Annotated in this window: 51 protein-coding genes, 2 tRNA genes and 1 pseudogene (2 of these 54 cut by a window edge); 31 read left to right on the top strand and 23 right to left on the bottom strand. The window is 66.9% G+C overall.

The window, feature by feature from the left end; translation table 11 throughout:
• The 3 genes from JYA52_RS13595 to JYA52_RS13585 all read right to left on the bottom strand — a co-directional run.
• A protein-coding gene (locus JYA52_RS13595; protein ID WP_205653705.1) for an acetolactate synthase large subunit crosses the window boundary here: on the bottom strand, window positions 1-272 show its beginning. Its footprint begins 1636 nt before the window's first position; the window shows 272 of its 1908 coding nt (coding positions 1-272); it begins with the start codon at window positions 270-272; the stop codon falls past the left edge of the window.
• A 422-nt stretch (window positions 273-694) separates the two neighbouring features.
• Window positions 695-2416: a dihydroxy-acid dehydratase gene (gene ilvD / locus JYA52_RS13590; protein ID WP_205653704.1), complete on the bottom strand. Its 1722-nt coding sequence runs from the start codon at window positions 2414-2416 to the stop codon at window positions 695-697.
• Window positions 2417-2562: 146 nt separating this feature from the next.
• On the bottom strand, window positions 2563-3483 hold the full coding sequence (locus tag JYA52_RS13585) for a LysR family transcriptional regulator (RefSeq protein ID WP_205653703.1): 921 nt from the start codon (window positions 3481-3483) through the stop codon (window positions 2563-2565).
• A 154-nt stretch (window positions 3484-3637) separates the two neighbouring features.
• On the opposite strand from JYA52_RS13585, the gene JYA52_RS13580 reads away from it, so the two are divergent.
• The 4 genes from JYA52_RS13580 (at window position 3638) to JYA52_RS13565 (ending at window position 6741) form a co-directional block, all read left to right on the top strand.
• Window positions 3638-4582: a sunset domain-containing protein gene (locus JYA52_RS13580; protein ID WP_205653702.1), complete on the top strand. Its 945-nt coding sequence runs from the start codon at window positions 3638-3640 to the stop codon at window positions 4580-4582.
• A gap of 121 nt (window positions 4583-4703) precedes the next feature.
• Complete coding sequence (locus JYA52_RS13575; RefSeq protein ID WP_205653783.1) at window positions 4704-5858, top strand: PQQ-dependent sugar dehydrogenase; 1155 nt, start codon at window positions 4704-4706, stop codon at window positions 5856-5858.
• A 116-nt stretch (window positions 5859-5974) separates the two neighbouring features.
• A tRNA-Lys gene (locus JYA52_RS13570) sits at window positions 5975-6047 on the top strand.
• A 103-nt stretch (window positions 6048-6150) separates the two neighbouring features.
• Window positions 6151-6741, top strand: coding sequence for a dihydrofolate reductase family protein (locus tag JYA52_RS13565; RefSeq protein WP_205653701.1), 591 nt, complete (start codon window positions 6151-6153; stop codon window positions 6739-6741).
• 53 nt (window positions 6742-6794) lie between these two features.
• Here JYA52_RS13565 and JYA52_RS13560 read toward each other — a convergent pair whose 3' ends face one another.
• Window positions 6795-7361 carry a dihydrofolate reductase family protein gene (locus tag JYA52_RS13560; RefSeq protein ID WP_205653700.1) on the bottom strand — a complete coding sequence of 189 codons (567 nt, stop codon included), beginning with the start codon at window positions 7359-7361 and terminating at the stop codon, window positions 6795-6797.
• Window positions 7362-7756: 395 nt separating this feature from the next.
• Here JYA52_RS13560 and JYA52_RS13555 point away from each other — a divergent pair, with 395 nt between their 5' ends.
• Together JYA52_RS13555 and JYA52_RS13550 are read left to right on the top strand one after the other, a co-directional pair.
• On the top strand, window positions 7757-8170 hold the full coding sequence (locus tag JYA52_RS13555) for a hypothetical protein (protein WP_205653699.1): 414 nt from the start codon (window positions 7757-7759) through the stop codon (window positions 8168-8170).
• A 141-nt stretch (window positions 8171-8311) separates the two neighbouring features.
• The gene (locus JYA52_RS13550) at window positions 8312-8743 is read left to right on the top strand and encodes a LexA family protein (RefSeq protein ID WP_205653698.1); all 432 of its coding nucleotides are present in this window, start codon (window positions 8312-8314) and stop codon (window positions 8741-8743) included.
• Between the two features lie 93 nt (window positions 8744-8836).
• Here JYA52_RS13550 and JYA52_RS13545 read toward each other — a convergent pair whose 3' ends face one another.
• Window positions 8837-9874 (bottom strand): hypothetical protein, encoded by a 1038-nt coding sequence (locus tag JYA52_RS13545; RefSeq protein ID WP_205653697.1) that lies wholly within the window; start codon window positions 9872-9874, stop codon window positions 8837-8839.
• A gap of 138 nt (window positions 9875-10012) precedes the next feature.
• Between JYA52_RS13545 and JYA52_RS13540 the strand changes: the two genes are divergently transcribed.
• Window positions 10013-11293, top strand: a complete 1281-nt coding sequence (locus tag JYA52_RS13540; protein ID WP_240460307.1) for a Y-family DNA polymerase — start codon at window positions 10013-10015, stop codon at window positions 11291-11293.
• Window positions 11294-11396: 103 nt separating this feature from the next.
• On the opposite strand, the gene JYA52_RS13535 is transcribed toward JYA52_RS13540, so the two are convergent.
• Window positions 11397-12038: an NADPH-dependent F420 reductase gene (locus JYA52_RS13535; protein ID WP_205653695.1), complete on the bottom strand. Its 642-nt coding sequence runs from the start codon at window positions 12036-12038 to the stop codon at window positions 11397-11399.
• A 79-nt stretch (window positions 12039-12117) separates the two neighbouring features.
• Between JYA52_RS13535 and JYA52_RS13530 the strand changes: the two genes are divergently transcribed.
• Complete coding sequence (locus JYA52_RS13530) at window positions 12118-12453, top strand: putative quinol monooxygenase (RefSeq protein WP_205653694.1); 336 nt, start codon at window positions 12118-12120, stop codon at window positions 12451-12453.
• A 79-nt stretch (window positions 12454-12532) separates the two neighbouring features.
• Complete coding sequence (locus JYA52_RS13525; protein ID WP_205653693.1) at window positions 12533-12691, top strand: hypothetical protein; 159 nt, start codon at window positions 12533-12535, stop codon at window positions 12689-12691.
• A gap of 24 nt (window positions 12692-12715) precedes the next feature.
• Here JYA52_RS13525 and JYA52_RS13520 read toward each other — a convergent pair whose 3' ends face one another.
• On the bottom strand, window positions 12716-13198 hold the full coding sequence (locus JYA52_RS13520; protein WP_205653782.1) for a MarR family winged helix-turn-helix transcriptional regulator: 483 nt from the start codon (window positions 13196-13198) through the stop codon (window positions 12716-12718).
• Between the two features lie 96 nt (window positions 13199-13294).
• On the opposite strand from JYA52_RS13520, the gene bcp reads away from it, so the two are divergent.
• The 12 genes and pseudogenes from bcp to JYA52_RS13465 all read left to right on the top strand — a co-directional run bounded on the left by bcp (window position 13295) and on the right by JYA52_RS13465 (window position 27333).
• Window positions 13295-13792: a thioredoxin-dependent thiol peroxidase gene (gene bcp / locus JYA52_RS13515; RefSeq protein WP_205653692.1), complete on the top strand. Its 498-nt coding sequence runs from the start codon at window positions 13295-13297 to the stop codon at window positions 13790-13792.
• A 104-nt stretch (window positions 13793-13896) separates the two neighbouring features.
• A tRNA-Leu gene (locus JYA52_RS13510) sits at window positions 13897-13978 on the top strand.
• A 268-nt stretch (window positions 13979-14246) separates the two neighbouring features.
• The gene (locus JYA52_RS13505; RefSeq protein ID WP_205653691.1) at window positions 14247-14921 is read left to right on the top strand and encodes a fasciclin domain-containing protein; all 675 of its coding nucleotides are present in this window, start codon (window positions 14247-14249) and stop codon (window positions 14919-14921) included.
• Between the two features lie 205 nt (window positions 14922-15126).
• Window positions 15127-16791, top strand: a complete 1665-nt coding sequence (locus JYA52_RS13500; protein WP_205653690.1) for an ABC transporter substrate-binding protein — start codon at window positions 15127-15129, stop codon at window positions 16789-16791.
• A 78-nt stretch (window positions 16792-16869) separates the two neighbouring features.
• Window positions 16870-18375 (top strand): malate:quinone oxidoreductase, encoded by a 1506-nt coding sequence (locus JYA52_RS13495; RefSeq protein ID WP_205653689.1) that lies wholly within the window; start codon window positions 16870-16872, stop codon window positions 18373-18375.
• 69 nt (window positions 18376-18444) lie between these two features.
• Entirely contained in the window at window positions 18445-21666 is a 3222-nt protein-coding gene (locus JYA52_RS13490) for an efflux RND transporter permease subunit (protein ID WP_205653688.1), read from the top strand.
• A 14-nt stretch (window positions 21667-21680) separates the two neighbouring features.
• Window positions 21681-22439 carry a phosphotransferase gene (locus JYA52_RS13485; RefSeq protein ID WP_205653687.1) on the top strand — a complete coding sequence of 253 codons (759 nt, stop codon included), beginning with the start codon at window positions 21681-21683 and terminating at the stop codon, window positions 22437-22439.
• Between the two features lie 915 nt (window positions 22440-23354).
• Window positions 23355-23546: pseudogene (locus tag JYA52_RS23115) on the top strand (NAD-dependent epimerase/dehydratase family protein); the annotation flags it as partial.
• Window positions 23547-23558: 12 nt separating this feature from the next.
• Window positions 23559-24341: a Rossmann-fold NAD(P)-binding domain-containing protein gene (locus tag JYA52_RS13480; RefSeq protein WP_240460306.1), complete on the top strand. Its 783-nt coding sequence runs from the start codon at window positions 23559-23561 to the stop codon at window positions 24339-24341.
• Window positions 24342-24940: 599 nt separating this feature from the next.
• A complete protein-coding gene (locus JYA52_RS13475; RefSeq protein WP_205653685.1) occupies window positions 24941-25369 on the top strand; it encodes a YybH family protein in 429 nt (142 codons plus the stop codon).
• A gap of 360 nt (window positions 25370-25729) precedes the next feature.
• Window positions 25730-26869: an LLM class flavin-dependent oxidoreductase gene (locus tag JYA52_RS13470; RefSeq protein WP_205653684.1), complete on the top strand. Its 1140-nt coding sequence runs from the start codon at window positions 25730-25732 to the stop codon at window positions 26867-26869.
• Complete coding sequence (locus JYA52_RS13465; RefSeq protein WP_205653683.1) at window positions 26869-27333, top strand: MarR family winged helix-turn-helix transcriptional regulator; 465 nt, start codon at window positions 26869-26871, stop codon at window positions 27331-27333. The genes JYA52_RS13470 and JYA52_RS13465 overlap by 1 nt, the downstream gene beginning before the upstream one ends.
• A gap of 65 nt (window positions 27334-27398) precedes the next feature.
• Here the strand turns inward: JYA52_RS13465 and JYA52_RS13460 are convergent, their stop codons facing one another.
• The 3 genes from JYA52_RS13460 to JYA52_RS13450 all read right to left on the bottom strand — a co-directional run bounded on the left by JYA52_RS13460 (window position 27399) and on the right by JYA52_RS13450 (window position 29798).
• The gene (locus JYA52_RS13460) at window positions 27399-28034 is read right to left on the bottom strand and encodes a LysE family translocator (RefSeq protein ID WP_205653682.1); all 636 of its coding nucleotides are present in this window, start codon (window positions 28032-28034) and stop codon (window positions 27399-27401) included.
• Window positions 28035-28111: 77 nt separating this feature from the next.
• Window positions 28112-28930: a transglutaminase-like domain-containing protein gene (locus JYA52_RS13455; RefSeq protein ID WP_205653681.1), complete on the bottom strand. Its 819-nt coding sequence runs from the start codon at window positions 28928-28930 to the stop codon at window positions 28112-28114.
• A gap of 73 nt (window positions 28931-29003) precedes the next feature.
• Complete coding sequence (locus tag JYA52_RS13450; protein ID WP_205653680.1) at window positions 29004-29798, bottom strand: hypothetical protein; 795 nt, start codon at window positions 29796-29798, stop codon at window positions 29004-29006.
• Between the two features lie 106 nt (window positions 29799-29904).
• Here JYA52_RS13450 and JYA52_RS13445 point away from each other — a divergent pair, with 106 nt between their 5' ends.
• On the top strand, window positions 29905-30567 hold the full coding sequence (locus tag JYA52_RS13445; RefSeq protein WP_205653679.1) for a DUF1684 domain-containing protein: 663 nt from the start codon (window positions 29905-29907) through the stop codon (window positions 30565-30567).
• Between the two features lie 64 nt (window positions 30568-30631).
• Window positions 30632-31489 carry a fumarylacetoacetate hydrolase family protein gene (locus JYA52_RS13440; RefSeq protein WP_205653678.1) on the top strand — a complete coding sequence of 286 codons (858 nt, stop codon included), beginning with the start codon at window positions 30632-30634 and terminating at the stop codon, window positions 31487-31489.
• Window positions 31490-31511: 22 nt separating this feature from the next.
• Here the strand turns inward: JYA52_RS13440 and JYA52_RS13435 are convergent, their stop codons facing one another.
• The 6 genes from JYA52_RS13435 to JYA52_RS13410 all read right to left on the bottom strand — a co-directional run bounded on the left by JYA52_RS13435 (window position 31512) and on the right by JYA52_RS13410 (window position 37974).
• Complete coding sequence (locus JYA52_RS13435; RefSeq protein ID WP_205653677.1) at window positions 31512-32675, bottom strand: cysteine desulfurase family protein; 1164 nt, start codon at window positions 32673-32675, stop codon at window positions 31512-31514.
• Between the two features lie 7 nt (window positions 32676-32682).
• Window positions 32683-33555 (bottom strand): carboxylating nicotinate-nucleotide diphosphorylase, encoded by an 873-nt coding sequence (nadC, locus tag JYA52_RS13430; RefSeq protein ID WP_205653676.1) that lies wholly within the window; start codon window positions 33553-33555, stop codon window positions 32683-32685.
• Window positions 33548-35317: an L-aspartate oxidase gene (nadB, locus tag JYA52_RS13425; RefSeq protein ID WP_205653675.1), complete on the bottom strand. Its 1770-nt coding sequence runs from the start codon at window positions 35315-35317 to the stop codon at window positions 33548-33550. The genes nadC and nadB overlap by 8 nt, the downstream gene beginning before the upstream one ends.
• A gap of 18 nt (window positions 35318-35335) precedes the next feature.
• Window positions 35336-36646, bottom strand: coding sequence for a quinolinate synthase NadA (gene nadA / locus JYA52_RS13420; RefSeq protein ID WP_205653674.1), 1311 nt, complete (start codon window positions 36644-36646; stop codon window positions 35336-35338).
• The gene (locus tag JYA52_RS13415; RefSeq protein WP_205653673.1) at window positions 36643-37353 is read right to left on the bottom strand and encodes an NUDIX hydrolase; all 711 of its coding nucleotides are present in this window, start codon (window positions 37351-37353) and stop codon (window positions 36643-36645) included. The genes nadA and JYA52_RS13415 overlap by 4 nt, the downstream gene beginning before the upstream one ends.
• Before the next feature lie 141 nt (window positions 37354-37494).
• Window positions 37495-37974: an Lrp/AsnC family transcriptional regulator gene (locus tag JYA52_RS13410; protein WP_205653672.1), complete on the bottom strand. Its 480-nt coding sequence runs from the start codon at window positions 37972-37974 to the stop codon at window positions 37495-37497.
• Window positions 37975-38150: 176 nt separating this feature from the next.
• Here JYA52_RS13410 and JYA52_RS13405 point away from each other — a divergent pair, with 176 nt between their 5' ends.
• From JYA52_RS13405 to JYA52_RS13380, 6 genes are all read left to right on the top strand, one after another.
• Entirely contained in the window at window positions 38151-39608 is a 1458-nt protein-coding gene (locus JYA52_RS13405) for an amino acid permease (RefSeq protein WP_240460305.1), read from the top strand.
• A gap of 133 nt (window positions 39609-39741) precedes the next feature.
• The gene (locus JYA52_RS13400; RefSeq protein WP_205653671.1) at window positions 39742-40779 is read left to right on the top strand and encodes a thiamine pyrophosphate-dependent enzyme; all 1038 of its coding nucleotides are present in this window, start codon (window positions 39742-39744) and stop codon (window positions 40777-40779) included.
• 130 nt (window positions 40780-40909) lie between these two features.
• On the top strand, window positions 40910-41890 hold the full coding sequence (locus JYA52_RS13395) for an alpha-ketoacid dehydrogenase subunit beta (RefSeq protein WP_205653781.1): 981 nt from the start codon (window positions 40910-40912) through the stop codon (window positions 41888-41890).
• Window positions 41883-42212, top strand: a complete 330-nt coding sequence (locus JYA52_RS13390) for a biotin/lipoyl-containing protein (protein ID WP_056426240.1) — start codon at window positions 41883-41885, stop codon at window positions 42210-42212. Before JYA52_RS13395 ends, JYA52_RS13390 begins: the two co-directional genes overlap by 8 nt.
• A 4-nt stretch (window positions 42213-42216) precedes the next feature.
• A complete protein-coding gene (locus tag JYA52_RS13385; protein WP_205653670.1) occupies window positions 42217-43044 on the top strand; it encodes an alpha/beta fold hydrolase in 828 nt (275 codons plus the stop codon).
• Window positions 43045-43194: 150 nt separating this feature from the next.
• Window positions 43195-43947 carry a phosphoribosyltransferase gene (locus JYA52_RS13380; RefSeq protein WP_205653780.1) on the top strand — a complete coding sequence of 251 codons (753 nt, stop codon included), beginning with the start codon at window positions 43195-43197 and terminating at the stop codon, window positions 43945-43947.
• 96 nt (window positions 43948-44043) lie between these two features.
• On the opposite strand, the gene JYA52_RS13375 is transcribed toward JYA52_RS13380, so the two are convergent.
• The 3 genes from JYA52_RS13375 to JYA52_RS13365 form a co-directional block, all read right to left on the bottom strand.
• Window positions 44044-45375 carry an MFS transporter gene (locus JYA52_RS13375; protein ID WP_205653669.1) on the bottom strand — a complete coding sequence of 444 codons (1332 nt, stop codon included), beginning with the start codon at window positions 45373-45375 and terminating at the stop codon, window positions 44044-44046.
• A 147-nt stretch (window positions 45376-45522) separates the two neighbouring features.
• The gene (hpaB, locus tag JYA52_RS13370; protein WP_205653668.1) at window positions 45523-46977 is read right to left on the bottom strand and encodes a 4-hydroxyphenylacetate 3-monooxygenase, oxygenase component; all 1455 of its coding nucleotides are present in this window, start codon (window positions 46975-46977) and stop codon (window positions 45523-45525) included.
• Between the two features lie 53 nt (window positions 46978-47030).
• Window positions 47031-47561 carry a flavin reductase family protein gene (locus tag JYA52_RS13365; RefSeq protein ID WP_205653667.1) on the bottom strand — a complete coding sequence of 177 codons (531 nt, stop codon included), beginning with the start codon at window positions 47559-47561 and terminating at the stop codon, window positions 47031-47033.
• Between the two features lie 194 nt (window positions 47562-47755).
• Here JYA52_RS13365 and JYA52_RS13360 point away from each other — a divergent pair, with 194 nt between their 5' ends.
• The gene (locus tag JYA52_RS13360) at window positions 47756-48490 is read left to right on the top strand and encodes an IclR family transcriptional regulator (protein WP_205653666.1); all 735 of its coding nucleotides are present in this window, start codon (window positions 47756-47758) and stop codon (window positions 48488-48490) included.
• Here the strand turns inward: JYA52_RS13360 and JYA52_RS13355 are convergent.
• From JYA52_RS13355 to JYA52_RS13340, 4 genes are all read right to left on the bottom strand, one after another.
• Window positions 48450-49955, bottom strand: a complete 1506-nt coding sequence (locus JYA52_RS13355; protein WP_205653665.1) for an MFS transporter — start codon at window positions 49953-49955, stop codon at window positions 48450-48452. The two genes, JYA52_RS13360 and JYA52_RS13355, sit on opposite strands and share 41 nt — an antisense overlap.
• A 128-nt stretch (window positions 49956-50083) precedes the next feature.
• On the bottom strand, window positions 50084-53113 hold the full coding sequence (locus JYA52_RS13350; protein ID WP_205653664.1) for an AAA family ATPase: 3030 nt from the start codon (window positions 53111-53113) through the stop codon (window positions 50084-50086).
• A complete protein-coding gene (locus tag JYA52_RS13345) occupies window positions 53110-54291 on the bottom strand; it encodes an exonuclease SbcCD subunit D (RefSeq protein ID WP_205653663.1) in 1182 nt (393 codons plus the stop codon). The genes JYA52_RS13350 and JYA52_RS13345 overlap by 4 nt, the downstream gene beginning before the upstream one ends.
• 80 nt (window positions 54292-54371) lie before the next feature.
• The gene (locus JYA52_RS13340; protein WP_205653662.1) at window positions 54372-55361 is read right to left on the bottom strand and encodes an aquaporin; all 990 of its coding nucleotides are present in this window, start codon (window positions 55359-55361) and stop codon (window positions 54372-54374) included.
• A gap of 208 nt (window positions 55362-55569) precedes the next feature.
• On the opposite strand from JYA52_RS13340, the gene JYA52_RS13335 reads away from it, so the two are divergent.
• Window positions 55570-56584, top strand: partial view of an ADP-ribosylglycohydrolase family protein gene (locus JYA52_RS13335; protein WP_205653661.1) — the 5' portion only. It continues 113 nt past the right edge of the window; 1015 of the gene's 1128 nt are visible here — the first part of the coding sequence; the start codon lies at window positions 55570-55572; its stop codon lies beyond the right edge, outside the window.

Raw genomic sequence — 56584 nt, 5'->3', positions numbered from 1 at the left:
ATCAAGGGGTCATAGGTGGGCAGGATCGCGCCACCGGGCAAACCGAAAATGTCGTCGACGCCGAGTTCTTCGAGCGAACGGACAATTGCTTCTGAGCCGGTCATCACCGTCGGGGGTACGACGTTGTTCGGCCCAAGGACAGGAGAGGCGGTTGCAGCAGTGTCGGCGCCGACGGCGGTTTCAGCCGTCCGGTCGGCGCGTTCCGGAGCCTTGGGGGCTCCAGCGGACTTAGTAGCCATCAGCGAGGGGCTGATCGGCGATCCTTTGCTCATCGGACTCTTCCTTAGTGGATCTTGGATTGGGTGGTGCTGCATGAAAGCTCAAACAGCTGCCACGCTGGAAAATAAAAAAACCCCTCAGCCTGGCGGCTCTTCGAGGGGTTGCGCGTGACAGTTCGTTACCAGTCGGGCTATGGAGCCACGCGCTTGGTAAGGACGACGGATACACCCAGAGCGGCGCCGACGGTAACGAGTGCGATCATGCGTTCAGTTTTCCCTCTGGTGAGATGCGTGTCAACGAAGCGAAACGCGATCTCACCATGTGGACATCATTGTCCACGGGCCGAACACGGGGTTCGGCCCTATTCCTAAAGGTATCCCCCCACACAAGCCCCCCCAAGGCGGCAGGGCTTAATAAGGGGGATTCCGCGGGCCCCTTGGCGTGCGGCGCCCGCGCCGCACGCCAAGGGAAGGAATCACCCGCAGTATGCGCCGGTGGAGGCGCTGTGCACCAGCTTGGCGTACTTGGCCAGGACGCCCTTGGTGAACTTGGCCGGGAGCGGCTCCCAACCTTCCTTGCGGGACTCCAACTCGGCTTCGTCCACCAGCAGGTCGAAGCTGCGGGCAGCGATGTCTACGCGGATCCGGTCGCCGTCCTTGACGAAGGCGATGGGGCCGCCGTCAACCGCTTCCGGAGCGACGTGGCCGATGCACAGGCCCGTGGTGCCGCCGGAGAAGCGCCCGTCGGTCAGGAGGAGGACATCCTTGCCCAGTCCTGCGCCCTTGATGGCACCGGTGATCGCGAGCATCTCGCGCATGCCCGGGCCGCCCTTCGGTCCTTCGTAGCGGATCACCACGACGTCGCCGGCTTTGATTTCACCGTTGTCGAGCGCATCGAGGGCACCCTGTTCGCGCTCGAACACGCGCGCCGTGCCTTCGAAGACGTCGGCGTCGAAGCCGGCGCTCTTGACGACGGCGCCTTCCGGCGCCATGGAACCGTGCAGGATGGTGATGCCACCGGTCTTGTGGATCGGGTTGTCCAGCGCGCGCAGGATCTTACCATCGAGGTCCGGCGGGTTGATGGCGGCTAGGTTCTCGGCAAGAGTCTTGCCTGTCACGGTGAGGCAGTCGCCGTGCAGCAGCCCGGCGTCGAGCAGCGCCTTCATGATGACCGGCACGCCGCCGATCTTGTCGACGTCGGTCATCACGTAGCGGCCGAAGGGCTTGAGGTCGCCCAGGTGCGGGATCTTGTCCCCGATGCGGTTGAAGTCATCGAGTGTCAGCTCGACCTCGGCCTCGCGGGCGATGGCGAGCAGGTGCAGGACGGCGTTGGTGGAGCCGCCGAATGCCATGGTCACGGCGATGGCGTTCTCGAACGCCTTCTTGGTCATGATGTCGCGGGCAGTGATGCCCAGGCGCAGCAGGTTCACCACGGCCTCGCCGGACTTGCGGGCGAACTCGTCACGGCGCCGGTCTGCCGAGGGCGGCGCAGCCGAGCCGGGCAGGGACATGCCCAGGGCCTCGCCGATGCAGGCCATCGTGTTGGCCGTGTACATTCCGCCGCAGGCGCCCTCGCCCGGGCAGATGGCCTTCTCGATGCGGTCCAGGTCCTCGCGGCTCATCTTGCCCGCGGCACAGGCACCCACGGCCTCGAAAGCGTCGATCAGGGTGACTTCCTTTTCGGATCCATCCTCCAGCTTGACCCAGCCCGGCATGATGGACCCGGCATACAGGAACACGCTGGCCAGGTCCAGACGGGCCGCGGCCATCAGCATGCCCGGCAGCGACTTGTCACAGCCGGCCAGCAGCACTGACCCGTCGATGCGCTCGGCCTGCATCACGGTTTCCACGGAGTCGGCGATGACCTCGCGGGAGACCAGGGAGAAGTGCATGCCTTCGTGGCCCATGGAGATTCCGTCGGAAACGGAGATGGTGCCGAACTGCATGGGGAAACCGCCGCCTGCGTGGACGCCCTCTTTGGCGCCCTGGGCCAGCCGGTTCAGCGACAGGTTGCAGGGAGTGATTTCATTCCAGGAACTCGCAACGCCGATCTGGGGCTTCGCGAAGTCGTCATCGCCCATGCCGACTGCGCGGAACATGCCGCGCGCGGGGGCGGCATGGATGCCGTCGGTGACGATCCGGCTTCGGGGCTTGATGTCAATCTTGTTCTCGGTTGCTGTTTGGGTGTCCTCACTCATGGGTCAAAGTCTATGACTCCGATCGGAGGGCCAACGACACGAGCTAGCCCGTTAAGCGCAATTCCGGGAATATTTCGCCCAGATGGTGGACTCCCGTCTCAAATAATGGAACGCCGTCGGGCATTCTTCCACCGGCGTGGCCGGCGTCACGCAGGCGGCAGTTCATCCGCCAGTTGCTGCGCCTCCGCCTGGAGCATATCCAGAACAAGCCGGATGGTGGTCCGCGCGGCCACGTCCGGCCGGGTGAGGGCAACGATGCTGCGGCGCGCCGTGACGCCAGTCAGGGGGCGGAGGACGAAGCCCCGTCCCTGGTTTCCCGACGACGTGTAGCGAGGCAGCAGGGACAGCCCGTGGCCTGCGCTCACGAGGGCCTCGAGCACCCGCAGGTCGGCGAACAGCTGGGCACGCAAGGCGGTCGCACCGGCCTGCGCCTCAATCTGGCGGAGCACGGTATCAAACGGGAATCCTTCGGGAACCCCCATCCACGGAAATCCCACCACGTCTTCGGCGGCCAGGCTGGCTTTCGCAGCCAGCACATGGCCGGCCGGGACAGCCACGTCCAGCGGTTCGTTCAGCAGCGGCACCACCACCAGACCCCGCCGGGCAAAGACCTCCGGTCCGTCCACACTGTGGGCCAGGACGATGTCGTAATCCGCCGCCAGCCCGGCGAATCCGGCCACCCCGGGATCCTCCAGGTGGGCTTCAAACCGCAGTCCGCCGACTGCCGTCACCCGGTGCAGGAGGCCCGGAAGCAGCATCTCCGCGGCACTGGGAAAGAAAGCAGCCTTGACCTGCGTCTGCCAGCCCCTGCGGTAGGTGTCCACCGTCGCTTCGGCCCGTGCCATGGCCAGCGCCACTTCAGCCGCCGCGCCCGCCATGGCGGAGCCCGCCTCGGTCAGCCGGACGCCCCTGCCGGACTTCGCGATCAGCGCCACGCCGAGTTCGTCCTGAAGCGTCTTGAGCTGCTGGGAAACCGCCGACGGCGTTACTCCAAGAGCCTCGGCCGTGGCGCCGACCGAGCCGCGGTCCCCCAGTTCCCGCAGTATCCGGAGCCGCTTGAAGTCCATGAAGCGAGGCTACGTCACCGCCGGTGGACCGGTGAACTCCGCTGGGCGGTGCCGCCCGGACGCGGGCTGGCATTGACAAACCTAGACAGCCGTGTTGACAGCGACGTACCGTCAAGCAACGGCAACCTCGCGGTATCGACAGAAGGGCTTTGCTATGGAGTGGATTATCTGGGTCATCGTTATCGTGTTGATCATTGCCGCCGTCTGGTGGCTGCTGAACCGCAATTCGGGCGCCGCCGGAGCCCGCGACGCAAACGGGACCGGCCAGGTAAATTCCACTCCGCTCCAGGGATCCAGTGCCCCGGCCGCAGGCGCCTCGCGTGCCGCTGCCGAGTCTGCCGCTGCCGAGCCGGCACCGGAGGTGGCCCGGACACACCAGCCGGCGCCCGTCCGGCAGGAATCGCCCCTGCGGCAGGAATCGCCCGGAGCAAGCCAGGCGAACCCCGAGGACGTGGAACCGGACATCGAGTCCTGGGACGCCGCCACCCCGCGCCCGGCCGCCGGGACCCACGCTCCCTCCGGCGGCGACGTCGATGACTGGGAGGACGACGAAGACAAGGCCGAGTGGGACACCCAGTGGTCCGAATCCAGCGCCCGAACCGGAACAGCGCCGGCAACGCACGCGACGGCTGCGGAGCCTGCAGCGGCCGCTCAGGCCGCGCCCGCTCATCACCCCGAATACACCGAGCCGCACGCCCCCACCCTGCCCGGAGCCGAATCGGCGGCTGCCGAGGATGTGGATGCGGAGGCCGAGACACGGCAGACGATCGAGTCGTCAGCAGCCACCGAATCCGGCGCCAGCCACGTTGCCGAGCCTGCCGGCCACCAGGGAGCCGGGGTCACGGCGACGGCGCCCGTCAGCGCGGAGCTCGCAGGGGCGGCGGATGTTGCAGGACAGCCCTATGGTGAAGGGTCAGCAGCCTCCGCAGCGGACGGCAGCGGCCCCGAGGGCTACACGGTGAAGGCCGATACCGGGTCCATGACCTACTACGACGAAGACAGTTCAGGCTACGAGGAGGCGCGCGCGGACACGTGGTTCCTCTCCCCCGCGCACGCCGAGGCGGCAGGGTTCCGGGCTCCCCGCCGGACCCGACGCTGACAGCGCGGACCACGGCGGACCGCCGATAGACACCAGGCAACCCGGGGCGGGCAGGACCATGATGACCAACAGGACGCGCAGTATCAGGGCCGGATCCGCGCCGGCCGGCCCCGGCAAATCCATGCCGGCTGGAGTGGGCGCGGCTGCCGTGGCTGCAGCGCTCGTGCTTGCGGGCTGCACCGGAGCCGACGCCGGGCCCGCGGGAGGGAACGGCCCATCACCCGCCGTGACAACGGGGACGGGGACCACGAGCACTGCCGGAACGCCGGGGACGGCGTCGGCGAGTCCCGGAACAGGCGCTGCAACCACCCCCGGGGTGCCCCGGGTCCGCACGACGATAGAAGGCCTGCAGCTGCCCTGGTCCACGGTGTTCCTGCCGGACGGCACGGCGGTGATATCCGAGCGTGACTCCGCTCTCCTGAAATCCGTGCGGAACGGCCAGATCAGCACCATCGGCGAGGTGCCCGACGTCGTGCCCGGAGGTGAAGGCGGGCTTATGGGCCTGGCCCTGTCCCCCAGCTACGGCTCCGACAGGTTCCTGTATGTCTACTTCACTGCGGCCGAGGACAACCGGATTGCCCGGCTTCGCCTCGAGGAGGCCGGAACAGGTGGCGGTCTGCGGCTTGGCGAACCGCAGGTCATTTTCTCCGGCATCTCCAAGGCGTCCACGCACAACGGCGGCAGGATCCGTTTTGGTCCCGACGGCTACCTCTATGTGGGGACCGGCGATTCGCAGCGCCGGGAACAGCCCCAGGACCGGAACGCCCTGGGCGGAAAGATCCTTCGGCTGACCAAGGACGGGAAGCCGGCGCCCGGAAATCCGTTCCCAAACAATCCGGTCTACAGCCTGGGGCACCGGAACGTCCAAGGCCTCGCCTGGGACAGCGAAGGCCGGCTCTGGGCCAGCGAGTTCGGCCCGGAGGTCAACGACGAACTCAACCTGATCCAGCCGGGCGGAAACTACGGCTGGCCCGAGGTGACCGGCGCGCCGGGCCGCCAGGGGTTCATCGACGCCAAAGTCGTCTGGCCCTCCACAGCAGAGTCGTCCCCCAGCGGCCTGGAGATCGTCGGCAACACGGCCTTCCTGGGCGCCCTCCGCGGCCAGCGGATCTGGTCCGTTCCGCTTGAGGGCGAAAATGCCGGCACCGCTGTGGCCCATTTCACACGCCAGTACGGCCGCATCCGGAACGTTTCGCTGGCCCCGAACGGGGAATTGTGGGCGCTGACCAACAACAGAAACCCTGATTCTGTGCTGATTTTGAGCCTGTCCGGCTAGCCGCAGGATGCCACGCGGGGCCCGATTTCACACTGGCCAAAAGTTCGTGTAGAGTTTCATGTCGTTGCGGAGGTCAACGAGGGAAACAAAGCCCCTGGTTGAACGAAACAGCAGCTGCACCTCTAGCTCAATTGGCAGAGCAATTGACTCTTAATCAATGGGTTCCGGGTTCAAGTCCCGGGGGGTGCACAGATGAGAAACCCCGTCTTCGAGGCCACCGCCTTGAAGGCGGGGTTTCGTTTTGCCCAATTGCCGCAGGACCCGAACCGCACAGTGGTGGCATGATGGGCGCATGAGCCGAGTCACGTGCGATCTGACCATCTCCCTCGACGGCTTCCTCGCCGGTCCGAACCAAACTTTGGCGGACCCCCTGGGCGAAGGCGGTGAGCTCCTGCACAGGTGGATGTTCGAAGACGCCGAGTCCAACGCAGCCGAGCTCGACGGCATCCTCGCGGCCGGCGCCTACATCATGGGACGGAACATGTTTGCGGGTCCCGGGGCGTGGGATGAGGAATGGCGGGGATGGTGGGGTGAGGAACCGCCCTATCACGCACCGGTGTTCGTTCTGACCCACCATCCACGCGAGCCCCTGGAGATGCAGGGCGGCACCACGTTCAACTTCGTGACCGATGGGGTCGAATCGGCGCTGGCCCAGGCGCGGAAGGCCGCCGGCAGCCAGGACGTGGCCATTGCCGGAGGAGCGCAGACCGTCCAGCAATACCTTTCGGCGGGGCTGATCGACGAGCTGCGGCTCCACACCGCCCCCATCATCCTGGGGGCGGGCGAGCGGCCGCTGGACGGCGTCGGGAACCTCAAACTTGAGCCGACGGAAGTCCGCGGTACCCGCCTCGTCACCCACGTGCGCTATCGGGTTATCCGCTGAACAGCTGAGGCTCGATAGCCTTGTAGCTCAACAGGTACTGGTTGCTGGGCCCCTTAGGCGCCGTCCCTTGAATAGTGGAGCAACACCACGCCGTTGCCGAATGTCCGCGTCCCCTTGAGCCTGAGGTCCATCCGGACATCAGGGGCCGCGAACAGCGGCCGGCCCTGCCCCAGGACCACGGGGTGGACGAGAATCCGAAATTCGTCGATCAGGCCGTGCCGCATGAAGGTGGCGGCCAAATTGGCGCCGCTGAGGGCGATGTCGCCGCCGGGCTGCGCCTTCAGTTCCGCGATTTGTTCAGGCACGACGTCGTGAATCACCGTGGTATTCCAGTTTGCCTGCGTGAGGGTCCGGGAAAAGACGAACTTGGGCATCTCGCGCCAGATCCCGGCAAACTCAACCATTTCCGCCGAAAGATCCGGATCCTGGTCGGCACTCGGCCAGTACTTTGCCATCAGGTCATGGGTGACGCGCCCGAACATGAAGGCTCCCATTGTCCGGAACTGCTCGTTCAAGTGGCGGAGGAGTTCGTCATCCACCAGGTGCCAGCTGATGTCCCGGTCGGCCGTCTCGAAGAATCCGTCCAGGGAGACCGACATCATGAGGATGATCTTGCGCATTCGAGTACCTCCGGTGGCGGCGAAAGGCGGCGTGGCCGTCGTCGTGCCTTTCAGTGAAGCACTCCCGGGTCCGGCGGGCCAGATGGTTTCCATAGGTTGGCCAGGAAGGAACCAAGTCGCTTGCCGACATCCTCCGTCATCCAGAATGAAACCCGTTGCTGACCGTCCGCGGCGTCGATGTCCAGTTCCACCGTGAGGTTTCCGGACAGCGCAGCACAGAGCACGTGGTCATGCTGGCGATGCTACCGAAAAGGAAGTGGGATCCGGGTCCGGAGCTCCTATGTCGGCCCCACAATTCCGCAAAGAGTATCGGTAACTCGCACTCTCTAGTCATCTGGTCGAATCCCTTGAACTGTGCTTTCGTTGGCAGAGATGCCGGTCAGTTTGGGAGTCATATGAGGCGACGCTCGGATCCAAAGAATGTTCGCCAGATCATTGCCTTCTCGCTCACGGTTGCAGCCACACTGGTGGTACTGCTGGTTCCCCTCTACAGCGGTGTAATGGTGACGAACGACGGGCCAGAGCACGTCATTACCTCGACCCTGCTTGAGATCGCAGGGCTCCCCATCCTCGTGCCGTTGCTGATCCCCGTCGTTCTGACCGGACTGCCCCTCCTGCTGAGGGAACGGGCACAGAAATACGCATCCGTCGCGACCACGGTCGCTCTCGCCATCTTCGCCCTCCTCGCCTCCGCCACAATTGGCTGGTTCTACGTGCCGGCCTTGGCGGCTGCGCTGGCCGCCGTATTGGCCTCCTCCAGACAACCGTTGAACGACAGCGGTCCGTCCTTTACGGCGGGCCAGCCTTGAACAAGGCCACTTCGGCCAGCACGACGTCCGGGCATCGCTCAATCTCAGCCCCTTCGTCGCTGCAATGCGTCAAGGAATACAAATTGTCGGGCCTCGGGGCTACACTGAATTATCGAACATATATTCGAATAAAGGTGTGTTGTGAGAGTAGCTATCGGACCGCGTGTGATAGATGCGGGAGTGTCGCTGGCCTTGGCGCTGGTGTCACCGGTGGCCGTCGCCGCGGGCTACCCCTCCCCTGCGCAGGACTATTTTGACGGCCGGATTGACCTCAACGAGCACCTCATCCAGGACATCACCAGCACCTACATCGTGCGGGTTTCGGGTGACTCCATGGAACAGGCCGGCATCAGTGACGGTGATGAACTGATCGTCAACCGTGCCCTGGAGCCGCGGGACGGCTCGGTCGTGGTGGCGGTCCTTGACGGCGAGCTCACCATCAAGCGCCTGCGCATCACGCCGGCCGGGGTGGTGCTGCAGGCGGCCAACCCGCTGTATCCGGACATCCGCGTCCCGGCCCTGGCCGAGCTCACGGTGTGGGGCGTGGCTACCCGCTGCCTGCACCATGTCTAATATCCACACCCGGTACTGCCCGCCTCCCGGGCGCTGAGCCGCCTGCCTCCCACGGGGCACGGTACTCGCGACCCTCCACATGCGGGGATGGCTTCAGATCCAGCCGTCTGAGACGCCCGGGACTGTGCCGTCCCGGTGCACCGTGACCATCTGGGCCGCGCTCATCCCCCTCAGGTACCCCTCGGCTGCCTGCGCGGCGGTAATCCCGTCGTCGGCAAGCCTCATCAGGTCGTGCTCGTCCGGCAAAGTTGACAGCCCTACCCCCCGCGAGGCCCCGGCCAGGACCTCCGCCCCGAATAGGATCAGGCGCCGCTCGAAGTCGAGACCGCGCCTCTCGCCGTGGGCGGCACGCGAGAGGCCGTTGGCAAGCCTCATGGCGCGGGCATCCCGTGGGATCTGCGCTGCGAAGTCGGCGCCGAACCGTACAGCGAGCCGGTAGACGCCCGTCTTGACCTCGTTCGGGGTCGCCAGGCCGATCCCGAACCGCTCGATCCAGCCGCTGATGTCCTCGGCCCGGACCGGCTGATCCGAGCCCGACGTCAGGCTGGCCAGCAGCCCACTGAGGGTACCTTCGTCGTCCTCGGCGTCAAGGAACCGCGAGATGCCGATCTGGAGGATGTCTCGCAGATCGATCCTGCGCTCCTGCACGGCGGCCCAGACGGCTTTGTTCCTCCGGAGCTTGCCGAGCAGGTCCTCCCCCAGCTTCTCCCCGAAGCCCTCCGGGTCCTCATAGAAGGACAGAGGGGAGTGCTGGAAGCGGTCGAGCACTTCCGAAGGCATCGCCGCCCAGCGGAGCGCAGCCTCCGCGGCGTCGTGGTTGTCCTCGAGGAGGTCGTCGAGCCCTTGCTTTTCGAGGAACGCGACGGCCTCGTCCGCCGTGGTAACGCCTGCGTCGAGCAGGGCCACGGCAGTCTCCGGGGACACCACGCAGAGGACCTCGCAAAAGTTGTATGGAGTGGCCGTGAACTCGAACTCGGCCTTGCGCCCCCCGCGGCTTGTCCGCTTGGCGAGGGCGTCCAGCAGGCTGTTGCAACTCGGAAGGTCGCTAGCGTATGTCTCCACGACGCGGCGGTGCACATCGTAAGACGGAGCGTCCGGGAACCTCGTCCCCGGCACGGGATCGCTGCTCATACGTCCGAGACTAGACCTTTCCCGCGTCGTCAGAGGTCCCCGCGACGGGAAGACACCCGTCGCACGTGCACCCTAGAATGGAGTATCGAACATATATTCGACAAGAGGGCGTCGCAAACAATGTCTAAACCGGCCCTGATGCGTGCAATGCCGCAGATCGCGCACGTGGATGTGAACTGCTTCTATGCCTCTGCCGAGCGGGCGTTCGACCCGTCCCTGGAGGGGAAGCCCGTCGTCGTCCTGTCCAACAACGACGGCTGCGCCGTCACTCGGTCCCCGGAAGCCAAGGCCCTGGGCATCCCCATCGGTGAGCCGTGGTTCAAACTCGCGCCGCGGGCGAAGGAGTGGGGACTGGTGGCCCTGTCCAGCAACTACGAACTCTACGGGGACATCAGCGCCCGGGTGATGGAGCTGCTGGGCCGCTACTCGGCCTGGCTGGAGGTCTACAGCATCGACGAGGCCTTCCTCGGCGTCAAAGGCACCCCGGAGGAACTCCTGGCCCTCGGACGGACCATGAAGACCGCAGTGCGGCGCAATGTCGGGGTGCCCGTCTGTGTCGGAATCGCACCCACCAAGACCCTGGCCAAACTGGCCAACAAATGGGCCAAGCACAACCCCGCCTTCGGCGGGGTCTGCCACTGGGACTCCGTGCCTGCGGCCGACAGGGACGGGCTGATGGGCCGCCTGTCCGTGATTGAAATCTGGGGCGTCGCCGCCCGGCTGACCAAACGGCTCAACGTCCTGGGCATCCATTCCATCCTTGACCTGTCCCGGGCCGATCCGGTCATGATCCGGGACCGCTTCTCCGTCGTCATGATGCGCACCGTCCTGGAACTGCAGGGAACGCCGTGCATACCGATGGAGGAAGAGCGGGTCGGCCGTGACCAGCTCATCTTCTCCCGCTCCTTCGCCACCCCCATCACCACCTCGGCCGACATGCGGCAGGTCCTCTCCGTCTACGGCCAACAGGCCTCGGCGCGGCTGGCCAAACACCGACTGCAGGCCAAAGTCCTCACCGCGTTCGCCGGCACCTCACACTTCAACCCGAAAGACACCTCCTACCCCTCCGTGTGCGTTCCGCTGCCGATGCCCACCGCGGATCCCGTCCTGCTCACCAAAGCAGCCCACGCGCTCCTCCCCCTCATCCACGACGGCGTCAGGTACGCCAAGGCCGGCATCATGGTCACCGACCTGCGGCCAGCCGGCAACCAGGCACCCCTGGCCCCGTTTGAGAACCCCCACGAGGAGCGCCGCGTCGGCGCGCTCCTCGAAGACGTCACCCGCCGCTACGGGCGCGGCTCCATCGGCCTCGGCTACGCCGGAATCAAAAGCGGCCTGGACTGGACCATGAGGCGGGACATGCTCTCCCCCCGCTACACCACCCACTGGGACGAACTCCCCCTCGTCAAAGCCGCCTAACCCTGCCTCGCGCGCACGGCTGGAGACAACACCGGAACGAACGCCGACGACGGCGGGACCTTCCCGCCGTCGTCCGCGTTCTTCGGTTGTTGACCCACAGCGCCTAGATGGCCCGCGTTGCCTGGGCCAGATTCTCCTTGAGCTCGGCGGCATTCTGGCGGATGACGTAGGCCGGGCGGTCGCGCTCAACACGCCAGCTCTCGGACAGCGGTCCGATGTTGACGGTGTCGAAGCCAAACTCGTCGTACAGCTCGGTCACCAAATCGCTGGCGTCGAGGTAGTCGCTGGCCGTGGCGAGTGCCCGCCGGTTCTCCGTGCCGGCAGGGGCGCCGTCCGTGGTAATTTCCCTGGCCATGATGTGGTTGAAGCCCTTGGCGACCTTGGAGGTGGGCAGGAGTTTCTGCAGCAGCCCCGACGTGGTTTCTTCACCGTTGTCGAGAGCCGGGAACCGGCCGTCGCGTTCCCAGTAGTAGTTGTTGGTGTCGATCACGATCTTTCCTGCCAGAGGCTCGACGGGAAGGTCGCCGATGCTTTTGAGGGGAACGGTGACGACGGCGAAATCACCCGCCGCTGCCGCCTCGGCCGGCGTCGTGGCCCGTGCCCGGGGTCCCAGCTCCGCAACGAGGCCTGCCAGGGTTTCCGGTCCCCGCGAATTGCTGATCACTACGTCATAGCCGAGCTCCACCGCCTTGCGGGCAATCTGGCTTCCAATGTGTCCTGCACCAATGATTCCGATTGTTGTCATGTCCGGGCCAACAGCAACCCGGCAGGAGTTATTTCGAACGTTACGCAATACTTCCGGAGGGCTGGGTTAGCGTGGGTCCATGACCTTTGCGAATGTGGGAAGCCTCGGGACGAAACCCGGCCAGCGTGACGCCGTAGTGGGCATCCTGCTCCGGCCCATGCCTGAGCTGCGGGATGCCGGATGCCTGCTCTATGAAGTGGGCATCAACGACGACAAGCCGGACAACGTGTATGTCTGCGAGCTCTGGGAATCCCCCGAGGCCCACCAGGCCTCGCTGCAGTTGCCCGGTGTCCAGGGCGCCATCCAGGAGGCGCGGCCTCTTCTGTCCGGCGAGATGGGCGGCAGCCAGTTCACCGTTCTTGGCTCACCGCTGGCCGGGCCCCGAGCCCGACACAGCCGAGTGGATGAGGCCTAACAGCCAGCGCTAAGCAAAGCTGCCGGTCCGGCGCGTGTCCTTCCCCGCCGGTACGGCAGGTCTCGCATATCTTCTTGGTATGGATGAGGAACACCCCGGGGAGTTGACCGGGCAGATATCGATCAATGAGCTGCTCATTGCCATGGGCGAAGAGCCGGTGGTCAGCCTGATTGACCTGACCGTTCCGGACGACGCGTCGTCCCTGACTGAGGCTCCGCCCACCCTGCCGGGCCTCTGAGCTCAGCGCGGGATTTGGGGCCCTTCAGTCAAAGGAGCGGGCCTCCACCGCAAGGCCAGAGTCGACATCCGAGACGATTGCAGCGGTTGCCGGCGAGGCAAACCGCGTGGCCAGTTCGCGGACCACGGCCTTAAGCTCCTGCCGGAGGACGTCCGGATCGATGGACGCAGCGGCAAGCACGGAGCGTTCCATATCCGCAGCGGCGGCAACGGCTTCATTTCCGCGCTCGGTGAGTGAGACGACATGGCTGCGGCGGTCAGATGTGCTGCGTTGGCGCACAATGTGGCCGTGAGCCTCAAGCCGGCTGAGCGTCTTCCCCATGGTTTGCGCCTGAACTCGTACCAGCTGGGCCAACTGCGCCTGCGTCATGGGGCCGTTGTTGTAGAGAACTTCGATGGCAATGACTCCGGCATGGGTCAGGCCAATGGCCCCCAGCTTTTCATTCCAGGAGTGTTCAACAAGGCGTGCAGCCGTGGACAAGAGGCGCCCGGTGGGCCAGCGATCCATATCAGGCATACCAATAAGTATAGCCAAGTGTGGATTCGTCCCCGCGCAGGAGCCTTACTAAGCTGAAATGTCTCGCATCAAAACAAGGAGAATACTTTGGCTGAACGACTCAACCCGGGCGACGTCGCTCCGGATTTCACCCTGAAAAATTCCGAGGGAGCAGACATCAGCCTCAGCGGTTACCGGGGCCGGCACACCATCGTCTACTTCTATCCGGCGGCCGCCACGCCCGGCTGCACGAAGCAGGCGTGCGACTTCCGGGACAGCCTGGCATCGCTGCAGGCCGCCGGCTACGAAGTTCTGGGGATCTCTCCCGACCCCGTCAGCAAGCTTGCGGCCTTCGCCGCCAAGGAAGGCCTGACCTTCCCGCTGCTGTCAGACGATTCCCACGCGGTTGCGGAGGCCTACGCTGCCTGGGGTGAGAAGAAGAACTACGGCCGGACCTATGAAGGCCTCATCCGCTCCACCGTCGTGGTGGATCCGGACGGCAAGGTGGCACTGGCCCAGTACAACGTCCGCGCCACCGGCCATGTGGCCAAGCTGCGCCGGGACCTAAGGCTGGATGAAGCGGCACCTGAGCGAAGCGGCACCTGAGCGAAGCAGCAACTGACCGAGGCCCCGCCCGCTGACGGTACAATGGAGGCTGGCGATCGCCGTCGTACGTTTTCTGTTGTTCAGGAGGCGGAAGGCGGAGCCGCGCGCGAGTGGTGAAATTGGCAGACACGCAGGATTTAGGTTCCTGTGCCTTCGGGCGTGGGGGTTCAAGTCCCCCCTTGCGCACAATAGAACGGCGAAGCTGAACACAGAGGGAGTCCCGGACCATGCGGTCCGGGACTCCCGCCGTTTAATCCGCTCCCCCGGCGTGCCGGCCGCGGACGGCGGCGCCCAAAAAAGTTTCACGAGGTTCACCCATCCGCCGCTGCCCGCCGGCCGAATACCCAGTGAGACACCAACCAAGGGTCGGTGCCCACAGTCGGAATAGGGCCTAGATGCGGGGATCAGAATCGATTCCTGCGGGCAATGATCGGCACAACCAAGGAGAATCAAAATGCAGTCATTCAAGCGCACCACTTTCACCGTCGCAGGCGTCGCAGCTGCAGCCCTGCTGAGCCTCACCGCGTGCGGCGGCTCCGCAACGACGGCACCCAGCTCCTCGCCGGCGGCGGCCGAACCGTCGGCCTCCAGCATGGCTCCCTCCCCGTCGGCGAGCTCGTCCGCCGCCATGGACCCGGCAGCGAACCTGGCAGGTCCCGGCTGCGCAGGCTACGCCGAGCAGGTCCCCAGCGGCGCGGGATCGGTCTCGGGCATGGCCCTTGACCCGGTCGCCGTCGCCGCCTCGAACAACCCGCTCCTGAAGACGCTCACGGCTGCCGTGTCCGGCAAACTCAACCCGAAGGTTGACCTGGTCGACACCCTGAACGGCAGCGAGTTCACCGTCTTCGCCCCCGTCGACGACGCGTTCGCGAAGATCGACGCCGCGACGATCGAGACCCTCAAGAAGGACGACGCGCTGCTGAGCAAGATCCTCACCTACCACGTTGTCCCCGGCCAGGTCACGCCGGACAAGATCGCCGGGACCCACAAGACGGTCCAGGGCGGATCCGTCACAGTGACCGGCACCAAGGACGCGCTGAAGGTTGACGGCGCCAACGTGATCTGCGGCGGCGTCCAGACAGCCAACGCCACCGTTTACCTGGTGGATTCGGTACTGATGCCCAAGTAGCCACCGCTGAACCCTCCGGCGGATATCTGGGATTCCGCCCGGAACGGAGGCTGCGGCCCGCACCCTCGGGTGCGGGCCGCAGCCTTGCCGCGCCCGGGACCCCTGTCCGTCATTTAGACTGGAAAACGGGCCAGCAGACCGCAGCCGCCCATGCCGCAGCCCGGCAGTCCAGCAGCCCAGAGGTGATAATCGAGTGCCCAGCAGTATGACGCGACGCACGGCCATCAAGACCGGCGCAGTCCTCTTGGGCCTGACGCTCACCTCCTGCACCCCGGAAGCGGCCCCGCCTCCGCCGTCGTCCGCCGCACCCACCACCAGGCCTCCGGGCAGCAGCCCCACAGCCACCTTCAACTTCGGCACCGCCGCACCGCCCCTGGGCCTTGACCCGGCACTCGCCAACGACATCGAATCCCAGCGCGTCACGCGCCAGATCCTCGAAGGACTGGTGGGCGTCAACCAGACCACCGGGGAACCGACCCCGCTGCTCGCCACCGAATGGACAGCATCTCCGGACGGCCGCTCCTACACCTTCACCCTGCGCTCCGGCGTGAAGTTCCACGACGGCTACCCCTTCAACGCGCAAGCCGTCTGCACCAACTTCGAGCGCTGGTTCAACTTCCCGGCGGCGCTGCGGGAGCAGGCGCCCGGAAGCAGTTTCAAGGGAGTGTTCAAGGAGTACTCGGACCAGCCAAGCCTCTCCGTCTTCAAGGCCTGCACGGCGCTCTCCTCGCTTCTGGTGAGAATTGACCTCACGGAGCGTTTCACCGGATTCCTCCAGGCCCTGACCCTGCCGGCTTTCGCCATTTCCTCCCCCAAGGCGCTGGCTGCCGGGCGGGCCGATATCCTCACCGAGAGGCGCGGCAGCCAGGCGCTGTCCGCCTACGCCACCCATCCGGTCGGCACCGGACCGTACCGTTTCTCGTCCTGGGACAGCACGGGCGTCACCCTGCTCAGCAACAAGGACTACTGGGGCGACCGCGGCGAGATCGGCACCATCAACTTCATCACGTACAACCATCCGCAGACGCGGCTCCAGGCCCTGATTGACGGCAAGATCGACGGCTACGATGCGGTGACGGTGGGGAACTTCGACCAACTCGTCAAGCGCGGAAAGCAGATCATCCAGCGTGACCCGTTCTCGGTCATGTACCTGGGGATGAACCAGGCCATCCCCGTGCTCGAGGACCTCAAGGTCCGGCAGGCCGTGGAACTGGCCATCGACAAGGACACGCTGATCCGCCGGTTCTTCATCGACAACACCGCGCAGGCTTCCCAGTTCGTGCCGCCCAAGCTCAGCGGCTTCAACAACAACGCACCCGGCCTGGGGTACGACCCCGCCCAGGCCAAGGAACTGCTCGCCGAAGCCGGCTACAAGGGCCAGCCGCTCAAGTTCTATTACCCCACGAACGTCACCCGGCCGTACCTCCCCACCCCGGAGAAGGTCTACGCCGAGATCAGCCGGCAGCTCACAGCCGTGGGCTTCAACATCAGGCCGGTTCCCGTGGACTGGGCGGACGGTTACCTGCAGAAGGTGCAGTCCCCGGGAGACCACGCCTTCCACCTGCTCGGCTGGAACGGGTTCTACTCCGACGCGGACAACTTCCTCGGCCCGCTGTTCGGCGAGAAAAACGGCGAATTCGGGTACCAGGACCCCCAGGTCTTCTCCAAGATCGACCGTGCCCGCGGCCTGCCCGACGGCAAGGAACGGACGGAGCAGTATCAGACCATCAACGCCCAGATCGCCGAAACCGTGCCGGCGGTCCCCATCGCTTTCCCCATTTCGGCGTTGGCCCTCTCCGACCGGGTGGTCAGCTACCCTGCGTCACCGGTCTTAAATGAAGTTTTCACCAAGGTCCAACTAAGGCCTTGACGGACGGGGCCAATTTCAGTTAGTAACCGGCGCGGGATATTCTGTGACAGCCAGAGCCGCTGCTATCGGAGACTGATTGTGACCTTCATTTCCAAGACCCAACATGCCGACGTCGTCCTGATTGGCGGCGGCATCATGAGCGCCACCCTGGGTGCGTTCATCAAGCAGCTCGAACCCAACTGGACCATTTCCCTGTTCGAGCGCCTCGACGAAGTAGGCCTTGAGAGCTCGGGACCCTGGAACAACGCCGGCACCGGGCACGCCGCCCTGTGTGAGCTTAACTATTCGCCCGCAGCCAAAGACGGCTCGGTCAACCCCGCCAAGGCACTGCACATCAACGAGCAGTTCCAGCTGTCCCGCCAGTTCTGGTCCCACCTCGTGACCAACTCCCTGATCGGATCCCCCAAGGGCTTCATCAACACCGTCCCACACATGAGCTTCGTGATCGGCGAGGACAACTCCACCTTCCTCAAGACCCGCTATGACGCGCTCAAGCAGCACCCGCTGTTCCGCAGCATGGAGTACTCGGAGGACTACGCCCAGATCGGCAAGTGGGCGCCGCTCATCGTCAAGGGCCGCGACCGCAATGAACGCATCGCCGCCACCCGCGCCGCCGAGGGCACCGACGTCGACTTCGGGGCTCTGACCCGCGAGCTGACCACCTACCTGGGCAACAATGGCGTGGAAATCAACTACGGCCACGACGTCTCGGACATCAAAAAAGCGTCCGACGGCGGCTGGGACCTTTCGCTCAAGCACCCGGCTTCCGGGGAACGCGGCAGCATCCACGCCAAGTTCGTGTTTGTCGGCGCCGGCGGCGGCGCCCTGCACCTGCTGCAGGCGTCCGGGATTCCGGAAAGCAAGGGCTACGGCGGATTCCCTGTTTCCGGCCAGTTCTTCCGCTGCACGGACCAGACCCTCGCCTCCCAGCACAACGCGAAGGTCTACGGCCAGGCCTCCGTCGGCGCCCCGCCCATGTCCGTTCCGCACCTGGACACCCGCTACGTGGGCGGCAAACGTTCCCTCCTGTTCGGCCCGTACGCAGGGTTCTCCACGAACTTCCTGAAGAACAGCAGCTGGCTGGACCTCCCGTTGTCCATCCGTCCCGGCAACATCGTCCCGATGCTCGCCGTGGCCAAGGACAACATGGACCTCACCGCCTACCTGGTCAAGGAGGTTGCCAAGCGCCACGGAGCCAAAGTCGAGGCGCTCCGCGAGTACTACCCCGAAGCCCAGGACGGCGACTGGGAACTCATCACCGCCGGCCAGCGCGTGCAGATCATCAAGAAGGACCCCAAGAAGGGCGGCATCCTGCAGTTCGGCACTGAAGTGATTGCAGCCCGCGACGGTTCCATTGGCGCACTGCTCGGCGCGTCGCCGGGCGCCTCCACCGCCGTGCCCATCATGATTGAACTCCTGCAGAAGTCCTTCCCCAAGAACTTCAAGGGCTGGCAGTCCAAGCTCAAGGAGATGATGCCGGGCTACGGCGTCAAGCTCAATGACAACCCGGAGCTGGCCGCGGAGCTTGAAAAGTCCACGGCCAAGGCACTCCAGCTCGAGGCGGCTCCCGCCGTCAAACGCTAAGACCCTGTCCGGGTTGCGGCAGGCTCCACCACAGGCAACAGTCCGTCAACCCGTTCAGGAGATCAAGCGATGTTCCGGCTGGCCAGTCTTTCCCTCGGCAACCGCGCACTGATCGCGCTCATTACCGTCTTTGCCTCGGTATTCGGCGTGATCACCATGTCCTCGCTGAAGCAGGAGCTCATTCCCTCGGTCGAGTTCCCGCGGATCACGGTGATCACGTCGATGCCCGGGGCATCACCGGAAGTCTTGGACAAGCAGGTCAGCCGGCCGCTGGAAACTGCGCTGAATGGCGTCGAGGGGCTGGAATCGACGTCGTCGACGTCGCGCAACGGCGTCTCCCAGATCAGCATGGTGTTCACCTACGGGTCCGACCTTGACCGTGCACGCAACCAGATCGACCGCGCCATCTCCAATGCCAAGCGGACGCTCCCGGAGGATGTGCAGCCGCAGGCCATCGCGGGCAGCATCAGCGACTTCCCCATCGTGTACCTGGCTGTCTCCTCGGACAGGCCGCTCAGCGAGCTGAATACCGACCTCCAGCGGCTGACGGTCCCGCGGCTTCAAAAGATCGACGGCGTCCGCGGCGCCGACGTGACCGGCGGCGCCAGCCGGCACATCCGCATCCTGCCAAGCCCGGCCAAGATGGCCGCCAGCGGAGCGACCATCCAGTCCATCCGTAGCGCCCTGGCCAACAACGGGGACCTCGTCCCGGCCGGAACCATTGAGGAAAAGGGACAAAGCCTGTCCCTGCAGATCGGCAGCCCGGTGGACTCCGTCGCCGCCGTGAAGGCGCTGCCGCTCGGCGGCACGAAAGGCAACGCCACCATCGGTTCAGTGGCTGATGTCAGCATCCGCGATGACGCACGGACCTCCATCACCCGGACCAACGGCAAGGAAACCCTCGCCGTCTCCGTTACCAAAAAGCCCGAGGGCGATACCGTGGCGATCTCCCACGCGGTCAAGGACGCCCTGCCCCAGCTGGAGGCGGAGCTCGGCTCGAACGCCAAATTCACGCCGGTCTTCGATCAGGCACCCTTCATCGAGAAGTCCATCAAGGACCTCACCACGGAGGGCCTGCTCGGGCTGGGCTTCGCCGTGGCCGTCATCCTCGTCTTCCTCATGTCCGTCCGCTCCACGCTGGTCACGGCCGTGTCCATTCCGTTGTCCCTGCTGATCACCTTCATCGGGCTCGCGGCCACCGGCTACTCGCTGAACATCCTCACCCTGGGCGCACTCACCATCGCCATCGGCCGGGTGGTGGACGACTCCATCGTGGTGATCGAAAACATCAAGCGGCACCTCAGCTATGGCGAGCCCAAGCTCACCGCCATCCTCACATCCATCCGCGAGGTGGCCGGCGCGATCACCGCATCGACGCTGACCACGGTGGCCGTGTTCCTGCCCATCGCCTTCGTGGGCGGCCTTGCGGGCGAACTGTTCCGTCCGTTCGCCCTGACCGTCACCATCGCGCTGCTGTCATCGCTGCTCGTGTCGCTGACGATCGTTCCCGTCCTCGCCTACTGGTTCCTGAAGTCCCCGGCCCAATCACGCGGCCTGGGGACGGCCCCGCAGTCCGCCCGCGAGATAGAAGCCAAGGCCCATGAGGCGGAGCAGCGCAGCCTCCTGCAGCGCGGGTACCTGCCCGTCCTGACCAAGACCCAGAAGCACCCCGTGCTGACGCTGATCGCGGCCGTGCTGGTGCTGGGCGGAACCGCCGCCATGACCCCCCTGCTGGCCACGGACCTCTTGGGACGCTCCGGCGAGAACAGCATGACGGTGAAGCAGGAGCTTCCCGCCGGCACCAGCCTCCAGGACACCAGCGCGGCGGCGCAGAAACTCGAAAGCGTGCTGCTCGGCATCGACGGGATCAAAGACGTCCAGGTGACCTCCGGCAACGCCCAGGCCGGATTCACCGCGCTCACCTCCTCCGGCGCCTCCAACTCCACCTTCACCGTGGTCACCGACGAGAAGGCCAAGCAGGCTGAACTCCAGGAGACCGTCCGCACGGAGCTGGCAAAGGTCAGCGGGGCGGGCAAGGTCTCTGTGGGAGCCCAGCAGGGCGGCTTCGGCACGTCGTCCACCGTGGACATCACCCTCAAAGCCGCCACATCTGCTGACCTGACGAAGGCCAGCGACGCCATGGTCAGCGCCATGACCGGTGTCCCCGGGAGTACCGAGGTGACCACCAACCTGGCGGCCAGCCAGCCCGTGGTCCAGGTGAAGGTCGACCGGGCCAAGGCAGTGGCTGCGGGGCTGAACGAGGAACAGGTGGCCGGCGTCCTGGCGTCCACCATCAGTCCCGTCCCGGCGGGCACCGTGCGCATCGAGGCGGACGATTTCCCTGTCCGCATCGGCGAGGGCACCCGCTTCACGAGCATCGCGGCCGTCCGCGCCATCCCGCTGCCCGGCGCCGCCGGGCCGGTGCCGCTGGGCAGCGTCGCTGCGGTCGAGCAGGTGGACGTGCCGGTCTCCATCACCTCCAGCAACGGCCAGCGGACAGCGCAGGTCTCCGTCACGCCGTCGGGCGCCAATCTGGGTGCGGTGAGCACCGAGGTCCAGAACCGGCTGAAGACCGTGGTGCTTCCCGCGGGGGTGACCGCGGAAATCGGCGGCGCCACCACGCAGCAGGCCGAGTCCTTCCGGCAGCTCGGTCTCGCGCTCCTCGCCGCCATCGCCATCGTGTATGTGATCATGGTGGCAGCGTTCAAGTCCCTCATCCAGCCGCTGATCCTCCTGGTCTCCGTTCCGTTTGCGGCCACCGGCGCCGTGGCCCTGCTGCTTCTCTCCCGGGTTCCGCTGGGGCTGCCGGCCCTCATCGGCATGCTGATGCTGGTGGGCATTGTGGTGACCAACGCCATCGTGCTGATCGACCTGATCAACCAGTACCGGAAACCGCGGGCGGGCAGGCCGGCCATGAACGTCGCAGACGCCATCACGCACGGGGCCCGGCAGCGCCTCCGCCCGATCCTCATGACGGCGCTGGCCACCGTGTTTGCGCTGACCCCCATGGCGCTCGGATTCACCGGCGGCGGCGGGTTCATCTCGCAGCCGCTGGCCATCGTGGTCATCGGCGGCCTGGTGTCCTCCACGGCCCTGACGCTCGTGCTGGTTCCGGTGCTGTACCGGCTCGTGGAAGGGCGCCGCGAGAAAAAGGCGCTGCTGCGCGAGCTGAAGGAGCGCCCGGGGTTCTCCCCCGCGGACGACGACGTCGATGCCGAATTCGCCGACTGGACCACGGGCATGACCCCCAAGGTCAGCGGCCGCCGCGCCGCCCCGGGCGCCTCCGAGTAGGTCAGCAAGCCGGGATGGGTGAGGAAGAAAGAGAGCTGACCGGAGGCAACGCGTCAGGCAGTGTCGTGCGCGTCGGTGACACGGTGCGGAAACCCTGGATCGATAACACCTCGGTTGTCCAGGGCTATCTTGGCGTGCTCCGTGCGCACGGAGTGGATGCTCCTTCGCCGCTGGGTCGCGACGGGCACGGGCGGCATGTGGTCGAGTACGTGGAAGGCACGCCGGCGCTGGATCGGATGCCGCTGGGACACGAGGATTTGCTGCGGGTCGGCAGGATGATCCGCAGCATCCACGATGTCAGCGAAACCGTGCCAATTCCGGACCCTGGCGGCTGGACCATGCTGCTGCCGGCGGAGAATCCGAACCTGATGTGCCACAACGATCTCGCGCCCTGGAACCTCATCATGGGAGACCGCTGGGTCTTCATCGATTGGGATGGTGCCGGGCCGAGCACCCGGCTGTGGGATCTTGCCTACGCCGCGCAGTCGTTCGGCATGCTCATCGACGGGCAGCCGGTCGAATCCGCTGCCATGAGACTTCGCGCTTTCGTCGACGGGTACGGGGCGGACGACGCGCTGTGCGGGGCGTTGCCGGCCGCCATGTCCGAACGGACCGCGGCGATGTTCGAACTCCTGCGCTACTCCAGCGAGAGCGGATTCCAGCCATGGGCCGAGATGTATGCGAATGGGCACGGAGAGCACTGGCGTGCCGCAGCCGCGTACGTCGCCCGGAACCAGGCGGCCTGGGAGCGGGCCCTCAAGCGACCGGAATAATCGTCAGGCTGCCCCCTGGCTGCGTTCGAACGGCAGAGGAATGCCCTGTTCGAACGGCATGACCCCTTGGTCGGGGGGTAATTGTGAACCACTGGTTGTCGTGCTCCGTGGCGAAAATGATGACTCTTTGATTCGTGTCCAAGGGATCCCCGTTGGGGTAGGACTCCCCGCCGGTGCAGGTCTGGGGCATCGATGAGATGGGGAGGGTGTCCTGTCCTGCCGCCCCTTTGAAAATGGTCTCGATCTCCACAAGGTGGGTCTGCGCCGTGTAGCCGTAGATGCTGGTTTGGCCGTCTCTTCGAATGGGCTTACCGACCGCGACCAAGGCGGCTTGCTCGAACTGATCCTGGGGGTCTTGGAACCAGACCCAGTCAACACACGTTTCAGCGGTGGTTGGACCCAGGAAGCTGCAGCCAGTTCCCACGACGGAGACTGCAACTCCCGCAATTGCCAGCGTGGTCAGTTTCCCCATACCTCGAAGCTACGCGCGGCCGGGAGGAGGTTCTACACAAGACCCCGGGTTGCAACTCAACCGTGACTGAGCCTCTTTCGCGGTGCACGGCCACCCCCATAAACCGCCCAGCGTGATTCCTAAAACGATCAACTGGCTGTCACTTTTCAGAAGCTGACTGCGCAAACCTTGCAGTGGTTTTGGGGGTTGTGCAGATGGATTGTGAGCACTGGCCGGCCGCGGCAAAGGCGGGTCTGCGAGTCCTGAACCGCGGCGGCGACCGCCAACTCAACAAAGCCATCTGCACAATCGCCCTCAGAATGAACCGCGATCAGGCCACCAGAGACTATGTCGTTCACCAAGTGGCCACCGTTGCCGGAGGGTTGAGATCGATCTGGCGGCTGACCATCTGCTGTCAGCGAAACCGTCTGGCCGCGTGGTGATCCCGGTGCTTGTGTGTCGGTATGGAGATTCTGGTTCTGGGCGGAACGGCATGGGTGGGTCGGGAGCTGTCGCGGCAGGCGATCAAGCGCGGCCATCGGGTGACCTGCCTCGCGCGTGGCGGGAGCGGAGAAGTGGCGGACGGAGCGACACTGGTAGCCGCCGACCGGCGCGATCCGTCGGCGTACGAGCCCCTGCTCCACCGCCTGTGGGACGCGGTCGTCGAGGTGTCATGGCAGCCGGGCTTCGTTGGTGGGGCACTCGACGTGCTGGGCAGCAAGGCCGGGCACTGGGTATATATTTCGTCCGGCAACGCCTACGCCTCCCACGCCACGCCGGGGGCGGACGAGTCCACGGCCCTGCTCGCCCCGACTGACCGCAGCGAGGTCGATCCCGAGTTGTACGGCGAGGCGAAGGTCGCTTGCGAGCAGGCGTCGACGGCCGCTGTGGGCGACCGCCTCCTCATCGCACGAGCCGGGCTCATCGGCGGCCCGGGTGACCACAGCGGGCGCTCCGGCTACTGGGTCGCCCGCGCCGCACGCGATCCGCAAGGGCCCCTGCTGGTCCCCGACACACCGGCCATGCCGACCCAGATAGTCGATGTGAGGGACCTCACCGCCTGGCTGCTCGACGCCGCGGAGACGGGAACCACCGGCACCTACAACGCGGTCGGTCCGGTCGTTCCGTTCGGAGAGTGGATCGAGCTGTGCCGCGCCGTTGGCGGGCACACCGGTCCGGTGGTCAACGCCGAATCGGCGTGGCTGCTCGCCAACGGCGTGGCCCAGTACAAGGGACCCGAATCGCTGGCGATGTGGTTGGTCGAGCCGGGTTGGGAAGGGTGGTCGGCCCGGGACGGGTCCTCGGCGCGCGCCGCGGGGCTGCGTCACCGGCCCCGGGCGGAGATGCTGGCCGATACGCTGCGCTGGGAACGCGAGCAGGGGCTGGACCGGGAAAGGCGCGCAGGCCTCAGCGCGCAGCGCGAGCGCGAGTTGCTCGACGCCCTCGGCTGACCGCGCTGGACCGGTCTCGCACACCTGTAGCGTTGATGCCGCTGGTGAAGGGACCTATCCCGAGATCCGCCAACTCCGGCCCACGACTTTGGTCTCAACTCTGGGCTCGCAGGTTGTTGTGCAGCCGACTTCTGAAACTGACACTGGCGAGCAGTGATAGCCTCGGGGACTGGTAAATAGACGCACAAATATTGGGGGCTTCGCGTGGTTTCATTTGGAATACTGGGGATTCTTTACGCCGTGGTGACGGCGGCAATCGCGCTCATGGCGATCTACGCCTTGGTGCTCGTCATCATTTTTCTCCGCCTACGCATAAAGGAACTCAAGGCAGCGCAAATTGCGGGCGAGGCACGCCAGCCCAGATGACGTCCTTGAGTTTTACCCCGTAGACGGTTCGCCCAGGCTGGCCCCAGGAGTTGACTGTTCAATTCACCTATCAAGCCTGGCGCGCCAAGAGCCCTGCGAAAGCTGCCAATCAGCGGCGCATCTACCGCTAACAGGACGGTGCCAGATAGACGGGTCATGTCTGTCTTGTTCTTTGCCGCTCGCGGGCGGAACATTGGAGTCGCGGTTGGAAATCTTGTGCTTGGAGGCCGGAGATGACTGTGGACTTCGAAGGGGCATTGACGGATTTGCGGCAGGCCCTGGATCAAATACTGCGCGGCAATGCTGACGGCTACAAGAAGCTCTACTCCCGGCGGGACGAGATTACCTTGAGCAACCCCTTCGGAAGCATCGTCCGTGGGTGGGACGACGTCGAGGAGACGTTGGACCGTGCCGCGTCGTACTACCGCGACGGCGAGGCGACGAATATCGACACGGTCAGCCAGCTCGTTGGTACGGACGTGGCCTATTGCGTTCTTGTCGAGCGGGGCAGGGCCAAGGTCGGCGGCAGCTCCGAAATCAGCGATTTTGCCATCCGGGTCACCAACGTCTTCGCGCGCGAGGACGATGGCTGGAAGTTGGTGCATCGTCACGCCGATACGCGGGTGGAGCTGCTACCTGCGGAGGCTATCCTGCATGCGTGATTTCATAACTGCCAGGGCGTCTCAGAGGATCTGAATCAGATTTGCATCACCCTGTCGTCATTCGATATCCGGCGGCTCCTCCTTCGCCCGGTAGAGGTTGGCGCCCGCATGGACCCGGCCGCCTCCCCGCCAGGGCAGCGCCCCTTCACTGCCCAGCTGCATCCTAGACCTTCCCCCATGCCCTGCTAACTCAGCGGACGAGCGATGCCGCCGCGGGCTGCCGCCGCATGCCGCTGCGTGATCCAAAGCGCGGGAATAACCTGCCGTGCCGGACGTTACATGAACTGATAGATGCAAATGCATGTAAATCGAGTACAGTAGAAGCAAGCCCGGAACAGTTCGGATAACGGAAGGCACATCATGCAGATCGGCGTATTCAGCGTCAGCGACATCACCACGGACCCCACGACGGGCCGGACGCCCACGGAGAACGAACGCATCAAGGCGTCGGTGGCAATCGCCAAGAAGGTCGAAGAAATCGGGATGGATGTCTACGCCCTCGGCGAGCACCACAACCGGCCGTTCTTTTCCTCCTCCCCCACCACCACGCTTGCCTACATCGCCGCCCAGACCGAGCGCATCACGCTCTCCACGGCCACCACACTGATCACCACGAACGATCCCGTGAAGATCGCCGAGGACTTTGCCATGCTGCAGCACCTCGCCGACGGCCGGGTGGATTTGGTCCTCGGCCGGGGCAACACGGCGCCGGTCTACCCGTGGTTCGGCAAGAACATCCAGGACGGGGTGGAACTGGCGATCGAAAACTACAGCCTGCTGCGGCGGCTCTGGGACGAGGACACCGTGAACTGGTCCGGTAAGTTCCGCACCCCGCTGCAGAACTTCACGTCAACGCCCCGCCCGCTCGACGGCGTCGCCCCCTTTGTGTGGCACGGTTCGATCCGCACGCCGCAGATCGCCGAGGTGGCCGCCTACTTTGGCGACGGCTTCTTCGCCAACAACATCTTCTGGCCCAAGGAGCACTACCAGCAGCTCATCGGCCTCTACCGCGAGCGCTATGAGCACTACGGCCACGGCAAGGCGGACCAGGCGATTGTTGGCCTCGGAGGGCAGTTCTTCATGCGGAAGAACTCCCAGGACGCGGTCAAGGAGTTCCGGCCGTACTTCGACAATGCCCCCGTCTACGGCCACGGCCCGTCCTTGGAGGATTTCACGTCGCAGACTCCGCTGACCGTGGGCAGCCCGCAGGAGGTCATCGAGAAGACCCTCACGTTCCGTGAGTTCTTCGGCGACTACCAGCGCCAGCTGTTCCTGATCGACCATGCCGGCCTGCCGCTCAAGACCGTTCTTGAGCAGCTTGACCTGTTCGGCGAAGAGGTGCTGCCGGTGCTGCGCAAGGAATATGCGGCCTTGAAGCCGGCCCATGTCCCGGATCCGCCCACCCATGCCGGCCGCGTGGCCGCGAAGCTGGCCGCCGAGGATGCGGGGACGGAAGCCGTTGCCGCCTCCTCGGGCCCGACAGCGGCGCGGGAGGCGTGATGCCCGCCCGGACGACGCCGGCGGCGTCACCGGTCCGGCTGGCCGCCGAGACCTGGGAATCCCTCTTCCGCGCCCAGGTGGCCGTGATGCGCCGGCTGCAGTCCGGGCCGGCATTCAAGAACCTGGCGGTGAATGAGTACGACGTCCTGTTCACGCTGTCCCGGTGCCCCTCCGGCTGGCTGCGCCTGAACGAGCTCAACGACAACGTGCTGCTGAGCCAGTCCAGCCTCAGCCGGCTGGTCGAGCGGCTGGAAAAGCGGGGACTGGTGGCGCGGATGCCGGCCCCGGACGACGGCCGGGGCGTCCTGGTGAAACTCACGGACGACGGGGCGGAACTGCAAAAACAGATCGGCCGCGAACACGTCCGGGACATCGCGGAACTGGTCGCTCCGGCGCTGACGGCTGCCGAACAGCGCGAGCTGCTCAGGCTGACGGAAAAGCTGCGCACCTCGCTGCCGCGCTAGGTGTACAGCCAAGCCTGCAGGATCGGCAGGACGTCTGGGGGTGCCGGCGGCACCGTGGTCCGGAGCTAGGTTTTGTTGCCTGTCACGGCCAGGGTGCCGCCCAGCCCGATCATCATGACTCCGCCGGTGGTGCTGACCGCGGCGATCCGCCGCGGCGAGCGCGCAAACCACTGCCGGGCCGTGCCCGCGGCCAGCGCCCATGCACTGTCCGAGACGAGGGCGATCAGCAGGAACGTGGCACCCAGCACGGCAAGCTGGAGCGGAATGGCGCCCGCGGCATGGTCCACGAACTGGGGAAGGACGGCCACAAAGAACACGACCGATTTGGGGTTGGTGGCCCCCACAAAGAATCCTTCGCGAAGGATTCGCCAGGTGGAGGCGGAGCGTGACGGGTCCCTCCCGGCCGACGGCCCGTGACGCTGCCGGACCGCCTGGATGCCAAGGTAAATGAGGTACGCGGCTCCGGCAATCTTGACGGCGGTAAAAAGCGGCAGCGACTGCGCCAGTACCACTCCGAGGCCGAGTGCCACGGCCGCGACCTGCACCAGCTCACCGGCGGCGTTACCCAGGACGCTGAGCAGGCCGCCTCGCCTTCCCAGGGCCAGCGACCGTCCTATGACGAAAAGGACGCTGGGGCCCGGGACGGCGATCAGCAGCGCGGAGACCAAGGCAAAGGCCAGCAGATTTGTCGCAGGGACCATGCCTGATCGTAGCGCCGGCGGGGCCCCGCAACCAGTCACTGCATCATGACCTGGCTGGAGCCGTTGCCACACTCCCGCTAGCGGATGACGGCGAGTTTGTCCGGGTCTTCGGCAGGCAGCTCGCCGTTGACCAGCGCGGTGACCCTCATTTCCCGCAGTGACAGGCTCCCGCCCACGGTGGACAGGAAGGCCGTATCCGAGGAGTCGCGGCCGGCTGTGATCCTCAGCATCGCCTCCCTGGGGGCAAGCCCTGTGGGATCGATGACATGCCACGCGCCGTTGATGTGGGCCTCGGCCACGGCATGGAAGTCCATCGGCGACAGGCCCGGGGCGTACACGGCGGCGAGGCGCGCCGGCACGTTCTTGGCCCGCAGCAGGGAGATCGCCAGGTGCGCATAGTCCCTGCAGACGCCGCGGCGGTTCAGCAGCGTTTCCACCGCGCCGTCCGTTCCGCGGGACGACCCGCTGACGTAGCGGAGCTCGTTGTAGACCCAGTTGCGCACGGCGCGGAGGAGTTCCTGCCCCTGCAGACCGCCGAATTCCGCGTAGGACGTGGGAAGCAGCCGGTCCGATTCGGCGTAGCGGCTCGGCCGGACGTACCGGATGAGCTCCATGAGGGATGCTTCTTCCGGCTCGGCGAACCCCTTGACGGTGGCCGAGTAGTCCACAGTGACTTCGGTGGGATCGGCGAACTCCATGTAGTGGAACCTGCCGCCGTGGTGGTCGGAGAGTTCGGTCAGCGGAACCTGCTCGCCTCCGGCCGACACACCTGTCGTCACAGAAAGAGTTTCCTCGAGGGAGGCATAGCCCGGATTCCTGGCCACGGAAATGGCCAATGCCACCTTGGTATCGGCCACGGTCTGAAAGACCAGGCGTGCGGCCACAGTGCGTTCCATTATTCTCCGGGGTGTGAGGAAAGCGGAAGCCAGCCGCAGCTGCGGTCCGTTGGGTATGCCGGCGGCAGCGGGACTAGTTCTTGATCTCCAGAGACATTAGCATCCGCTGGACGTTCGCAAACTCAGAGCCTTTGTTGACGTAGTCGGCAGCCTGGTCCAGGGTGTCGAAGGCCTTTGCCGGCGCCACCTTCTCATCCGGCGCGAAGGACTTCAGGGACCGCACGTCGCTGAAGGAGTAGTTGCCCTGGCCTTCCAGCCCGCGGACCACGTTCTGCAGCTGGCAGGCCTTGGAGTCGGCTCCGCCCACCACATTCGTAATCCCGTAGGAGCCGAAGAACCGGTACCCCTGGATCACCCGGAACACCACATGCGGGGAAATCGTGCCCTCGCCTCCGCTGTGTGGCAGTTCCACCGGCACACTGCTGACCACCACGTAGGACTTCTTGGAGGCCGCGGCGCACGCGGCGGGGGCGGCTTCCGGCAGCCCGGTCTGGAGCGTGGCAAGGTAGGTGCCTTCGGCGTCCTTGACCTCGACTTTCACTGCGCCGGGCAGCGTGCCCTTGTCCGGCTCCACAGACTGGGCTATCCACTCCTGCGGCAGATCGAAGCTGACTTTCTTGGCGGGGTCGGTGAAGACCTTCCAGGCCGACGCCGTCGTGCCGGGTTGGGCGGACGGGGCGCTTGAGGCGGTGGCGGACGGGGTGGCTGTTCCCGCCGTCGTTGCGCCGGGGGATGCGCTGCCGCCGCTCGGTTCCACCGTCCAGGCCGGGGAACCCTTGCCCTCGTTGCCACAGCCGGCCAGGAGGGTCGCAGCGAGCAGCGCGACGGCGGCCGCACCGGTCCTGCGGGAAACTGTCATCCCTGTCATGCCTCCAGCCTAGTGCGGGGCACACCCGGGCCCGGGGTCTTCCGCCTCCGTGTTTCGCGGGGCGGACCGCGCGTGCCGGGATCGGAAAGGGGGCTAGGCTGTGGACATGGCCGAACACGAGCTTGATGCAGCTGAGAAGACCCGGGCGGGCATGTCCGCCGTCGACATCGCTGACTGGCGGCTGCGCACGTTTGCCCTGTACGACACCGTCCGCAGAATCGCCGCCGACAGCCCCGCAGAGGCACATTCGTACTGGCGGCAGGAGCGGGACCGCATGTTCGGCACGCACCCTGCCTCGGCGCTCACGGCGGAGGCAAAGGCGGCCTTCGGCGGCCTCAAGACTGCGGACTACGATCCCATCTACCGCTTCGAGGTGCCGCTGACCAAGGAAGGCGCCGGCCGCGAGATCAGCGTGGAAACCGGCACGGACGGCATCGTCAGGTTCGTCCGGCTGGGAACGTTCGACCTGCCGGAGATGGGCCAGCTGGCTGTCTGGCGGCTCATTGGCTACGGCGGAGGAATCTTCGTTCCGTTCCGCGACGCCACCGCCGGCCAGCCCGGCGGCAGCTACGGCGCCGGCAGGTACCTGCTGGACACGATCAAGGGCGCCTTTCACGGCGTCCGCGGCTCCGGCCCGGACGCGCCGTTTATCTTGGATTTCAACTTTGCCTACAACCCGTCGTGCGCGTACAACGAGGCCTGGGCCTGCCCGCTGGCCGGTCCCGAGAACCGCCTCGCCGTCGACATCCCGGTGGGCGAACTGTACTGACGCGGCCGCGATGTCCGGGGCATGGAGTTCCCTGCGCGCACTCGTCAGTGCCTAGGATGGCTGAATGACTCCAGATCCCCCGCGTCGGATAGCCCGTGTCCGCCCACTGTCCCCCGCGACGGACGGACGGACGCCTCCGGGCGGCGAACAGTTCTACGTCACCAACGCCGCCACTGACTTCGCCAGCGACGCCGGACGGCAGTGGACGGTCATCGACAGCCCGTTCCCCGGCTCGTCCGCCAACGCCAACAGTGCGCCGCGGGCCGGATGGGAACGCGGCGCCACGGTGCCGCAGGACGCCTTCAGCTTCCTCGCCCCCAGTGTGCCCGGCAATGTACTGGGCATGGCCCACAACACCGGCCGGGCCGGCCGTGACCTCCCGCCCCAGGCGTTCCACAAAGCGGCAACGAGCGTCGTCGGCCCCGGGGAGGCCATTGAGCTGGCCGCCGGAGTCGGCCTGGTGGAACCCGAAGCGGAACTGGCGGTCGTCGTCGGCCGCAAAGCCAAAGCCCTCACCCTCGACACCGCACGCAGCGCCGTCCTGGGCTTCACCATCGGCAACGATGTCACTGCCCGGGACCTGCAGAAGTCCGACGATCTCTGGCTCAGCGCCAAGAGCCAGGACACCTTCACGCCGGCCGGCCCCTGGATCGTCACGGGGCTCGATCCCGCCGACCTGCCCGTCAGCGTCGTCCACAACGGCACCGAGTTGTCGCCCGCGAGCACCGCCGACCTTGGCTGGAAGGTGGACGAGATCCTGGTCTACCTCAGCTCCTTCATGACACTGCACCCCGGCGACCTGGTCCTCACCGGCTTCCCGGCCACCTCCGCACGCCTCGCCGCGGGAGACACGGTCACCTGCCGGGTCGGCGGCATCGGCGAACTCACCAACCCGGTCAGGGTGGCCGCACCGCTGGATTAGCCCGCCTGTGGCGCGTGGGCTGCTACCGGCCTGGGACGCCGAGGGTCCGGACGCTTCCGACGGCGGCCCGCACCGCCACGGCCGCCGCGTCAAGGTCCGCGTCGGTCACCGAGGAATCAAAGCTGAACCTGACGGCAGTCTGGGCAACTTCGGCCTCTATGCCCAGCGCGAGCAGCACCGGGGACGGCGCGTCGGATCCCGCGGCGCACGCCGAGCCGCTGGAGCAGACCACGCCCTGGCGTTCGAGCTCGAGCAGCACCGACTCGCCGCTGGTGCCCGGAAAGCAGAAGGACGCGACGGACGGCAGCCGGTCCACCGGATGTCCTGTCAGCACCGCCCCGCTGACACCGTCCAGCACGGCGGCGATGAACCCGTCCCGCAGGCGGGTCACCCGTTCAGCCAGCCGTGCCTGATCAGCGTGCGCCAGGGCCAGCGCGGTGGCCAGGCCCACGGCTCCCGCCACGTTCTCCGTGCCGGACCGGCGACCGCGTTCCTGTCCGCCGCCGTGCACCAGCGGCTCCACCCGGGTGCGGCCCCGCACGAACAGCACACCGCAGCCCTTCGGCGCCCCGATTTTGTGCCCCGAAATGCTCAGCGCATCGACGCCCAGGGTCTTCACGTCCACGGGCAGCCAGCCGGCCGCCTGCACGGCATCGGTGTGGAACGGCACCCCGCGTTCCCGGGCCAGCGCCGCCAGCTCTGCTATGGGCTGGACCGTCCCCACCTCGTTGTTGGCGTACATGATGCTGACCAGCGCCGTTTCCGGCCCCAGCACGGCGGACAGTGCTTCGGTGGTCACCCGCCCGGTGCTGTCCACCGGCACCACGTCGACGCTGAAGCCGTGAAACCGCTCGAGGTAGCAGGCCGATTCCTCCACGGCAGGATGCTCGACGGCGCTGATCACCACCCGGTTCAGCGCCGGGTCCGCGGCCTGCCGTGCCAGCGCCATGCCCTTCACGGCGAGGTTGTCGGCTTCGGTTCCGCCCGACGTGAACGTCACTTCGCCCGGGCGGCAGCCCAGCACGTTCGCCACCGTCCTGCGGGCATCGGCGAGCGCCGTGGCGGCTGCTCCGCCCAGCGAGTGGTGGCTGGACGGGTTGCCGAACTCGCCGGTGAGCAAGGGCCACATGGCCTCCAGCACTTCGCGCCGGACGGGGGTGGTGGCGGCTGCGTCGAGGAAGATCATGGCCTGCTCAGCTGACCGTCAGCTCGACGTCCAGGCCGAGGTCCAGGGACGTGACCGTGTGGGTCAGGGCGCCGATGGAGATGACGTCCACGCCCGCCGCCGCGATGCTGGCGACGGTCCCCAGGTTGACGTTGCCGCTGGCTTCGACCACCGCCCGGCCGCCCACCTGCCGCACTCCGGCCTGCAGCTCCTCCAGGGAAAAGTTGTCCAGCATGATGGTGTCCACGCCCGCGGCCAGCACCGGCTCGATCTGGTCTGCGCTGTCCACCTCCACCTCGAAATGCGTGGTGTGCCCGAGCTGCGCCTTGGCCGCAGCCAGAAGCGTGGTGAGTTTTGCCGGGTCGCCCCCGGTCATCACGGCGAGGTGGTTGTCCTTGGCGAGCACGGCGTCGGACAGGCTGTAGCGGTGGTTTGCGCCGCCCCCGCAGCGCACCGCGTACCGCTCCAGGACGCGCAGGCCGGGCGTGGTCTTGCGCGTGTCCGTGATGCGGGCGTTGGTCCCGTCCACGAGCCGGACGAACTCGGCGGTGCGGGTGGCGATGGCGCTCATGCGCTGCGCCAGGTTCAGTCCGACGCGTTCGGCGAGCAGCACGCTGCGGGCCCGTCCGCTGACCCGCGCCAGGGGGGTCCCGGCGTCGAACGCTTCACCGTCCGCCACCAGCAGTTCCACTTCGGTGTCGGCGTCGACGAGCAGCATGGCGTCCCGGAAGACCGTGCCGCCGCTGAAGACCCCGGGAACTCGGGCGTTCAGCACCGCCGTGGCGCGTGCCTCTGCCGGGATCAGCAACTGTGAGGTGATGTCGCCGCTGGGGGCATCCTCGGCGAACGCCCGTTCCAGGATGTCCCGGACGGGTGCTGCAGGGAGGGTCAGGCTAGTCATGGACGAGGCTCGCTTTCCGGGTCATTCTGAATGGTTCGTATGAGGTGTCCGCCATGACCGGTTCCGGCGAGCCGTCGTCGCGGTAGTGCGCCCCAAGCGAGGCGCGGCGCTCGCGGGCGGCACGGACCAGGAGCTGGGCGGCCACCAGCAGGTTGGCATCCTCATGCTCCCGCGGGTCCTCCACGTCCGTCACGCTTTCAGGACGGACGACGGCGGCCCACGCCGAAAGCGCAGCCCCCGCCTCGCGCAGTTGCGCACCAGTGCGGAGCACACCGGCCTGTGCCGTCATCAGCCGCCGCAGGGCAGAGCGGGAGAACGGCCCGGGATTGGCAAGGGAACTGACACGAGCGTCGACTGAGGGGGTCCCGGAAGCGTGCGTGAAAGCGTCGTCGTCCGAGACGACGTCGCGGGACAGTGCTGCGGAAGCGTGCGTCAAGGGGAGGCCGCTCGCGGCCGAGACAGCACGCGGAGCAGCGCTGTCCTGCGGCTCTGGGCTGAGGTGAAGGAACGCTTCAACGGCCCGCCGTCCGAAGACCAGCCCTTCGAGGAGCGAGTTGCTGGCCAGCCGGTTGGCACCCTGGACGCCGGTGCAGGCAACTTCGCCGGCTGCGAAGAGCCCGGGAACGGTGGTGCGGCCGTGCAGGTCGGTGGAGACGCCGCCCATCCAGTAGTGGGCTGCGGGTGCGACGGGAACGAGCTCCCGGGTCCAATCGATGCCGGCCTGAAGGGTGCGGCGGGTGATCGTGGGGAACCGCTTGGCCAGGAAGCCTGCTCCCCTGGCGTCCTCGATGACACGGGCGTCGAGGTAGACGTGGCCGTTGGGGTCGCCAAGCGCGGCAAGATGCAGGGCAATGCTGCGCGAAACGACATCCCGCGGGGCGAGCTCGGCGTCCGCGTGGTAGCCGTGCAGGAACCGGCGGCCCTGGGTGTCAACGAGGATGGCGCCCTCACCCCGGACCGCTTCGGAGATCAGCAGCGGGTCCCGGTTGCCCTCGGACTCCGCCGCCTCAGATGTGCGGACCATGCAGGTGGGATGGAACTGGAAGAACTCGAGGTCCGCCACGGCGGCCCCGGCCCTCCAAGCGAGGGCCAGGCCGTCAGCAGTGGCAACGGAGGGGTTGGTGGTCTGGGCAAAGAGCTGCCCGGCGCCTCCGGTGGCCAGCAGCACCGCGTCCGCCTGCATGCTTTCCAGCTGGCCGTCGTGCAGGTACTCCACGCCCGTCACGCGCCGGCCGGTCTGAAGGAGTGCCGTGGTGCGGGCATGGCCCAGCAGCTGGATTTTTCCCGAGGCCTGGGCGGCGAGCACGGCGCAAATCAGTGCGTTGGCTATGCCCGCCCCGGTGGCGTCGCCTCCGGCGTGCAGGATCCGCGGCGCAGAGTGGGCGGCTTCAAGACCCAAGGCGGGATCGCCGTCGTCGTCCATGTCAAAGCGCACGCCGAAGCGTTCCAGCCCGGCGATGTCCCGGCGCGCCTCGGTGCAGAGCACCCGGACGGCGTCCGGGTTGCAGTGCCCGGCGCCGGCCTTCAGCGTGTCCGCAATGTGAGCCGCCACGGTGTCGCCCGGCGCCGGTTCGTCCAGGACGGCCGAAATGCCGCCCTGGGCGTAATACGTGTTGCTGTCCGCGAGCGCGGCCTTGGTCAGCAGCACGACGTCGGCCCCCGCGTCGGCGGCGAGCAGGGCGGCGTACAGGCCGGCGATGCCGCTGCCGACGACGATGAGCCGCCGGCGGCCTGACGCCGCGGTTCCGCTGGGCATTGTCATCCGTGCCTCGCTTCGGGGTTATTGGGGCTTGGCGGCCAGCATGCGCTCGAGCGCGGTCCTGGCGTTTTCCTGTACGGCGTCATCCACCGTGATGCGGTTGACCACACGGCCTGCAACGAGTTCCTCCAGCACCCAGGCCAGGTAGCCGGGGTGGATCCGGTACATGGTGGAGCACGGGCAGATCACGGGGTCCAGGCAGAAGATGGTGTGCTGCGGGTACTGGGCCGCGAGCCGGTTCACCATGTTGATCTCGGTGCCGATCGCGAACACTGTCGGTTCCTCGGCTGCCGCGATGGCCTTCTGGATGAAGTCCGTGGATCCGGCAGAATCGGCTGCATCCACCACCTCCATGGGGCACTCGGGGTGGACAATCACGTTGACGCCGGGGAAGTCGGCGCGGGCCTTCTCGATCTGCGCCACCGTGAAGCGCTTGTGCACCGAGCAGAACCCGTGCCAGAGGATCACGCGCGAGTCGAGCAGCGCCTGCTCGTCGTTGCCGCCGAGCTCCTTGCGCGGGTTCCACATGGGCATCTGTTCCAGCGGCACGCCCAGCGCCTTGGCGGTGTTGCGGCCCAGATGCTGGTCCGGGAAGAAGAGCACGCGCTGGCCGCGCTCGAAGGCCCACTCCAGGACCGTTTTGGCGTTGGAGGAGGTGCAGACGATGCCGCCGTGCTTGCCGCAGAAGGCTTTCAGCGCGGCCGACGAGTTCATGTAGGTGACGGGGATGACCGGAACGCGGCCCTCGGCGTCGGGCTCGGTGCCGAAGATCTCCTCCAGCTGTTCCCAGCACTCCTCCACGGAATCGGCGTCGGCCATGTCCGCCATGGAGCAGCCGGCGGCAAGGTTGGGCAGGATGACGGCCTGTTCCGGCCTCGACAGGGTGTCGGCGGTCTCCGCCATGAAGTGCACGCCGCAGAACACGATGGCCTCGGCGTCGGGCCTGGTGAGGGCGGCGTTGGCCAGCTGGAAGGAGTCGCCCACGAAGTCGGCGTACTGCACCACTTCGTCGCGCTGGTAGAAGTGCCCCAGGATCACGGCGCGGTCGCCGAGGGTGGCCTTGGCCGCGCGGATCCGGGCGGCGAGCTCGGCGTCGGAGGCGAGCTTGTATTCCTCGGGGAGCTGGCCCTGCCGCGGCGTTGACGGCGGCGCCACGTCGGCGCTGGAGGCTCCCGGACCGTAGGCCGGGGTGCCGGCCAGGGCTTCGGCGAGGTCGTAGTCCCAAGGGCCCTTGGCCAGTGCCGGGCTGCACGTGCTGCCGGCGGCCGCCGCGGCGCCCTTCTCGGCCTGTTCACGCGTGATCAGCTGGATGGCTGTGTTGACGCTGCTCATGGGGTGCTCCTGTTATCTGGGTCAAGGCCGGGGCGGCCGGTAAATCGGTAGAGGCGTGGCGGGCGGTGTTTGCCGCCCTGGAGGTATTCACCGGTTTCTTCAATTTCCGGCGTGGCTTTGATGTGGCGGCGGAAGTTGGCCGGGTCCAGGTGGGTGTCCAGGACGGCTTCGTAGACCTCCCGGACCTGGGCGAGGGTGAAGTACTCACCCAGGAAGTGATAGGCGATCGAGCCGTAGGCCAGCTTGTTCCGCAGCCGCCAGAGCGCGTAATCGACAATTGCGTTGTGGTCGAAGGCCAGATCCCCCAGCTTGTCCGCCCGGAACCACCTGACATTCTCGGATTCATCGGCAAGCGCGGCCTCGGTGGGCTGGACCAGGGCCCAGTAGACAATGGACACCACGCGCTGGGTCGGCGAGCGGTGCAGGCCGCCGAACGCGTACAGCTGCTCAAGGTAACTGGGCGCCAGGCCTGTGGTTTCGCGGAGATTCCGTGAGGCGGCGTCCGGCAGCGACTCGGAGTGCGTGAGGGGGCCGCCGGGAAGGGCCCAGAGGCCCTTGAACGGTTCCCGGATGCGGCGCACCAGCGGGAGCCAGAGAGTGGGACGGCCGGAGGCTTCGCTGGGGCGGAGCGCGAAGATCACCGTGGAGATGGCCAACGACGGCGGAGCGGTCTGGCGCTCGGCAACATTCGCTGAGGTGGTGTACACGGTTTTTCACCCGCTTCGCTGCGTCCTGCGGGGTCCTGCTGACCGCCGCGCTAGTTATAGTCACAATGACTAAAACTGATTCTACGGCTCAACCGGCGCCAGACAAAATGTTTCTTGCAGCCTTCCGCTGACGCGCTGCGGCTACCGGCGGGTGCGGGCAGCCTCGGCTTCCAGCAGGGGCAGTGTCCTGCCCTGGAAATGGGTGTTGAGCACGATCACCGACGAGGAGCGCAGCACGGTCTTCGTGGCAATCATGGCGTCGAGCACGCGCTGCAGGTCCGGGTTGGAGCGGGCGGCGATGCGGGCCATCAGGTCCGAACTGCCGGACACCGTGTGGATCTCGATCAGCTCCGGAATCTCCGCGAGCGCCTCGACCACGGCGTCGTGCCCCAGGTCCTGGTTGATGGTCAGCGAGCAGAAGGCCACCACCGGAAAGCCGAAATGGGAGGGGTCCGGATGCGGCACCCACGATCCGATCACGCCGCCTTCGGTCATGCGGTCCAGCCGAGACTGCACGGTGGCGCGGGCGACCTTGAGCACCCGGGAGGCTTCGAGCACAGAGGACCGCGGTGCATCGGTAAAGAATCGGACAATTTTGGCGTCCAGCCCGTCGACCATCATCAGTCTTCCCCACCTTCGCATTACCGGCAAGGCAAAATGGAGCTGTTCCGGCACGCGCCCTGCACAATTTGCATCCATGGTCTCACACGCTGATGCCGTGGCGGCGGCCACAAGGCGGTAAATTCAAAAGGTCCCAAAAGGGCCCCTTTCCACCGACCCCAAGAAGGTACGCAGGCATGACAATGAAGTCCACGGCGGAGCGTCCGGCAGGAGAACTCGGCCACAGCATGAAACCCCGCCAGCTGACGATGATGGGACTGGGCAGCGCGATAGGCGCCGGCCTGTTCCTCGGGTCAGGGGCCGGTATCCAGGCCGCCGGCCCGGCGGTCCTGCTCTCCTACCTGGTCGCCGGCACGCTGATCATCCTGGTCATGTGGGCGCTGGGCGAAATGGCCGCAGCCAACCCCAACAGCGGAGCGTTCTCCGTCTATGCCGAGAAGGCCATGGGCAAGACCGCCGGGGCCACCGTGGGCTGGCTCTGGTGGCTGCAGCTCGTGGTGGTCATCGCCGCGGAAGCCCTCGGCGCGGCCGGGCTGTTGTTCTCGGTCTGGCCCGTCATTCCCGTCTGGGCCCTGGCGCTCACCTTCATGGTGGTGTTCACGGCCATCAACCTGGCCGGGGTAAAGAACTTCGGCGAGTTCGAGTTCTGGTTCGCCATCCTCAAGGTCGCGGCCATCGTGCTGTTCCTGGCCATTGGCGCCGCACTGCTCCTGGGAATCCTGCCGGACGTCGCCTCCCCCGGCCTGGCCAACGTCACGTCCGATTTCGCGCCGGCCGGACTCGGCGGCATTGCGACGGCCCTGTTCGTGGTGATCTTCGCCTTCGGCGGAACGGAAATCGTCAGCGTCGCCGCGGCGGAGACGGAAAACCCCGAGCGCAGCGTGGCCCAGGCCATCCGGACCGTCGTCTGGCGCATCCTGGTCTTCTACATCGGATCGGTGTTCGTCATTGCGGCGGTCCTCCCGGCCACCTCCGAGGCCCTCGCCTCGCCGTTCGCCGGAGTCCTGGACGCGGCCCGCATTCCCGGCGCCGCTACAGCCATAACGCTGGTCGCCGTCGTCGCCCTTCTTTCCGCACTCAATGCCAACCTCTACGGCGCCTCCCGCATGGTGTACTCGCTGTCCCAGCGCCGCGAGGCACCCCGTTTCCTGTCCAGCCTCAGCAGCGCCCAGGTGCCGGTGCTTGCCGTCGGCGTCTCCGTAGCGTTCGGATTCATTGCCACTGTCCTCGAACTGCTGTTCCCCGAACGGATCCTGCCCGCACTGTTCCAGCTGGTCGGCTCGACATGCCTGGTGGTCTGGGGCTCAGCCCTGGTCTCCCAGCTGATCCTGCGCCGGCGGGCCGACCGGGACGGCACTCCCCTGCCCCTGCGCATGAAGGGTTTCCCGGCCCTCACAGTTTTCGGGCTGGTGCTCCTTGGGCTGGTGTTCGCCGTGGGCTTCAGCGCGGAGAGCAGCCGGATCCAGCTGATCAGCACCATTCTGCTGATCGCCGGCATCGCCGCGGCCTGCCGCTTCGGGGCCAGGTTCGCTGCCAGGTCCGGTGCCAGGTCCGCAGCAACCTCCGCCGATCCGGAAGCGGACGCGGCGGATGAAGGATCACGCGGCTCCTCGGCTGCCCGCGCGCCCAAGTAGCCAGCGGGAGGACGCCGGCCGTACTGCACAATTTGTGCAGTACGGCCGGCGTTTTGCTGCGCAGTCCTCACAGTCTGATCGGCCCGCAACCTGCTGATTGCCGGCCACCGGGGCGGTGACTAGGGTCACAGCCATGGACACTTTGCCGCTTCCGGATGACGGCACTGCCGCCGCCCCGCCCACCCCCGACGAGCTGCGCGAGCTGTACTCGCTCATGGCCGCGGTCCGCCGCCTCGATGCCTCGGCCGTCGCCTGGCAGCGCCAGGGGGTCATCCCCGGCTATGCCCCCGAGCTGGGCCAGGAAGCTGCCCAGGTAGGCAGCGGGTACGCCGTTGACACCTCGCGGGACTTCGTCTTTCCCACGTACCGCGAGATGGGCGTGGCCCGAGCCATGGGCGTGGACATGGTGGAGTACATGTCCACCCACAAGGCCACCTGGCATGGCGGACTGTACGATCCCAAGACATCGCGCCTCGCCCCGATCCAGGCTGTCGTGGCCGGCTCAGTGCTGCACGCGGTGGGCTGGGCCCACGGCCAGACCCTGGACGGCAGCGACGCCGTGGCGATGACATACCTGGGTGACGGCGCATCGTCGCAGGGCGACGTCCACGAGGCGATGAACTTCGCGGCGGTGATGAAGGCCCCCGTGGTGTTCTTCGTCCAGAACAACGGCTGGGCCATCTCCGTGCCCACCGAGCGCCAGGTGGCGGGCGGCTCGGTTGCCGCCCGTGGCGCCGGCTACGGCATTCCGGCCCTGCAGGTGGACGGCAACGACGTCCTCGCCGTCCTGGAAGCAACCCGTCGCGCCTTCGTCCACTGCCGGTCCGGGAACGGACCGGTGATCATCGAGGCCATGACCTACCGCCGGGGGCCGCACTCCACATCAGACGATCCGGGACGCTACCGCTCACTGGACGAGGAACGCGACGGCGCCGGCGAGGACCCGCTGCGCCGGTTCCGTCAGCAACTGCTGAGCGCCGGCCTCGCGGACGAAGCGTTCTTCGCCCGGGCGGAAGCCTCCGCCGCCGCCGAAGCGGAAATGGTCCGCGAGGGACTCGAAGCGCTCGGTCCGCGGCCCGGCAGCGAGATGTTCGACCTCGTATTCCAGGAAACAACGCCGGCACTGCAGTCCCAGTCCGCCTCGTGGCGCGAGGAGTCAGAACATGTCTAGGAGCGCAGGAACCATGACGGGATTTCGACAGGCTCAATCACCGGACGCGAAATCACCGGAGGCTCAATCACCGGACGCTCCATCGCCGGATCCGGAGGCGCCCGCAGGCAGCCACACGGTCACGCTCTCCATGCAGCAGGCGCTGAACCGTGCCCTCGACGAGGTCCTGGCGGAGAACCCCCGGGCCGTGATTTTCGGCGAGGACTGCGGCCGGCTCGGCGGCGTTTTCCGCATCACCGACGGGCTGCAGGCAAAACACGGCGCAAGCCGTGTCTTCGACACCCCGCTCGCGGAGTCCGGCATCCTCGGCATGTCCGTCGGCCTCGCCATGGCCGGCTTCCACCCCATCCCGGAGGTCCAGTTCGACGGCTTCGCCTATCCCGCCATCAACCAGATCGTCTGCCAGATGGCCAGGATGAACTACCGCAGCCGCGGCGCCTTGCCGATGCCCATCACACTGCGTGTTCCCAGTTTTGGCGGCATCCGCGCCCCCGAACACCACAGCGAAAGCCTCGAGGCGCTCTTCGCCCACGTGCCGGGCCTGAAGGTTGTCTCGCCGTCGAACCCGCACGAGGCCTACCACCTGCTCAAGTACGCCGCCACCCGGCCCGACCCGGTGATCTTCATGGAACCGAAGTCGCGCTACTGGCAGAAGGGCGACGTGGATCTGCGTGCTGCCGACACCCCCGACGCCGGTCCGCCCACCGGCGCGAAGGTCATGCGGCACGGGCGCCACATCACGCTCGTGGCCTGGGGCGCGATGGTGGCCCGCTGCCTGCAGGTGGCGGACCTCGCCGCCGAAGACGGCATCGACGTCGAGGTCCTGGACCTGCGCTGGCTCAAGCCGATCGACGCCGAGGCGCTGGTGGCGTCCGTGCGCAAGACGCGGCGCGCCGTCGTCGTCCATGAGGCGCCGCTGACTTCAGGGCTGGGCGCAGAGGTGGCCCAGCTGATCACGCAGGGGTGCTTCGACACGCTCAAGGCCCCCGTGGAGCGGGTGACGGGATTCGACGTTCCGTATCCGTCCGGGGATCTGGAGGACGAGTACATTCCCAACATTGACCGGATTCTGTTCGGCATCCAGCGAGTATTGGAGTACCGCCGTGGCTGAAATTTCCTTCCCGCTGCCGGACCTCGGCGAAGGCCTCATCGAGGCGACCGTCCTGGAATGGCTCGTCGCGCCCGGCGACCAGGTGGAGCGCAACCAGCCTCTCGTCGAGGTGGAAACCACGAAATCCGCTGTTGAATTGCCCAGCCCGCAGGCGGGTAAGGTGGTGCGTATCCACGGCGGGCCCGGCGACAAGATCAATGTCGGCGAGCCCCTGATTGTGTTTGAGGTGCCGGACAACACCGCCGGCATTGTGGGCACGGTCCCGAAGGAAGAGGCACCGAAGCGCCGGGTCCGCCTGAGCGCCGTACTTGATGAGGACTGACATGATGAGCGGCAGACACACCGGCGAACAGCACTTGCACACGGTGGAGGGCACCGATCCCCAGTTGTATGTCGCCGTGCATGAGCCCAAGACCGACGCCGGGCTCCGGCCCGTCCTGCTGATCCACGGGTTCTCTTCCTCCAGCAAGCTCAACTGGGAGGACACCGGCTGGCTCGCGGTCCTCCTGGAGGCGGGCCGTCGGGTCATCACGGTGGACCTTCCCGGCCACGGCCGCAGCGGCGCTCCCGAAGACATGGACTCCTATTCGCCGAGCCGGATCCGTGCGGACCTCCTGCAGATAGCGTTCGACGCCGGCGCCCGGCCCGCGGAGGCCGGTGACCCTTCCAGCGGGCTTGACGTGATCGGCTACTCGCTGGGTTCCCGGCTCGCCTGGGAGTTCGGCGCCACCCAGCCGGAGCTCGTGCACCGGCTGGTCCTGGGCGGGCCGAACATGGCTGATCCGCTGGCCGAGTTCGACCTCGTAGCCGCCCAGCATTACCTGGCCGACGGCACGCCGATTGAGGATGAGTCCACCGCCGGGCTCCTCAAAATGGCCCAGGCACTGCCGAGCAACAACATCTTTGCCCTGCTGTCCCTGGTGGAGGCCATCAAGACCGAGCCCTATGACCCCGCGGAGGCGGTGCCGCACATGCCCATGCTGCTGGTGGCCGGTGAAAACGACGAGCGCGCAGCCTCCCTGCCGCAGCTGGCGCAGCTGGCCGCCAAGGCGGGTTCCATGGCCGAGCAGCTCTTGCTGCCCGGCCGGACCCACACCAACGCCGTGACCAGCCGCGCGTTCAAGCAGGCTGCCGTCAACTTCCTGGGCAGCTAGCCGGGCGCCCCGGCTCTTCCCGCCCGATTCTTCCCCCCCGCGGCAGAGGAAGGCTCAGAAGTACTGGAACGTCCACGGCAGGCAGCGGTCCCTGGCCGGACGACGGCGGTAGGCTGGGTTTGACTGGTGGAGAAACCGGAAGAGGATCCCATGGGCATGGTTTTTGAGGACCGGGAAGATGCCGGCAGGCGCCTTGCCGCGGCCCTTCCACAATTCCGCGGACAGCCGGACACCGTGTTGCTCGGACTCGCGCGCGGCGGCATCCCCGTGGCGGCCGCCGCCGCCGCGGCCCTCCACCTGCCCTACGGCGCCCTCCTGGTCCGCAAGCTCGGCATCCCCGGCCATGAGGAGACGGCCTTCGGCGCCCTGGCGTACGCGCGTGCGATAGCAGCCTGGGGCGCCGCGCAAGCCGAAGACGGCGGGAGCGAGGCCGGGCCGGCAGGCCTGGCGGAAGGGCGTGGATCGGAAAGCGCTGAGACCGGCAGGATTGTCCGGCTGCTGAACCGACCGCTCGTGGAGCGCATCCTGGAGACCGGCGGCAAGCAGGAATGGCTGGACCTGGTGGAACACCGCGAGCGCGACGAACTGATGCGCCGCGCCCGCTCCTACCCCGGCGCGGCCCTGACGCTGGGCGGCAAGACGGTGGTGCTGGTCGACGACGGCCTTGCCACCGGTGCCACCATGCGGGCCGCAGTGGAGGCAGCACGAGCGGCCGGCGCCGCGCGGGTGGTGGCCGCGGCGCCCGTAGGGTCGATCGAGGCGGAACGGTCGCTCTCACGCGTCTGCGACGTGCTCTGCCTGCACCTGCCGGGTAAGTTCCGGACTGTGGGAAGTTTCTACCGGAGCTTCGAGCAGCTGACCGACGACGACGCCATAGGCCTGCTGCACGGCGCGAACGCCTGACCCGGCCGGAAACGGCGGCGGGCCCGGACCTCCGGCCCGGGCCCGCCGTCACGCGAACGTACTAACGTGTTCCTTGCCTGTTCGGCTGCACAGCCGTCAGTGCCGGCTGACGCCCAGCAGGCGGCCCTTGGTCTCCTTGGCCAGCAGTACGCCGACGGCGGAGATCACGCACAGGACCATGATGTAAATGCCGATGGAACCTGTCCACTTGGTGCTCTGGAGCAGGGACTCCGCAATCGTGGCAGCGAACGCGCCGCCGAGGATGGCACCGAACGCGTAGCCGATCGAGATCCCGGAATACCGCACGTTCGCGGGGAACATCTCTGCATACATGGCGGACATGGGGCCGTAGGAAAGGCCAAGGCCGATCGTCAGGACAAACAGCGCCACCCCGTAAAGCCAGATGTTCCTGGTGTCGATGAGTGCGAACATCGGGATCATCCAGACGAAGATGATGGCGTAGCCCGTCAGGAAGGTCTTGACGCGGCCGATGCGGTCCGACAGCCAGCCGCCCGCCAGCGTGAAGATCAGCCAGCCAAATGAGGCAAGCGTCGTGGCGAGCAGGACCTGGGGCACGGGCATTTGCAGGGACCGGGTGGCGTAGGAGATGAAGAAGGCGATCAGCAGGTAGCCTGCCGCGTTGTTGGCGATAAAGATCAGGGTCGAGTAGAGGACCGGCTTCTTGTGATGGCGGATGAGCTCGCCCAGCGGGGCCTTGCTCTCAGCCTTGCGGGCGGCCATCTCCCGGAAGACGGGGCTCTCGGCCACAGCCCGCCGGATCAGGTATCCGACGACGATCAGCACGATGGACAGCAGGAACGGAACGCGCCAGCCCCAGGCAGCAAAGTCCTCCCTCGACATGCTGCTGTTGAGGAAGAACAGCAGGCCCGTAGCCAGGATCATGCCGATGGGGACGCCGATCTGGGGATATGCCCCGAAGATTCCCCGCTTGCTCATCGGTGCGTGCTCCACGGCCATCAGGGCAGCACCGCCCCACTCGCCGCCGGCTGAGAAGCCCTGGATGATCCGGAGCGTGATCAGCAGGACGGGAGCCCAGAGGCCGATCTGGCTGTACGTCGGCAAAATGCCGATCAGGGATGTTGCAGCCCCCATCATCAAGAGTGTGAACACCAGCATCGCCTTGCGCCCCAGCCGGTCTCCGAGGTGGCCGGCGATGACGGCGCCGAGCGGACGGAAGAGGAAGCTGATGCCGATGAGGGCGAAGGAGAGGATCTGCGCCAGGCCCGGATTGGACTGCTGCAGCGGGGTGAGGAAGAGCGGCGAAAGCAGCGTGCCCGTGAGCTGGGCGAAGATGAAGAAGTCGTACCACTCAATGGTGGTGCCGACCAGCGTCCCCGCGAGGACCTTGCGTTCCTCGTGCTTACTGCTGGGGCCGGTCTCGGAATCAACGGAAGAAGCTGCGGTCATTGGAACTCCGTGGCTGGGGCAGGGCTACTGCCGGGGTTGGGGCGCCGCACGATTTACTGATCGAACGGTCAGTTGGTAAGAGGATACTATGAATATGTGACAATGCACACTTAAATCTTCAAGCTGGCCCCATTCAGTCCTGCCTGGTCAGTCCTGCCGGTTCAGGAATTCCCGAAGCCTGGCCCTGACCGGTTCGCGGTCATAGGTGTTGACGAGGGCGCCGGCCATCCGGACGGGGTCACCGAAGAAGAAGTACTCATAAAGGGACTGGCGGCCCGAGAAGCCGGAGATGGAGGCGTCAAAGGCCAGCTTGAACAGGCGCACCCGCTCCGGCCCGGTGAGCGTTTTCCCCTGCAGGTAGAGGTCGATGTCCGCCCTCGCCTCGCTGTTGACATCCGCTTCACCGGGGAGCGCCATGAGTCCCGAGGCCGAGAACTTACGGATGATCTGCGGGAAGCGCTGGGCGACCTTCGGGTACCAGTTGCGCGCGGCGTTGAGCGTGCTCCATTTGGGCAGCATGACGCCGGCGTCGTTCAGCTCGGCGTCGGCTTCCGAGGCACGCACCAGGGCCTTGCCGATCTCGACGTCGATGATCAGTTCTGCGATGTCCTCCTGGATGTGCTGGAAGCCGTCGATCCCGATGGAATCCGCCAGCTCGGACGCGAGCCCGAGGAAGAACTCGCTCTTGGCAACCGTGCGGGTCACCACCTGGTGCGTCATGAGTGCGCCAGCACCGGTCTCGGCGTAGAACGAGTTGCAAAGCTGGGGGTTCCCGAGCATGAAGATGCGTTCGCCCGGGACGAAGACGTCGTCGAAAATGGCCACCGCATCCATTTCCTCGTAGCGGGAGGCCAGCGGCTCGTCGTGAGTGCTGCCGCCGTTATAGAGCGAGGTGCGGCACAGATACCGCAGCCCCGGCGCGTCATTGGGAATGGCGAAGGCGAAGGAATAGGGCGCATCTTCGGGCGTGCCGCGCAACACCGTGGACGGGAAGACCAGCAGTTCGTCCGCAATGGGCGCGATGGTGGCCAGCATGCGGGCGCCGCGGATGACAATGCCGTCCTCGCGCTCCTCCACGATGTGGGCGGTCAGTTGGCCACCGAGCTGTTCGGAGCCGGACACTGACCGGTTGACCTGCGGCGGGATGAGGGTGTGGGTTGCCAGGGAGTCATTCTCGCGCGCCCACTCGTAGTAGTTGTGGATGTTCTCGGCAAACTTGGGGTCAGCCTGGGAGAACCATGTCCCGGCCGTGGCCAGCGCCGTCAGTGCGGAGTTCATGTAGTCTCCGGTGCGCCCCAGGAAACCGTTGGACGCTTCTGCCCAGGTGGAAATCGCGCGGCGCCGGTGGCGCAGGTCTTCCACCGTCTTGGGAACGAGGAAGGACGCGTTGACGAGGTCCCCGGTGGTGGGTGACGCGTAGGTCAGCGCTTCCTGGTGCTGCGGATCGTGCTGCATGTCGAACAGCTTCGCGTAGGACCTCGCCACATTGCGGAAGGCAGGATGCTCCGCAACCTTCTCCCTGACCACTTCGCCGTCGATCACGACGTGCGGGGTCATGCCGTTGAGTTTGTCGAGGTACTGCTGGCCGGTGCGGATTCCCATTGTTCTGTCTCCAGTCGTCGTTGAACTGCAGGTTGTTCGGGCGGGGATGTGCGTCAGAGGAGATCTTCCATGCCCAACTGGCTTTCCGGGATGGTGGTGAACGCGCTGTTGGCGAAGGCGAGCGCGTCCCCGTTGCGGTAGTTGAAGTCCACTACCTCGCCGAGGTAGAGGGTGTGATCGCCGCCGTCGTACGCCGCCCAGGGCTGGCACTCAAACCAGGCGAGGACATTGGACAGGCGCGGCGCCGTCGCGCTCTCCACCCACAGCGGTTCGGGACCCGGGCGGCCGGCGAAGTGCATGGCCAGCTGGCGCTGTTCCGCCCCCAGAATGTTGACGGTGAACGGCCGCCCGGCCAGCTCGTCGTGCGCCTTGGTGGCACGGGCAATGCTGACGAGCACCAGCGGCGGCTCCATGGACACCGACGTGAACGAGTTCACCGTGATGCCGTGGCGCTTGGTGACGCCGTCGAACGTGACGATCGCGACGCCGGTGGCGAACCTTCCGAGGCTGCCGCGGAAGTGATGGGCACGCGGAACCGATGTCCGCCCCGGGATTTCCGGGCCCGCGTCCGGCTTCGCGATCATCGTCGGCTCCTTTGGGTGCCGAGGAGTGAGTCCGGTGAATGACGGCCGCCGGGACACCGAAGACGGTGGTACACCCGGACGGCGTATTCTATAGTTGAACTCAAAATTCCTATATGGAACGCTAGCTGAACGTGACGCCCAACACAAGCCCCTGGGAACAACCCGCCCCGTTCTCCCCGCCTAGGATGGACAGCATGAATCCAACCGCCAGTGCCGGTGCACCGGCTGCGCAAGCCCAGGCCTCACCGTCGCAGACGCTCTCCAGGGGCATCCGGGCCCTGGAAATCATGGCCGAAGCCGAGAATCCGCTGACGATCGCCGAACTCGCGGATGCCATGGGCGTCCACCGGTCGGTCGCATACCGGATCCTGCGGACGCTCGAGGACCACTCGCTGCTGGTGCGTGACGACGCCGGGAGGGTGCAGCCGGGTCCCGGCCTTGCTGTCCTGGCGAGGGGAGTCTCCCGCAACCTCCAGACGGCGGCCCTCCCTGAACTCACCCAGCTTGCCAATTCCCTCAACATGACAGCGTTTATTGCTGTCTGGGACCACCAGGACTGCGTCACCCTCGTCACGGTGGAGCCGCGGCATTCGGCCGCCACGGTGGTCCAGCACCCCGGTTCCCGCCACCCCATCAGCAGCGGCGCCCCCGGCATTGCCATCCAGTCGGCGCTGCCGGAAGACGACTGGAACCGGCTGGCCCCCGGCGTGCCGTACCGCGCGGAGGCCGCGGAGGCGCGTATCCGGGGATACGCCGCAAGCCACGATGAGGTCATTGCGGGGGTTTCCTCGCTGGCCGCCCCCATCCGGGTGCCGGGCGGACGGCCGGCGGCGGTCGCCGTCGTCTATATCCGCTCGTCCCAGGACACCGCCGACGTCGCCGCGGCACTCACCGGGAGCGCTGCGCGGATAGAAGCGCAGCTCGCCTGAGCCCGCCGGTCCGGCGGACGACGACGGCGGCCACCACGCCGAGCACGAACAGCAGGACCGCAGCCGCCACCGGAACCATGAAAGCCGCGGTGTAGCCCTGGTCCTGCGCCAGCTGGCCGGCGGTCCATGAACCCAAGGCCGTGCCGGCCACTATGCCGCTGGCCAGCGCCGTCATCACCGTTCCGAGCCGTTCGGCAGGCGCCGCGATTCCGCCGATCGCAAAGACGGTCACCATGACCGGCCCCACCGGGAGGCCTAGGACCAGCAGCACCAGGACCATGCCCCACGCGGAGTCGGGCAGGAGCAGCAGCGCGGACAGTCCGGCCATGGCTGCGGCACAGGCCAGCCAGCGGGATGAGAGGGTAAACCTGGCCGGCCAGTAAGCGACAGTGATCGCCGCCGCCGCCGAGCTCAGCCCCATCACCGAGTAGAGGAGGCCCGCGGCCTCGGCGGTCGCGAAGGCGTCGGAGAAGGAACTCAGGGCCGACTGGGTGGAGCCGAAGAAGGTGCCCATGCAGGTCATCGCCAGCACTGGGACCGCGACGGCGGCGATGCTTGCCCACCGGCCGCGGCGGGCCGTGCCTGCCGCAGCGGCATCGCGTTTCACGGCCTTGGAGGATTTGCGGGGCTTGGCTGCGCTGCGCGACTTTGGTGCCCTGCGTGGCACAGCGAGGTGCGTACGGTGCATTGCGAAGGCCGGCACGAGCGTGATGGTCAGCGCCGCAGCAAGGGCCAGCGGCAGCCAGGGCGCCACCAAACTGGCGAGCACCCCCACGAGGGCAGGTCCAAGGACAAATGTCAGTTCGTCTGCCGTGCCTTCGTACGCCAGGGCCGTGTCCAAGTCGGCGCCGCTGCCTGTGCGGCCGCCTGCCGTCAGGGCCATCCACCTCACCCGTGCCAGGGGTCCCACCTGGGGACAGCTGAAACCGGCGAGCAAAGCGGCCGCGAGGACCGGCCCTGCTGCGGCGAATAATCCGGTACCCCCGCTGCCGGAACTAAAACTGCCGGCACCGGAACCGTCGGTGCCGGAACTGTCAATGCCGGGAAGCGCGCGGGCCAGGGCAATCAGCGCGAGGACGGCCAGCGCATTCAGGACGGCTGCCACCAGCAGCACTGCGCGCTGGCCCCGGCGGTCCGCGAAGGCGCCCAGAACCGGCGCACCAACGGCCGAGCCGATCCCCACCGCCCCGGCCGCTGCTCCGCCGACGGCATAGGAGCCGCTCACGGACGTGACCAGGGTCAGCGTCCCGACGGTCAGCATGGCAAGCGGGAGACGCGCGAACAGGCCGAGCGGAATGAAGCCCTTACCGGCCAGCTGCGCCAGCCGGGCGAATCTGCCGCCGGAGCGGGCAGGGCCGACGGGTACAGCGTCAGCAGGTGAAGTGTCGCCAGCTACAGGGCCGGCAGCTGCGGCGTCAGCGTCGATGTGCTGGGAGGGGCGCTTGGGCGCCGTGGAAGTAGTCATGTTTCCGGGCTCGTTCAGTCATGCGCACCGTCCCTCCTCCCGATGCGCGCAACCCGGTAACTATCCGATTCTACTGGACGGGGAGACCGACTCAGGGATTACCAAGCCGTCGGTCCGGACGGGGTGAGTCAGCCTGCCGTGACGGCATCGGAGATGTGCAGGGTGGAACCATTGCGGCCCTTCACGACCTGCAGCTGGGTGCCGATCCGCTGTTTCATTTCCGCCACGTGGCTGACAAGCCCCACGACGCGGCCGCCGTCGCGCAGGCCTTCGAGGGCGTCCATGACCTGCTCAAGGGCCTGCTCATCGAGGCTGCCGAAGCCTTCATCCACGAACAGCGTCTCAATGTCCACGCCGCCCGCCTCCTGCTGCACCACGTCAGCCAGACCCAGCGCGAGCGACAGCGAGGCCATGAAGGATTCTCCGCCCGAGAGTGTGGACGTGTCGCGCCGCTGGCCGGTCCACGCATCCACCACTTCCAGCCCCAGCCCGGATTTCGCGCCCCGCGCGGCCTTGGCATCCGTGTGCTGGAGTGTGTACCTGCCATCGCTCATGGCGACCAGCCGCTCCGAGGCAGCGACGGCCACCTGTTCAAGCCGGGCGGCCAGGACATAGCTGTTGAGGCTCATGCGGTAGCTGTTGTCGCCGCCGCCCCGGACGGAGTCCGCCAGGGCCGACAGGCGCTCTGCCTTGTCCCGCTGACTCCTTCCTGACTCGGCCTGCTCCTCGTATTCCTCCCGCAGACCTCTCAGGGCTGAGCACTTCTGTGCTGCCAGCCCGGCAGCGAGCGCCAGGTCCTTGGAATGTCCTGCTGCCCGTTCGGCTTCGACCTTGAGGCGGTCCACTTCACCCTCCTCGGCTGTGACCCCTGCGGCGTGTTCCTCTTCGGCGAGAACAAGCTCCTCGCTCGCAAAAAGCTCTTCAAGCCGTGCCTGTTCGTTCCGTCCCGCGAGGACTGCCGCTTCCAGGCGTGCAGCATCGGCAGGGTCCAGCAGCGCCTCGTGGGCTGCGGCGACTGTGCCGAAGCCGGCTTCCGGCAGGGCCAGCTCGAGCTGGGCCTGCGCTTCGTCCAGCCGGGCGGAAGCCGCTTCCAGGGCTGCGCGGGCTGTGGTAGCCCGTTCCACGACGGCGATCGTTTCGCCGATGCCGGCGGAGCGCCGGCGGAGGCTGGGGTACCCGGCCCGCAACGCGGCAAGCGCAGATTCCAGGGCTGCTGACTGTTGGTCCAGCTCGCTCAGCGAGGATTCCACCTGGGCGATGCGCGACAGGCAATCTGTCCATGCCTGCTCTGTGGTGGCGACGCGGTCCTGGAGGTCCTCGTACCGGGCCCGGGCCTCAGCCAGTTGCACCTCAGCGGCCTCCGCTTCGGCTGCCGCTGCCCTGGCAACCTTGGCGGAGTCGGCGGCCTCGGCAGGATCAGTGTCCCCGCCCTGCCCCGCCAGGACAGCCAGTTCCTGCCGGGCGGCAGCAAGCTCCTCGGACAGGGCGGCGAGTGCCAGCTCGGCGGCATCGCAGGCCTCCCTGGCCCGTTCCTCTTCCTCGGCAAGGCCCAGGACCGATGCGGCGGCGGGGACGGGCGCCGGGTGATCGGTGCCACCGCAGACGGGGCACGGCTCTCCGGTTTCCAGCCGGGCTGCCAGTTCCGCCGCGGCGTTGGCCAGTCGCTGCTCACGTATGTCGAGCCACCGCTGCCGGGACTCCTGGTGGGCGTCCCGGCCCTTGAGGTGCCGGTCTGCTGCGGCTGCGCATTTTCGAGCTGCGGCTCCGTGGCGCCGGACCACGTCAACGAGCTCATCGGCAGCCATCGCTTCCTTGGTGCGGAGCACCGCCTCGCCCGCCAGCTGGGTGAGTGGCTGCATCCCGGTCTGGAGCCGCTCCATGTCGGTGCGGAGGGCAATGAGCGAATCGGCGTGGTCGGTGCTGGTACGCAGCAGTTGCTGACGCCCGGCGGTGAGGTCTGCACTCCTCGCCGCCAGGGCTGCCAGCCGGTCTTCGTCTGCCGCACGCTCGTTCACCACGGCCAGCAGGGCCCGCAGCCGGCCAAGCTCGGCGTCGGTGTCGATGCCTGCGGGGTCTGTGTGCGCCAGTTCAACGTCCGCGAGGGCCGCCGCGTGAAGGTCCGCTGCGGCGCGTTCCATGGCAGTGGCTGACCGCTCCACCGCTGTATTGGCGGCGGTCACGGCTTTGAGCTGCCCACCGAGGGTCTCCGCTTTTCGATGCAGGGCAAGGCGGGCAGCATCATGTTCCAGGACGGGTGCGGCGGCGCTGGCTGCTGATTTCCGGCGCATTGCTGCGGCGAGTTTCACCCGGCGGCTTTCACGGGCCAGTTCCGCCTCAAGCAGGACGGCATGCTCGCGGCGAAGGGCCTCCGCGGTTTCCGCCTCCCCGCCCAGCTCCGTTGCCCGGAGCGAGGCGGCGCCCTCCAGCCACCCCAGGAGTTCCAAGTCGCTGCCGGCATCAGGCGCACCGGTCAGCTCCAGCCCCAGGGCGCCGGCCTCGGCCCGCGCCCTCGCCACCAGGAGGGCGAGCCTGCCGTTGTGTCCGCCAACCTCTTTGGCGGCTTCGGCGGCCTTCAGGCCCAGTTCACGCTCCACGGCTTCGAACCGTTCCGTTCCGAAGAGTTTCTGGAGCAGATCCATCCGGTCTGAGGCCTTGGAGCGCAGGAACGCTGCGAAGTCTCCCTGCGGAAGCATGACAACCCGGGTGAACTGTTCCCTGTCCATGCCAAGAATCGCGGCGATTTCGCCGCCGGCTTCGTCATTCCGGCCGGACTTCTCAATCCATTCCCCGCCGACCCGCTCCCGCAGGAGGGTCTTGGCTTTCTGCGCGGTGAAGCCGTTCCGGCCGCGGGCACTGGGCTTGTCCCACGCCGGAAAGCGTGTGACCTCGAAGCGCCGGCCGCGGGCTGAGAACTCGCAGGTGACGCTGGGTTCCGTCGCCGCCTCGGCGTGGTCGCTGCGGAGTCTCTTGCCGTCCTGCCGCGCACCGGGCACCGAGCCGTACAGGGCGTAGCAGATGGCGTCCAGCACGCTGGTCTTCCCGGCGCCGGTGGCGCCGTTGAGGAGAAACAGCCCATGGGCGCTGAGCATGTCAAAATCGATTTTTTCCGTGCCGGCGAAGGGGCCGAAGGCACAGATTTCCAGCCGATGGATCCTCATAGTGACACTCCTTGCAGGCGGACAGTTTCCAGCGCTTCGGCCAGCACGCTTCGCTCGGCGTCGTCGGGCTCCCGGCCGCGGACGTGCTCCAGAAAGCCGCAGCAGACCGAGAGGTCGTCTTCGGCCTCGGCGAGCCGGCTGCTGTAGCTGACCTTGGCCGACGGCGGCGCGCCCTCCGGATCAAAGCCGAGCACGAGGGTGTCCGGGAACCGTGCCCGCAGCCGCTCCATGGCCTGGGCCGGCCGCTGGGCATCGGTGAGGGTCACCTGGCAGTAGGCATCCTCGGCCCAGGCATGGTGGTCGGACTCCAGGAGTTCCGTGATGGTTCCGCGGAGGACGGCAAGTTTCCTTGGCGCCTCCCAGTGCACCGGCTCCACCGACGTGACGCCCGATTCGTCAACGTCGATGAGCCAGCCACCCTTTTGGTGCTGCGCCTCAGAGAAGGAATAGGCCAGCGGAGATCCCGAGTAGCGCACCTCAGGCGACAGCGCCTGCCGTCCGTGCAGGTGGCCCAGGGCGGTATAGCTGAAGCCGGCGAAGAGGTCGAGAGGAACTGCCCCGACTCCCCCGATGCTGAGGTCACGCTCGCTGTCCGAGCTGATTCCCCCGCTGGCGAAGGTATGCGCCAGCACCACAGAGTGGACATTGCGCGACGTGCTGCGGCTGGCCAAGTCCGCCCGGATGCGGTCCGTGGCGGCGCGGGTAACCTCGAAATGACTGGCGGTCTCCACGCCGAAATGGTCGGCCACGAGGCGCGGTTCCAGCCACGGTATGCCATAGATCGCCAGCGCAGGGCTCCGGTCATCCTCCGGTTGGTCCCCAAGCGGAATCATCAGCGGCGTGTCCAGTTCCGCGAGCCGGGTGCGAAGGTGCACGCCGCCGCGCTCCATGAGCCGGGAGGCGAAGCCGAGCCGAATAGCGGAGTCATGGTTCCCGCTGGTGAGCACCACCCGGGCTCCGGCGCCGGTCAACCGGACGAGGGCGTCGTCGAGCAGGCCGACGACGTCCACCCCGGGCAACGCGCGGTCGTAGACATCGCCGGCGATGAGGACTATGTCAACGGACAGTTCCTCGACGCGCGCGACTAGCTGATCGACGAATCCGCGCTGGGCATCGAGCATCCCAACGCCATGGAAGGACCGGCCAAGGTGCCAGTCGGAAGTGTGCAGTAACCGCATGTTTTTAAGCTATCCGTAGGGACTGACAGTTTTGCCGACCGCACGTGGGCGCGTCCGAAGCGGCTTCTTTCTGGTGTTCCCTACTTGTGGCCAGGGCCGTCGAAGAAATCGCGGACGTCGTCGCCGGCGGGGGCCGGCCGGCTGCCGGGCTTGTCGGTGGCTGGCTTCTCGCTGCCTGACGTGCCGCCGGCCGCCTCGGCACGGCGTGCCGCGGCCTCCTCGTCGCTGTCCGCAGCGTCGTCGAAATCCCGGGCCAGGTCCTCGTCGGATCCCGCGGTACCGGCAGCGGTGCCCGTTGCAGGCGTGCCGCCGGTGGTGTCCGAGAACCCCCGGAAAACCAGACCGGCAATGGCCGCGCCCACCAGCGGGGCAACCCAGAACAGCCACAGCTGCCCCAGCGCCCAGCTGTTGCTGAACAGGGCGGACGCGGTGGCGCGTGCGGGGTTGAACGGAGCGTTGCCGACGGCCTGCCCGAACTGCAGAAGCACCGCCATCGCCAGGCCGACGGCGAACGGTGCGGCCGCTGCGTGGATGTTCCGGCGTGCCGTGGTGCCGAGGAAGACAGCCACAAGGAGCGCGGCGCCGAGGACTTCGGCGAGGAGGACGCCTGCCATGGACGCCTGGATGACGGAGTGCTCGCCGAAGCCGGCCGTGACGGTGTCGAAGGCGGCCCGGGTGTCCGGGATGTTGGGAATGGTGCGGAGCACGCCGAACAGTGCCAGCGCGCCGGCGGCGGCACCCACCAACTGGGCGCCGACGTAGGCGGCGGCGTGGCCTGACCTGATCCGCCCTGCGACGAGGTTGCCCAACGTGATGGCCGGGTTGAAATGTCCCCCGGAAACATAGGCGAAGGCCAGCATCGCGGCCGTCACGGCCAGGCCGGCAGCGAGGGCCGCGGGCAGCGGGTTCGACTGCGGGAGGGTAAACAGCGGCACGCCCAGCCCGGCCACGACCAGGAACAGCGCCCCGAACGCTTCGGCCGCCAGCCGGGAAAGCAGTCCGGGCCGGAAGCCGGCACCGTCCGGGTGCGGCTCGGCGTCGGTCGTGGACAGGGACACAGGCGTGGTCATGGTGGGAGAATCCTTCGCTTTTCGTCGGCCCGGAACACCGGCATCTGCCGGGTCAGCCTCTGCAGTCTGCCAATAGAGTCTGGACGGTTGCTGAGTCCGAGCTTAGCGCCCCGTGACCGGGACCCTTTCGGGGTGAGCAAGGCCACACAGCGCAGCGGTCCATCCGGCGGGCGGAACCGTGGCGTCCCCGACGGGTAAATTTACCTGCATGAGCAATATTCCCGGCACCGCGGCCGCGCCGTCCCCGAAGTCCCGCATCCATGGCTGCCTCTTGGGCGGCGCCCTTGGAGACTCCCTCGGCTACGCCGTCGAGTTCGATTCCATTGCCGCCATCCGGAGCCGGTTCGGCCCGCAAGGGCTGCAGGACTTCGCAGCGCTCGACGGCGGCAGCCACTTTTCGGACGACACGCAGATGACGCTGTACACAGTGGACGGGCTCGTCGAGGCGCTCGAGTGGGCGAACGCAGGCGTCGGTGCCGATGCGAACGCCTGCGTCTGGCTCGCCTACCTGCGCTGGCTTGAGACCCAGGGCGTGTCGGCCCCCGATCCGGCTCCTCGGCCGCAGCCGCGCTGGATTGACCGCCAGCCTGCGCTCAGGCACCGCCGGGCCCCCGGCGGCGCCTGCCTCAGCGGGCTGGCGACCGGTGAGATGGGCACGGTGTACCGGCCGGTCAACCCCGACTCGAAGGGCTGCGGGACGGTCATGCGGTCGGCGCCGTTCGGGCTGGTCCCGCACATCCCGGCCGAATCCGTCTACAAGCTGAGCGCGGATGCCGCCTCCCTGACGCACGGACATCCCTCTGCCCGCCAAAGCGCCGGGGTCTTCAGCCTGCTGATCCACTCGCTGGTCCAAGGGCAGGGCCTGCTGGACGCCGCGCAGGTTGCCGCCGACCACGTCCGGTCCGATGCGGAAGCTGCGCCGGAACTCGGCGAGCGCCTCAGCGCGGCGCTCCGTCTTGCCGGCGAGGCGACAGCCCCCGGAGCCGGGACGAGGGGACTGCTCACCCCCGAGGACCTGGTCCGCGAACTCGGGGAAGGCTGGGTGGCGGAGGAGGCACTCGCCGTCGGGCTTTACGCAGTTCTGGCCACAGCGACGGGTAGCCCGGCGACAGGTGGCAGCGGCGCAGCGCCCACTCCGGTGGAGCATTTCAAGGCGGCCATCGCCGTGGCCGTCAACCACAGCGGAGACAGTGATTCGACGGCGTCGATCGCCGGGAATATCC

The sequence above is a fragment of the Arthrobacter pascens genome, assembly GCF_017052465.1.
Taxonomy (GTDB): Bacteria; Actinomycetota; Actinomycetes; order Actinomycetales; family Micrococcaceae; genus Arthrobacter; species Arthrobacter pascens.
The sequence above is the reverse complement of the archived record's forward strand: the minus strand, read 5'-3'. Positions and strand labels throughout refer to the sequence as shown.

Coding starts and splice junctions, on each gene's coding strand:
- ilvD (WP_205653704.1), bottom strand. CDS start 2,416: ATGAGTGAGGACACCCAAACAGCAACCGAGAACAAGATTGACATCAAG.
- JYA52_RS13585 (WP_205653703.1), bottom strand. CDS start 3,483: ATGGACTTCAAGCGGCTCCGGATACTGCGGGAACTGGGGGACCGCGGC.
- JYA52_RS13580 (WP_205653702.1), top strand. CDS start 3,638: ATGGAGTGGATTATCTGGGTCATCGTTATCGTGTTGATCATTGCCGCC.
- JYA52_RS13575 (WP_205653783.1), top strand. CDS start 4,704: ATGCCGGCTGGAGTGGGCGCGGCTGCCGTGGCTGCAGCGCTCGTGCTT.
- JYA52_RS13565 (WP_205653701.1), top strand. CDS start 6,151: ATGAGCCGAGTCACGTGCGATCTGACCATCTCCCTCGACGGCTTCCTC.
- JYA52_RS13560 (WP_205653700.1), bottom strand. CDS start 7,361: ATGCGCAAGATCATCCTCATGATGTCGGTCTCCCTGGACGGATTCTTC.
- JYA52_RS13555 (WP_205653699.1), top strand. CDS start 7,757: ATGAGGCGACGCTCGGATCCAAAGAATGTTCGCCAGATCATTGCCTTC.
- JYA52_RS13545 (WP_205653697.1), bottom strand. CDS start 9,874: ATGAGCAGCGATCCCGTGCCGGGGACGAGGTTCCCGGACGCTCCGTCT.
- JYA52_RS13540 (WP_240460307.1), top strand. CDS start 10,013: ATGCGTGCAATGCCGCAGATCGCGCACGTGGATGTGAACTGCTTCTAT.
- JYA52_RS13535 (WP_205653695.1), bottom strand. CDS start 12,038: ATGACAACAATCGGAATCATTGGTGCAGGACACATTGGAAGCCAGATT.
- JYA52_RS13530 (WP_205653694.1), top strand. CDS start 12,118: ATGACCTTTGCGAATGTGGGAAGCCTCGGGACGAAACCCGGCCAGCGT.
- JYA52_RS13525 (WP_205653693.1), top strand. CDS start 12,533: ATGGATGAGGAACACCCCGGGGAGTTGACCGGGCAGATATCGATCAAT.
- JYA52_RS13520 (WP_205653782.1), bottom strand. CDS start 13,198: ATGGATCGCTGGCCCACCGGGCGCCTCTTGTCCACGGCTGCACGCCTT.
- JYA52_RS13505 (WP_205653691.1), top strand. CDS start 14,247: ATGCAGTCATTCAAGCGCACCACTTTCACCGTCGCAGGCGTCGCAGCT.
- JYA52_RS13500 (WP_205653690.1), top strand. CDS start 15,127: ATGACGCGACGCACGGCCATCAAGACCGGCGCAGTCCTCTTGGGCCTG.
- JYA52_RS13490 (WP_205653688.1), top strand. CDS start 18,445: ATGTTCCGGCTGGCCAGTCTTTCCCTCGGCAACCGCGCACTGATCGCG.
- JYA52_RS13485 (WP_205653687.1), top strand. CDS start 21,681: ATGGGTGAGGAAGAAAGAGAGCTGACCGGAGGCAACGCGTCAGGCAGT.
- JYA52_RS13475 (WP_205653685.1), top strand. CDS start 24,941: ATGACTGTGGACTTCGAAGGGGCATTGACGGATTTGCGGCAGGCCCTG.
- JYA52_RS13470 (WP_205653684.1), top strand. CDS start 25,730: ATGCAGATCGGCGTATTCAGCGTCAGCGACATCACCACGGACCCCACG.
- JYA52_RS13465 (WP_205653683.1), top strand. CDS start 26,869: ATGCCCGCCCGGACGACGCCGGCGGCGTCACCGGTCCGGCTGGCCGCC.
- JYA52_RS13460 (WP_205653682.1), bottom strand. CDS start 28,034: ATGGTCCCTGCGACAAATCTGCTGGCCTTTGCCTTGGTCTCCGCGCTG.
- JYA52_RS13455 (WP_205653681.1), bottom strand. CDS start 28,930: ATGGAACGCACTGTGGCCGCACGCCTGGTCTTTCAGACCGTGGCCGAT.
- JYA52_RS13450 (WP_205653680.1), bottom strand. CDS start 29,798: ATGACAGGGATGACAGTTTCCCGCAGGACCGGTGCGGCCGCCGTCGCG.
- JYA52_RS13445 (WP_205653679.1), top strand. CDS start 29,905: ATGGCCGAACACGAGCTTGATGCAGCTGAGAAGACCCGGGCGGGCATG.
- JYA52_RS13440 (WP_205653678.1), top strand. CDS start 30,632: ATGACTCCAGATCCCCCGCGTCGGATAGCCCGTGTCCGCCCACTGTCC.
- JYA52_RS13435 (WP_205653677.1), bottom strand. CDS start 32,675: ATGATCTTCCTCGACGCAGCCGCCACCACCCCCGTCCGGCGCGAAGTG.
- nadC (WP_205653676.1), bottom strand. CDS start 33,555: ATGACTAGCCTGACCCTCCCTGCAGCACCCGTCCGGGACATCCTGGAA.
- nadB (WP_205653675.1), bottom strand. CDS start 35,317: ATGACAATGCCCAGCGGAACCGCGGCGTCAGGCCGCCGGCGGCTCATC.
- nadA (WP_205653674.1), bottom strand. CDS start 36,646: ATGAGCAGCGTCAACACAGCCATCCAGCTGATCACGCGTGAACAGGCC.
- JYA52_RS13410 (WP_205653672.1), bottom strand. CDS start 37,974: ATGATGGTCGACGGGCTGGACGCCAAAATTGTCCGATTCTTTACCGAT.
- JYA52_RS13405 (WP_240460305.1), top strand. CDS start 38,151: ATGACAATGAAGTCCACGGCGGAGCGTCCGGCAGGAGAACTCGGCCAC.
- JYA52_RS13400 (WP_205653671.1), top strand. CDS start 39,742: ATGGACACTTTGCCGCTTCCGGATGACGGCACTGCCGCCGCCCCGCCC.
- JYA52_RS13395 (WP_205653781.1), top strand. CDS start 40,910: ATGCAGCAGGCGCTGAACCGTGCCCTCGACGAGGTCCTGGCGGAGAAC.
- JYA52_RS13385 (WP_205653670.1), top strand. CDS start 42,217: ATGAGCGGCAGACACACCGGCGAACAGCACTTGCACACGGTGGAGGGC.
- JYA52_RS13380 (WP_205653780.1), top strand. CDS start 43,195: ATGGGCATGGTTTTTGAGGACCGGGAAGATGCCGGCAGGCGCCTTGCC.
- JYA52_RS13375 (WP_205653669.1), bottom strand. CDS start 45,375: ATGACCGCAGCTTCTTCCGTTGATTCCGAGACCGGCCCCAGCAGTAAG.
- hpaB (WP_205653668.1), bottom strand. CDS start 46,977: ATGGGAATCCGCACCGGCCAGCAGTACCTCGACAAACTCAACGGCATG.
- JYA52_RS13365 (WP_205653667.1), bottom strand. CDS start 47,561: ATGATCGCGAAGCCGGACGCGGGCCCGGAAATCCCGGGGCGGACATCG.
- JYA52_RS13360 (WP_205653666.1), top strand. CDS start 47,756: ATGAATCCAACCGCCAGTGCCGGTGCACCGGCTGCGCAAGCCCAGGCC.
- JYA52_RS13355 (WP_205653665.1), bottom strand. CDS start 49,955: ATGACTACTTCCACGGCGCCCAAGCGCCCCTCCCAGCACATCGACGCT.
- JYA52_RS13350 (WP_205653664.1), bottom strand. CDS start 53,113: ATGAGGATCCATCGGCTGGAAATCTGTGCCTTCGGCCCCTTCGCCGGC.
- JYA52_RS13345 (WP_205653663.1), bottom strand. CDS start 54,291: ATGCGGTTACTGCACACTTCCGACTGGCACCTTGGCCGGTCCTTCCAT.
- JYA52_RS13340 (WP_205653662.1), bottom strand. CDS start 55,361: ATGACCACGCCTGTGTCCCTGTCCACGACCGACGCCGAGCCGCACCCG.